Here is a 54,802-nt window from a genome sequence, read left to right as displayed (position 1 = left end):
AACATCGAACAGGCGCGTGCGCAGTACCGCATCCAGCGCGCCGACCGCCTGCCGACGGTGGGCCTGGGCATCAGCGGCCAGCGCCAGACCACCGGCAAGGACGAGCCGATCTCGAGCCTCTACCAGGCCGGCCTGCAGGTCACCGCCTTCGAACTCGACCTGTTCGGCCGCGTGAAGAACCTGTCGCAGGCAGCGCTGGCGCAGTACCTGGCGACCGAAGAGGCGCGCAAGACCGCCCAGATCAGCCTGATCTCGTCGGTGGCCAATGTCTACCTGCAGCTGCTGGCCGACGAAGAGCTGCTGGCGATCACCCAGCAAACCCTGGGCACGCGCCAGGAATCGATGCGCCTGACCCAGCTGCGCTTCGATAACGGCGTGTCCTCGCGCTTCGAACTGCAGCAGGCGCGCTCGCTGGTGGAAACCGCCCTGGCCACGCTCGCCGCGCAGCAGCGCCAGCGCGCCCAGGACCTGAACCTGCTCACGCTGCTGGTAGGCGCGCCGGTCGACGGCAGCGTGCCGGCCGGGACCACCCTGGCCACCACCGACCTGCCGGACCTGCCGGCCGGCCTGCCGTCGGACCTGCTGGCCAACCGCCCGGACATCCGCGCGGCCGAGCAGCAGCTGGTGGCGGCCAACGCCAACATCGGCGCCGCACGCGCCAACTTCTTCCCGCGCATTTCGCTCACCGGACAGGTGGGCAGCGCGAGCAGCGAGCTGTCCGGCCTGTTCAAGAGCGGCACCTACGGCTGGACCTTTGCGCCGCAAGCGATCCTGCCGATCTTCGACTACGGCCGCAACACGGCAGTGCTGGGCAGCGCCCGCGCCGGCCGCGACATCGCCGTGGCGCAGTACGAGCGCTCGGTCCAGCAGGCCTTCCGCGAAGTGGCCGATGCGCTGGCCGGGCAGTCGACCTTCAGCGAGCAACTGCGCGCCCAGCGCGCGGTGGCGGAAGCCGAAGCGGACCGCTTCAACCTGGCCGACCTGCGCTACAAGAACGGCGCCGCCAGCTACCTCGAACTGCTCGACGCCCAGCGCGCGCTGTTCCAGGCGCAGCAGGCGGCGGTGCAGGCGAACCTGCAGCGCTTGCAGAACCAGGTCACGCTGTATGGCGTGCTGGGGGGCGGGTGGACGGAAGCGGGGACGCCGGTGGCGGCGCGCTGATCCTGGCTGTTTGTTTCATGGAAAACCGGACTTTCGTGGTCCGGTTTTTTTTTGCTTGCGCTGCGGGTACGCTGCAAACTTGGGGGAATGATGCCAGTGGCATCGTTCCCGCCTGCGCGGGAACGACGGTGCTGCTTTCACCCCAGCTCATGAACCGTCGTCCCGGCGAAGGCCGGGACCCAATTCCGCCGCACAGCCTCCAAGCAAAACCATCACCAGCAAGGAGCCCACCCTGTACCAACAAACCCTCATCGCCGGCTGGGGCGACATGGACTTCAATGCCCACATGCGCAACACCGCCTATCTCGACAAATCCGCCGACGCGCGCCTGACGTCCACTGCTGGGTGGTTCGACCTTCGCCAGCGCAAGCTCACGGTGCCGCCGCCGAACCTGGCTGAGCCGCTGCGCGCGCTCGACCATACCGATGATTTCCAGGTGCTGCCGAACAGCGCACGTTGAAATGCGGAATTGTCGGCGCGTGGCTTTGACAACTTGGCTACACTGGCCGCATCGACGGTTGAAGGCCCTGCCCGACTACCATGCGCAAATTCGCCCGCTCACACTGGAAGATCCTCATCGCGATCCTGCTGGCGGTCGTGCTGGCGACGCTGGCGCTGGAAACCGACTCCGCCGATTCCGCCGCCACCGGCCCGGAGCTCTCCACCCGCCTGCAGAACCACGTGCAGGCGCTCGCCAGCGACGCGCCCCGTTGCGCCGCCGCGGGGCACATCGCATCCACGCTGCAAGCCTACGGTTACCGTCCGCGCACGCAGGTGGCCGAGGCTGGCGGCCGGGAAGTGCGCAACATCGAGGTCTCGGTGTCCAGCACGGCGCCGGGAGCGCGTCCCGAGCGGATCTTCATCGTCGGCGCCCATGTCGATACTGCACGGGGCAGCGGCACCGCAGCCGTGCTCGAACTGGCGCGCCTGCTCAAGTCCATGCACCCGCGACGCGGCACCGAAGTGAGGTTCGTCTTTTTCGTCGGCGCGAAGCAATCTCCTCGCGAGGGCAACTTCATTGCCTTCGTCGGCAAGCTGGAATCGTCGGCGCCGGTACGGCAGGCGCTGGCGGCGTTCAAGGCGCAGCCCGAGTCCCCGGCCGAAGGGCTGGCGGCGCGGGCGCACGTGATGGGAATGACGCTGTCGGACCACAGCGGCCAGCCAGGGCTTCCGGCTCTGATGATCACCGATACCGCCTTCCAGCGCTATCCCTACTTCCACACCACGCAAGACGCAGCCGGACAAGTCGATTACGCGGACATGGCGCGTGTCGTCCAGGGGCTGGCCCGCACGATCGCGTCCCTGGCCGGTGGGGCCAGCACGTAAACCTCCGTAAGGTGGTCGGCGAAGCCGGCCACCTTACGGCCGCTACCTTACCCGACCAGGAACATCTCCTGCAGGTCATTCAGGAAACGCTGGCCCAGTTCGGTCGGCTTGATCAGCTTGTGGTCGCGGTACAGCAAGCCCTTGGCTTCGGCCTCGTTCAAGGGTTTGGTGATGGCGCTGATGTTCATGCCGGTACGTTCGCCGAACAGGTTCGGATCAAACCCTTCGGTCAGGCGCAGCGCGTTGAGCATGAATTCGAAGCCCATGTCGCCGCGGGCAATCTCGTGCTCTTCCTGCACCGGGTTGCCGCGCTTCGCCGCCTCGATGAAGGAGCCCGGCTGCTTGTAGCGCGCCTGGCGCAGCACGCGGTGCGGAAAGGAGATCTTCGAATGCGCGCCGGCGCCGATGCCGAGATAGTCGCCGAAACCCCAGTAGTTCAGGTTGTGCTTCGCGCGCTTGCCGGCCTTCGCGTAGGCCGACACTTCGTAGTGCTCGTAGCCTGCCGCCGCGGTGGCTTCCAGGATCATGTCCTGCATGTCGGCGCTCAAGTCGTCGTCCGGCAGCGCCGGCGGGTACTTGGCGAAGACCGTGTTCGGTTCCATCGTCAAGTGGTACATCGACAGGTGCGGCGGCGCGAAGGACATCGCCGTCTGCAGGTCGCGCCGCGCTTCCTCGAGCGTCTGCGAGGGCAGCGCGAACATCAGGTCGAGGTTGAAGTTGTCAAACGTGCAGCGCGCGATCTCCACCGCGCGCAAGGCTTCCCGTTCGTCGTGGATGCGGCCGAGGGCTTTCAGGTGCGATCCGCTGAAGCTCTGGATGCCGATCGACAGGCGATTCACGCCGCTGTCGCGGTAGGACTTGAAGCGCTCCTGTTCGAAGGTGCCTGGGTTGGCCTCCATCGTGATCTCGGCGCCAATCTCCAGAGGCAGCAGGGTGCGCACGTCCGACAGCAGGCGGTCCAGGCCCGCGGCCGACATCAGGCTCGGGGTGCCGCCGCCGATGAAGACGGTGTGGATCTTGCGGCCCCAGATCAGGGGCAGCGACTGCTCCAGGTCGAGGCGCACGGCGTCGAGATAGTCTTTCTCCGGCAGCTCGCCCTTGGCTTCGTGCGAGTTGAAATCGCAATACGGGCACTTGCGCACGCACCAGGGGTAGTGGATATAGAGCGACAGCGGCGGCAGGGCCGCGAGGTTCAGCGCGCCCGGCTGCAGGTATTGCAGGGCCGCCGTGGCCGGGTTGCGCGGCTCGCTTGGCGCCGGACCGGCGACTTTGATCGGGATCATCGCAGTTTCTCGACCAATGCGCGCAGGGCCTGGCCGCGGTGCGAATGGGCGTTTTTCACGCTTGGTTCGAGTTCGGCGGTGGTCTGTCCGAGCGAGGGGATCAGGAAGTGCGGGTCGTAGCCGAAGCCGTTGGCGCCGCGCGGCGTGGCGATGATCTCGCCATTCCAGCGGCCGTCGGCGATGATGGGTTGCGGATCGTCGGCGTGGCGCACGTAGACCAGGACGCAGTAATAGTAGGCCGACTTGTCGGCGTGGCCGGCGAGGTCGGCGACCAGTTTCTCGCTGTTGCGGGCGTCGGATTTCGGCTCGCCCGCAAAGCGCGCCGAATGCACCCCGGGCGCACCACCCAGGGCGTTGACGCAGACGCCGGAATCGTCGGCCAGCGCCGGCAGGCCGGTCAGGCGCGACGCGTGGCGCGCCTTGGTCAGCGCGTTTTCCACGAAGGTGCCGAACGGCTCTTCCGCTTCCGGGACGTCGAAGTCGCCTTGGGGGTGCAGGTCGAAACCGATGGGTTCGAGGAGCTGGGCGAATTCTTTCAGTTTACCGGCGTTGTTGGAGGCGAGGATCAGGCGTTGGGTCATGGGTGCTCTGGGGTGTATTTGCGGCGAGGGGGGGTATTTTAGCGCGATAGGCTGAAGGACGCTGTGGTGGGTACGGAGCGGACTTGGGTTCCGGCCTGCGCCGGAACGACGGCTCATCGTTAAGTGGTACTTTCAGCATGTCGTCCCAGCGCAGGCCGGGACCGAAGTTCCATGCCGAAGTCAGCCCGGCCAAATCAGCCGATCAACCCCAACGACCGCTTCTGCATCTGAATCAACTCCCCAATCCCCAACTGCCCCAGATCCAGCAGCCGGTTCATCCCCGCCCGGTCGAACGCCGCGCCTTCCGCCGTGCCCTGCACTTCGATGAAATGCCCCTCTTCCGTCATCACGATATTCATATCGGTATCGCAATCCGAATCTTCGACGTAATCCAGGTCGAGCACCGGCATCCCGCGGTACACGCCCACCGAGATCGCGGCGACGAAGTGCTTCACGGGTACGGCGGGCAGGACGCCCTGCCCCACCAGCGCGTTGAAGGCGTCGTACGCCGCCACCATGGCGCCGGTGATCGAGGCGGTGCGGGTGCCGCCGTCGGCCTGGATGACATCGCAGTCCAGGTGCAGGGTGCGTTCGCCGAAGGCGGCCAGGTCGAAGGCGGCGCGCAGGGAGCGGCCGATGAGGCGCTGGATTTCCTGGGTGCGGCCGGACTGCTTGCCGCGCGCCGCTTCGCGGTCCATGCGGGTGTGGGTGGAGCGCGGCAGCATGCCGTATTCGGCGGTCATCCAGCCCTGGCCCTTTCCTTTTAAAAAGCCCGGCACCTTCTCTTCGATGCTGGCGGTGCAGATCACCTTGGTGTCGCCGCATTCGATCAGCACCGAGCCTTCGGCGTGCCTGGTGTACTGGCGGGTGAGGCGGATGGTGCGCAGCTGGTCGACCGCGCGGCCGCTCGGGCGTTGTTCGAAGCTCATGGAGTGCCTTGTTTGAGTAATTGGGAGGACTTCTCGATCGCCTCGCGGATCTCGGCGATCGCTTTTTCGATCTCATCTTCGTCGAACGCGTCGCTCCCCGGCGCCAGCGGCGTGCCGGCCGTGATGGTCGAGCTGACGGCGTCGTCGGGCAGCATCTGGGTCGAGATCATGCCGGGCGCAGCGGCGCCCGCGCCTTCCGCGCCTTGCCAGGTGATCGCCAGCGCGGTCGTGTTGTCGGCGCGCGCGCCGCCGATCGCGGCCGCCATCGACACCATGTCCGGCACCGCCTGCACGATGGTGGAGCTGGAGAGCCGGTGCACGATCTCGGTTTCCGGCAGCATCGACCACAGGCCGTCGGAGCACAGCAGCAGGGTGTCGCCCGGTTCCAGGCTGGCCTGGCGCGAGATGTCGATCTTCGGGGCCTGGCCGGCGCCGATGCAGTTGTACAGCTTGTTGCGGTCGGGGTGGGTGTTGCGGTCTGCCTCGGTGGCCTTGCCGCGCTCGATCAGGTGTTCCAGGTGCGAGTGGTCGCGCGTGCGCGCCAGCACCTGGTTGCGGCGCACCCAGTACAGGCGCGAGTCGCCGCAGTGGGCCCACACGGCGCAGTTGTGCTGCACCAGGCAGGCCACCACGGTGGTGCGTGGCGTCTCGGGCAGCTTGTGGGCTTCGGCGTAGGCCAGGATGTCCCAGTGCGCCTGGGTCAAGGCTTCTTCCAGGAAGCGCTCGGGTTTCTTCACATAGGGCTTGGCCTGCATGCGGAACATCATCGACAGTGTCTGCAGCGCGATGGTCGCGGCGATCTCGCCGTGCAGGTGCCCGCCCATGCCGTCGGCAAGCACCAGCAGCAGCGCGTCGCGCGTGAAGCTGTAGCCCATGCGGTCCTGGTTGACCTTGCGCCCGCCGATGTGGGTCTGCTGGTAGACGGAAAACTGCATGCTCGCTCCTAAGTGCGTACTTTGCCGCCGAGGCGTTCGACCAGGCCGCGCCAGCCGCCGGCCCGCGCCACGGGTTCTTCATCCTCGAGTGGCGCCGTCACCGAGGGCGCCGCCTGAAGCACCTTCTGCATCGAAAACACGCTTTGCGGCCGCGCCAAGGGGTCGAGCGCCATGCACGAGGCCACCATGTCGACCAGCTCGGGCGAATAGCTGCCGGCCAGCTTGGCGAACTGCGCCACTGTCTTGTCTTCGTCCCTGCGCGCCTCGACCGCCTGCGGCATCGAGCGCGTCATGCAGGCATACATGGCCGCCCCGATGCTGTAGATGTCGGTCCAGGGCCCGAGCGTAGCGGCCTTGCTGTACAACTCCGGCGCCGCGAAGCCCGGCGTGTACATGGGCGCGAGCATCGGCGCGTCGATGTTGATGGTCTGGCGCGCCGCGCCGAAATCGAGCAGCAGGGGCGAGCCGTCGCTGCGCAGGTAGATATTGGCCGGCTTCAGGTCCAGGTGCAGCAGCTTGTTGGCGTGGACTTCGCGCACGCCGGCGCACACGCCATTGAACAGCTGGCGAATGGACGCCTCGCCCATCCGGCTGCCCCTGGCATGCAGGCGCGCGATGTGGTCCTGCAGGGTGTGGCCGGATTCGTAGGCCATCACCATGTATACGGTCTCGTTGGCGCGGAAGAAGTTCACCACCCGCACCACGTTCGGATGGACGATGCGCGCCAGCGCCCGCCCCTCTTCGAAAAAGCATTTCAGGCCAATGCGGAACACTGGCAAATTGGGCTTCGAAACGCTCGGACAAAGCTCGCCGGGAGCACGCAAGGCGAGCTGGCTGGGAAGGTATTCCTTGATGGCGACGGCGTTGCCTTCGGCATCATATGCCAGATAAACAATACTGAACCCACCAGACGCAATTTTCTTTACAATGCGATATCCGGCAATTTCCAGCCCGTCGGGCAGGGGGGCGTTATTCTGTGCAGCCATCCAGGGAGTTTCCTTGCTTAACAGGACGATTGTGTGGATAAATGTCGGCTTTGTAAAGAATAAAAACCGGGGATATCTTTGAGCATTTCGAGCATGACAGGTTATGCGGTCGCCACCAGCGAAGGCGCTGCCGGCACCCTCACGATTGAGATCAAGAGCGTCAATTCACGCTTCCTGGATCTCCAGTTCCGCATCAACGACGACCTGCGCGCACTCGAACCCGACCTGCGCTCGGCCATCATGGCCGCGATCACGCGCGGCAAGGTCGAAGTGCGCCTGTCGTTCGGCCGCAAGGCCGCCGGCGGCTCGCAAGTGCTCAACCAGGAACTGCTGTCCGACCTCGCCCGCCTGCAAACCGAAGTGACCCGGCACTTTGCCCAGGCCGCCCAGATGAGCGTCGCCGAGCTGCTGCGCTGGCCCGGCGTGATCGAAGAATCGAACGTGGGCCAGGAGTCGCTGCAGCTCGATGTCGCCGCCCTCACCGCCACCACCGTCGCCGCTTTCGTCGACAGCCGCAAGCGCGAAGGCGCGGCGCTGGAAGGCATGCTGATGTCGCGCATCGACGCGATGGAAGTCATCGTCAAGCGCATCACGCCGCTGATCCCGCAGGTGATCTCGCAGTTCCAGCACAAGGCGATCGAGCGCATGCAGGACGCGCTGGGCCTGGCCGGTCACGGCAACCCATCGGTCCTGAGCCGCCAGGAAGTGCTGGAACGGATTCGCCAGGAAGTCACGCTGTACGGCATCCGCATCGACGTGTCCGAAGAGCTGTCGCGCCTGTCGGCTCACTTGAACGAAACCCGTCATATCCTGAAAAAGGGCGGCCAGGTCGGCAAGCGCCTCGACTTCATGATGCAGGAGCTCAATCGCGAAGCCAATACGCTGGGCGCCAAGGCCTCGGTGAAGGAGCTGGCGGATGCGTCGATGGAGCTCAAGCTGCTCATCGAGCAGATGCGCGAACAGGTGCAGAACCTGGAATGATTTGTTGTCGGCGCGCAACAATGCGCGGCCGATGTTTGAACGCGCGGCCGTTCGTAATTCCTCGCATTGCTCCGAATTACCCCGTCCACCCTACGATGGGTGGACGGGTCCCTCGCCCGCGCGTTCGACGTTATGATGAACGCTACGTGTTAATAAGGACCACACCATGATCACTCCCGCCCTCTCCGGCAGCCTGTTCGTCGTCGCCGCCCCGTCCGGCGCCGGCAAATCGACCCTGGTCAACGCCCTGCTGAAACAGGAACCGGGCATCAAGCTGTCGATCTCGACCACCACGCGACAGCCGCGCCCGGGCGAGCAGGATGGCCGCGAATACCACTTCACGTCGACCGAAGACTTCGTGTCGCGCGCCGACCGTGGCGAATTCATGGAATGGGCGGAAGTGCACGGCAATTACTACGGCACCAGCCGCTTGACGGTGGAGCAGGAAATGAAGCTGGGAACGGATATCCTGCTGGAGATCGACTGGCAGGGCGCGCGCCAGGTGCGCAAGCAGTTTCCGGATGCGGCCGGCATTTTCATTTTGCCGCCGTCGATCGAGGCGCTGGAAGAGCGCCTGCACAAGCGCGGCACCGACGAACCCCACATCATCACCCGCCGCCTGCTGGCCGCCGGGGGGGAGATCGCTCACGCTCCGGAGTTCGAATATGCTATCATCAACGAAGAGTTTAACGTCGCCCTGGCCCAACTGCAGGCGATTGTCATAGCGACACGTTGCCGTTTCGCCCAACAAGCGGCCCGTAACGCCGACTTGTTTGCCCAGCTTGGAATCCACGCGCAACAACAATCATAAGCGGCGCCGCAAGGTTTGCCGCAAAACAGTCTATTTAGGAGTGACCATGGCCCGTATCACCATTGAAGATTGCCTCAAGACCATCCCTAACCGTTTCCAGCTGACCCTGGCCGCGACCTACCGCGCACGCCAGCTGCTGCAGGGCCACACCCCGAAAGTCGAAGCCAAGGACAAGCCAACCGTCGTCGCGCTGCGTGAAATCGCCGCCGGCAAGGTCGGCATCGAGATGCTCAAAAAAGTACCGATGTAATACCCTTTGGGTTCCCGGGATTGGTAAGTCGTTGAATCTGTTATTCTGTGCCTACACTGGCTGATCGATATAACGCATGAAACTGACTTCCCCGGATTCGACCCATCCAGCCACACCTGCCCGCTCGCGCCGGGCGGGCAAACCGCAAGACGCCGAAGTACCGGCGCCCGCCCCGGGCGTCGCCTCGGTGACGCAGCTGATCAACAAGCTGTCCGACTACCTCACCCCCGCCGAGCTCAAGAAAGTCAAGGAAGCCTACCGCTTCTCCGACGAGATGCACCTTGGCCAGGTCCGCAAGTCGGGCGAGCCGTATATCTCCCATCCGATCGCCGTCGCGGAAATCTGCGCCGAGTGGAAGCTCGACGCCCAGGCCATCATGGCCGCGCTGCTGCACGACGTGATCGAAGACCAGGACGTCAAGAAGGACGACCTGGTGGAGCGCTTCGGCGCCCAGGTCGCCAACCTGGTCGACGGCCTGTCCAAGCTCGAGAAAATCGAATTCCAGAGCCAGGTGGAAGCGCAGGCGGAGAACTTCCGCAAGATGCTGCTGGCCATGGCCTCGGACGTGCGCGTCATCCTGATCAAGCTGGCCGACCGCTTGCACAATATGCGCACGCTGGGCGTGATGGTGGCGGCCAAGAAGCGCCGCATCGCGCGCGAGACGATGGAAGTGTATGTGCCGATCGCCCACCGCCTCGGCCTGAACAACATCTACCGCGAGCTGCAGGACCTGTCGTTCTCGCACCTGTACCCACTGCGCTACCAGACGCTGGCCAAGGCGATCAAGGCGGCGCGCGGCAACCGGCGGGAGGTGGTCAAGAAGATCCTCGAGACGGTCAAGAACCAGCTGGGCACCAACCACATCGAGGCCGAAGTCTATGGCCGCGAAAAGACCCTGTACGGCATCTATAAAAAGATGCGCAACAAGCACCTGTCGTTCTCGCAGGTGCTGGACGTATATGGTTTCCGCGTGGTGGTCGACACGGTGCCGAACTGTTACGTGGCGCTCGGCACCCTGCACGCCCTGTACAAGCCGATGCCCGGCAAGTTCAAGGACTACATCGCGATCCGCAAGATCAACGGCTACCAGTCGCTGCACACCACCCTGATCGGCCCCTACGGCACCCCGGTCGAATTCCAGATCCGCACCCAGGACATGCACCGCACGGCCGAAAGCGGCGTGGCGGCGCACTGGCTGTACAAGACCGGCGACTCGAACATGTCGGACCTGCAGCAGCGCACCCACGCCTGGCTGCAGTCGCTGCTCGACATCCAGCAGCAGACCGGCGACTCGGCCGAATTCCTCGAGCACGTGAAGGTCGACCTGTTCCCCGATTCGGTGTACGTGTTCACGCCCAAGTCGAAGATCATCGCGCTGCCGCGCGGCGCCACCGCGCTCGACTTCGCGTACTCGATCCACACCGGCATCGGCGACCATACGGTGTCGGTCAAGATCAACAACGAGCCGGCCCTGCTGCGCAACGAGCTGCACAACGGCGACATCGTCGAAATCGTCACCGACCCGGAATCGCGCCCCAGCCCGACCTGGCTGAGCTACGTCCGCACCGGCAAGGCGCGCTCCGCGATCCGCCACTACCTGCGCACCGTGAACGTGAACGAGTCGGTGGAGCTGGGCCAGGAACTGCTGGCCGGGGCCCTGGCTGCTCGCAACATCAACCCGGAGCTGTCGCCGGGCGCCATCGAGAAACTGCTGGCCGAATCGTCGGCCAAGTCGATGGAGGAGCTGTACGCCGACATCGGCATCGGCAAGCGCATGCCGGCGCTGGTGGCGCGCCACATCTTCGGCCTGATGGACGGCGACCCGGAACACCCGCCCTCCACCCAGCCGGCCGCCGGCGGCGACATCGACCCGGTCACGATCTATGGCAGCGAAGGCGTGTCGGTGCAGCTGGCGCCGTGCTGCCTGCCGATCCCGGGCGACCAGATCATCGGCCAGCTGCGGCGCGACCAGGGCCTGGTGGTGCACACCTGCGACTGCCTGCCGGCCAAGCGCGTGCGCGCCAAGGAACCGGACCGCTGGATCGCCGTGCAGTGGGGCGAAGAACTCAACCGCCGCTTCGATTGCCGCATCCGCCTGCTCATCAACAATGAAAAAGGCATCCTGGCGCGCGTAGCCGCCGAGATCGGCGAGTCCGACGCCAACATCACCTATGTGGGCATGGACGAGGACGACGAGCACCTCATGACGCAGCTGCGCTTCACCATCCAGGTAAAAGACCGGGTGCACCTGGCCCAGCTGATCCGCAACCTGCGCAGGGTGGCGGGCGTCAATCGCGTCGAGCGCGAGCGGTCCTGAATCGCCGTCGATGAGAGGCAAGCCGGCGCCGCGCTACCAGGGCAGGATCACGACCTGGAAGGACGACCAGGGATTCGGCTTCATCACGCCCAATGGCGGCGGACCGACCGTGTTCGTCCACATCAAGTCGTTCACGGCGCCGGGGCGGCCGGTCGCCAACGAGATCGTCACCTACGACCTGGCGTCCAATGACAAGGGCCAGGCGCGGGCCGAGAACGTGGCCTTCGTCCGCGCCGGCGCGGCGCGCAGGGCGTCGCCCCGGCCGGGCCGCGCCGCGCCGCTGTGGGCGGTCGCCTTCCTGCTGTTCGTCGGCGCCTGCGTCCTGGCCGGCAAGCTGCCCTGGCTGGTGCTGTTCCTCTACCTCGGCCTGAGCGCCTTCACCGCCGTCGTGTACGGCCTCGACAAATCCGCCGCCCGGGCGCAGCGCCAGCGCACCCCGGAAGCGACCCTGCACCTGCTTGGCCTGCTGGGCGGCTGGCCGGGCGCGCTGGTGGCCAGGCGACTCTTTCGGCACAAGTCGAAGAAGGAATCCTTCCGCAGCGCCCTGTGGACCAGCGTGGCCGTCAACTGCGGCGTGCTGGGCCTGTACCTGTCGCCGTTCTGGCCGGGCATCTGGCGCCTGCTGGCCGGCTGATCCCGCCGGTTTGCTTAATTGCATTACCTACTCGATAATGTTTCGATGCGGCTGACAAGCCGTCCCCCACATTGTCCAGATCGGAGTTCACATGAAGCGGGTTACTGGTATCGGCGGCATCTTCTTTAACGCGAAGGACCCGGTGGCGCTGCGCGCCTGGTACAAGCAGCACCTCGGCATCGACGTGATGGACTGGGGCGGCACCGCCTTCCTGTGGAACGAGGAAGCGCGCGCGCCGGACGGCGGCATGACCGTGTGGTCGATCGGTACCGCCGGCAGCGACCACTTCGCGCCGGGCACGGCGTCCTTCATGATCAACTACCGGGTCGACGACCTGGCGGCGCTGCTGCAGGTCCTGCGCGAGGAAGGCTGCAATGTGCTGGACAAGACCGATGATTCGGAATACGGCAAGTTCGGGTGGGTGATCGACCCGGAGGGCAACAAGGTGGAGCTGTGGGAGCCGCCGGCGGGGGATGGGAAGCTGGGGTAGGCAGCCAGCGGCATTCACTGAGCTGCACTGGGCACGTCATGTCCCCCACCGGGGGACATGACTTCCCGCGCAGGCGGGAATCCAAGTTCTGCCCGCCTCTCGACTGCGCGAAAAAATCAGGCACCGGCCTTCGCCGGTGCGACGGTCTTTCGGGTAGCGAAAGAACTGCTGGCGCGGTGTTATGCCAGCGCGAGCTGGGTGCGCGGCGCCACTTGCGGGCGCAGGCTGCGGCCGGCTTCTTCCAGCTGGAAGGTCCCCACCACTTCCGACAGTTCGGCCGACTGTTCCTGCATGGCCAGCGCGGCAGCGGCCGCCTCTTCGACCAGTGCGGCGTTCTGCTGGGTCACGCGGTCCATCTCGACGATCGCCCCGTTCACCTGTTCGATTCCGGCGCGCTGCTCTTCGCTGGCGTTGGCAATCTCGCTCATGATCGCCGTCACCTGGCCGATGCTCCGGACGATCTCGTTCATGGTCTCGCCGGCGCGGTCGACCTGGCCGGTGCCGTCCTGCACCTTGCGTACCGAGTCGTCGATCAGCGCCTTGATTTCCTTGGCCGCCGTGGCCGAACGCTGGGCCAGGTTGCGCACTTCGGTCGCGACAACCGCGAAGCCGCGGCCCTGCTCGCCGGCACGGGCCGCCTCGACCGCTGCGTTCAGCGCCAGGATATTGGTCTGGAAGGCGATGCTGTCGATGACGCTGATGATGTCGACGATCTTGCGCGAGGATTCGTTGATCGAGCCCATGGTCGAGACCACTTCGGCCACCATCACGCCGCCCTGCCCCGCGATCATCGCGGCCTCGCCTGCCAGGCGGTTGGCGTGGCGGGCGTTGTCGGCGTTCTGCTTCACGGTCGAGGTCAGCTCTTCCATCGATGCCGCGGTTTCTTCCAGCGAGCTGGCCTGCTGTTCGGTACGCGCCGACAGGTCCTGGTTGCCGGCGGCGATCTCGTCCGAGGCAACGGCGATGGTGCTGGTGCCGGTGCGCACGCGCCCGACGATGCCGGCCAGGCTGTCGTTCATGGCGCCAAGCGCGCGCATCAGCTGGCCGGTCTCGTCGCCGCTGTGGGCGGCGATGCGGCTGGTGAGGTCGCCGGACGCGACCTTTTGCGCCACCGCGACGGCAGCGCGGATCGGCACCGTGATCGACCGGGTGATCAGCCAGGCGCAGGCCACGCCCAGGGCGATGGCGGCCAGGCCCAGCGAGATCAGCAAGGTACGGGTGCTGTCGTAGGAGTCGAGGATGCTGGCGGCGACGCCGTCGGCAGCGGTGATCTGCAGCTTGGCCAGCTTGTCGATCGCGGCCTGGAAGGCGGCGGTGCGCGGGCCGAGCTGGTCGCGGTACACCGTGGCTGCCAGCTCGTTGTCGCCGGCCAGCTTGGCCTTGAACAGCGCGTCGCGCGCGGCCAGGTAGCCGGTGCGTTCCTGCTTGACGACGACGAACTGGGCTTTGGCGGCCTCGTTGCGCAGCGAATTCTCGATATCGTCCTGCAGCTCGGTCGAGCGGGCGGACACGGCTTTCATGCGCTGCGCGATGTCGGTGACGACCGCGGGATCGCTGGCCACGAACACGGTTTCCAGGCGCGCATTGTTGAGCTCGATAAGCTTGCTCCACTCCGCCACGTTGCGCTGGTTCTTGATGCTGGTGTTCACCAGGCGGTGCGTCAGGTCGCCGGCCGACTGCATGCGCATCACGGCGGTCAGGGTCACGACGAGCAAGAGGGACAGGACGATGGCGAATCCGATACCCAGGCGGGCACCGATCTTGAGGTTTTTCACTGCAGCTTCCTTCTGGTGGTGGGCGTGCCAAGTAGGCGACGCCCGGAATTGGATGGGACAGGGAGCATGGAGGGGCGCGGGGGCACCTGCCGTACAGACAGCCGCCAACTATATCATTGCGGAACAGCAACTATGCTGCAGTGCGTCAAACGCGCAACTGAGGGAAATTACGTATTCCCATGCCGCCGAACCCGGCTATGGGCTGGCGGGCAGGGACAGGCGAGCGCCCGGGGGAGACCTTATCCGGCCAGTGCGGCGCGCTGGCGTTCTTCCTGCTCGCGCAGTTCCGGCGTCATGGCGTCGCCGAAGTCTTCCATCTCGAACACCTGGCGAATCTCGATCTCGGCTTCGCCGCCCATCATGGGCATGGGCACCCGCTTGACCCAGTCGATCGCTTCCTGCCTCGACTGTACTTGCCAGATCCAGAAGCCGGCCAGCAGTTCCTTGGTCTCGGCGAAAGGGCCGTCGACCACGCGCACGCCGCCATCCTTGCCGAAGTGCACACGCGCGCCATTCGAGGACGGGTGCAGGCCTTCGCCCGACACCATCACGCCCGCCTTGATCAGCTCGTCGTTGAACTTGCCCATCGCCGTGAGCAATTCCTCGCTCGGCATCTCGCCCGCTTCGCTGTGTTGGTCCGCTTTCAGTAAGATCATGAAACGCATGGCTTCCTCCCGTTGGTGTGGTTGGTCGTGGCAGTGCTGCCGCCGTTTGACAGTACGACGATCGGCGCGGTGCGGAATCGACGCCGTCCGGGGAAATTTTTTACGTGTTGACCGGTGCTGGCGCCAGGATGACGTCGAAGGCCGCGCAGGCTCCCGCGCAGGCGTCGGCGATTTCTTCCGGGGTGCGCACGGCCGCGCGCAGCGCCTGCATGAAGGCGCGCCAGCGCGGGCCGGGGCCGCCCGCATCGCCGCGCAGGTAGCGCAGCGGGTGCGGGGCCAGCGGCCCGGCCAGGCGCGCGTACAGCACGGCGCCGCCCAGTTGCGAGCCTTCGATGACGTAGGCGGCGCCCCAGCGGTAGGCGGCGCTGGCATCAAGCGGCCACACCGCCGGCGGGCGCGCTGCCGGCTCTCCCGGCAGGCCCGGCTCGGCCAGGTCGGCGTCGATCAGCGCCAGGCGCGGCACGGGCGGCAGCGCCGCGTGCGCCTGCGGGCCATCCGGAAAGCCGGCCAGCCAGGCCTGCAGCGGCGCCAGCCAGTCGCGCAGCATGCGCAGGTGGGCGGCGTAGTCGGCCAGCGAGGCGCCCGGCGCGGACAGCGGCAGGCCACTGTCGAGGGCTTCGTGGCGCGTGGCGGTGGCGGCGCGCAGGGCGGCCAGGACGTCGGTGTCGCGGGCGGAATCGTTGGGACGGTTCATAGGTGCAAAACGGCAAGGAAAGGCGGACCGCTCATCTTACCAGCCCTGCCGCCGGAGTCAGTCGGTGATGGGTTCCGGGTAGTCGACGGAGAGGATCTCGAGTTCCTCGGCGCCCAGCGGCGTCTGCAGGGTGACGATATCGCCTTCGCGGCCCTTGGTCAGCGCGCGCGCCACCGGCGAGACCCAGCTGATCTTGCCGCGCAGCGGGTCGAGCTCGTCGATGCCGACGATGGTCACGGTGTGTTCCTCGCCCGTCTTGTTGAGGTAGCTGACGGTGGCGCCGAAATACACCTGGTCGTTGCCATGATGGACGCTCGGGTCGACCACGGCGGCCGAATCCATGCGCTTGGTGAGGAAACGGATGCGGCGGTCGATCTCGCGCAGGCGGCGCTTGCCGTAGATATAGTCGCCGTTTTCCGAACGGTCGCCGTTGGAGGCGGCCCAGTGCACGATGCGCACCACCTCGGGGCGGTCGACGTCGATCAGCTGCAGCAGCTCGTCCTTGATGGCCTGGTAGCCGGCCGGCGTGATGTAGTTCTTGGCCCCGGCGGGGATTGCCTGGGCCAGCGCCAACGCGTCCGCGTCGTCTTCGTCGTTGTCGGACTCTTTTACGAATGCCTTGTTCATCGCCTTATTGTAACGGCACTGGCGCCCCAACGCCGCCGCTTCCCGTATCATGCAGGCATGAGACGAGCCAGACAGCCAGCACCAGTCAAGCCAGGGCGATCGCGCCTGCTCGCGCCGCTGGCCCAGCTGGCGGCGCTGGTGCTGCTGGCCGAGGCCTGGACCTGGGACGCCGGCAGCCGCGCCGCCGCCCGGCTGGCCACCTGGCCGCCGCTGCGCTGGCTGGAAGCCCGCATCCGCCGGCTGCCGGCCTGGGCCGCCCTGTGCGCCTTCCTGTTGCCGGGGCTGCTGCTGCTGCCGGTCAAGCTGCTGGCCCTCATCGCCATTGCCCATGGTCATGCGCTGGCCGGCATCGCCGGTTTCGTCGCCGCCAAGCTGGGCGGCGCGATGGTGGTGGCGCGCATCTATGTGCTGACCCTGCCCACGCTCCTTACTGTCGCCTGGTTCGCGCGCTGGCATGGCGGCTTCATGGCGTTCCAGGACCGGCTGCTGGGCGCGCTGCGCGCCAGCAACTTCTGGCGCCAGGTGCGGGCCGCCCTGTCCCGCGCGCGCCGCGGCCTGCGCCTGCTGCGCCGCCGCGCCGGGCGCCAGCCGAGCCACCTGCTGCGCGTGCTGCGCCGCTTCCGGACCCGTTTCCGTACCCGCGAGCAGGCCCGCCCCCAAGGCAAGTCCGCCTCCGCGACCGAAACCGAAACCGAGCTTCCATGAGTCCACTGCCCTCCCTCGCGGCCGAAATGCAGGCGGCCGCCGCCGAAATCTACCTGTTCGACGCCGCCACGCTGGCCGTGGTCGACGCCAACCAGTCCGCCCGCCTGAACCTGGGGATGGACGCCGCCACGCTGCAGGGCATGGACGCCTGCGCCCTCGCCCCCGCGCTCGACCGCGCCGCCTTCGCCGACGTCCTGGCGGGCCTGGGCGAGGAAGTCGGCGCTCAGGTGAGCCTTCGCACGCGCCTGAAGCGCGCCGACGGCAGCAGCTACCCGGTGCGGCTGTGCTTCCTGCGCATCGTGCGCGACGGCCGCTCGCTGCTGCTGGCGATCGCCGACGACCTGACGCTGGAGCAGGCCGCGCAACAGGCGCTGGCCCAGTCGCAGGCGCGTTTCGACGCCATCGTGCGCAATACGCCGGGGCTGGTGTACCAGTTCGTGCTGCACCCGGACGGCCGGGTCGACTTTCCCTGGCTGAGCGACGGCTGCCAGGCCCTGCTCGGCCTGCCGGTCTCGGCCCTGCAGCACGACGCCGGCCTGTTCGAGGGCCTGATCCTGCCGGACGACCGCCAGGGCTACCGCGAATCGATGGCGGCCTCGCGCGCGGGCCTGTCGGGCTGGAACTGGGAAGGCCGGATCTGGATCGACGCCTGGAACGACGTCAAGTGGATCAACCTGCGCGCCACCCCGCACCCGGTGGACGGCGGCGCGGTGCAGTGGGACGGCATCATGACCAACATCAGCGCCAGCAAGCAGGAGCAGCAGGAAGTGGTGCGCTCGCGCGCGCGGCTGGCCGAACTCACCGACCACATCGAGCAGGTCAAGGAACAGGAACGGGCCCGCATCGCGCGCGAGATCCACGACGACCTGGGCGGCAACCTCACCGCCATCAAGATGGCGCTGGCCATGCTGGCCGCGCGCCTGCCCGACGGCCAGCCGGCCCTGCTGGAAAAAGCCAACTACCTCGACGACCTGGTCGACCGCAGCATCGAGGCGGTGCACCGGATCTCGCTCGACCTGCGCCCGACCATGCTCGACCTGGGCATCGTGGCCGCGCTCGAATGGCAGGCGCGCGAATTCGAAAAGCAGATGGGCATCGCCTGCGTGTTCCGCGGGCCGGAGGGCGACATCGCGCTGGACGACGACCACGCCACCGCGCTGTTCCGTATTTTCCAGGAAGCCCTGACCAATATCGCCAAGCACGCCGGCGCCACCCGCGTCACGGTGACGCTGCGGCGCCAGCGCGCCCACCTCACCCTGGGCATCTGCGACAACGGCCGCGGCATCGACGCCAGCGACCGCCTCAAGCCGCATTCCTTCGGTTTGCGCGGCATGAACGAGCGCGCCAAGGCGCTCGGCGGCACGCTGGCCTTGTCGGCGGCGCCCGGAGGTGGCACGATGGTGACTATCAAGATCAGGCTGGCAAGCGAAACAGGGAACGATGACTGACAAAGCAACAATCCGCGTGTTCATCGCCGACGACCATGCGATCGTCCGCGAAGGCCTGAAACAGATCCTGGCCGAGCAGCGCGACATCATCGTGGCCGGCGAGGCGGAAACCGGGCTCGACGCCATCAAGCTGGTCGGCAAGGCGCGGCCGCACGTGATGCTGCTCGATATTTCCCTGCCCGACCGCAATGGCATCGAGGTGCTCAAGCAGGTCAAGAAGGACAAGCCCGAGCTGGCCGTGCTGATGCTGTCGATGCACCGCGAAGACCAGTACGCGATCCGCTCGCTGAAAGCCGGCGCGGCCGGCTACATGACCAAGCAGAGCGCGCCGCGCGAGCTGGTCACCGCCATCCGCCAGGTCGCAGCCGGCCAGAAATACGTGAGCGCCGCGCTGGCCCAGGCCCTGGCGGCCCAGGTGGGCGAAGACCACGACACGCCACTGCACGACGCCCTGTCCGACCGCGAATACCAGACCCTGACCATGATCGCTTCCGGCATGACGGTGAGCGACATCGCGCGCGAATTGTCGCTGTCGGTAAAGACCGTGAGCGAGTACCGCGCCAGGCTGTTGGTAAAAATGAAACTCAAGAACAGCGCCGAGCTGACCCATTACGCGATCCGCAACCAGCTGGTCGGTTGATGCGTTTGTTGTAATTGAGAGGGATTGTTACCGTTTTTTAATTGATGGTTGGCAAGAAAGCTGATTATCATGTCGCCAAGCCGCAATTCCTGTCATTACAGCCATGTCCATCTCGTCTCCTCCCGCCGTCACCGCCCAGAATCCCGCCGATATCGCCCGCGAAGCCTTCCGTCGCCTGGCCACGCGCCGGATCGCGCCCACGCCGGACGCCTACCGCGCCATCTATGACGAGATCACCGGCACGCCGCCGCCGGCCCCGCCAGTGGCGGCCGACAGCGCCGCCATCGAGGTGCTGGAGACCTTTGCGCGCCGCCTGGCCGATACGCCCGGCGAAGTGTCCGAGTATGGCCGCCGCATGCTGCGCCTGGCGAAAAGCGCCGACTGGAACGGCTATGCCCAGGCCCTGAGCCAGGTGGCCGAGCGCCACCTGCGCCGCAACACGCCCGTGATGGCGCTGGGCGACGAAGACCCCGACCTGCGCCACCTGCGCGAGATGCTGGGCCGCTCACTGGCCTATGCGCTGGCCACCCTGCTGGCCGGCAGCCCGGCCCAGGTCGCGGAAGCCGAATCGCTGGGCGCCGCGGTGAAGCTGGCGCGCGGCGAGGCCGAGATGGGGGAATTGTCCGCCCGCCTCAAGCAGCTGTGCTACCAGATCGAACTGCGCAGCGGCGACTCGGCCGAGCAGCAGGAACTGCTGCTGCGCCTGTTCCGCCTGCTGCTGGACAATATCACCGAGCTGCTCGACGACGACAGCTGGATGCGCGGCCAGATCGCCGCCGTGCAGGACCTGATCGCCGGCCCGCTCGACGCGCGCGCGCTGGAAGACGCCACCCGCAGCCTGAAGGACGTGATCCTGAAGCAGGGCCAGCTGCGCCACAGCATCTCGGACGTGCGCGCCACCGTCAAGAACATGATGATGACCTTCATCGACCGCCTCGGCAGCGTGGCCGCCGCGACCGGCGACTATCACGCCAAGCTGGGCGGCTTCACCGAGCGCATCAGCCAGGCCTCGAACATCAACGAACTCAACGACGTTCTGAACGAGGTGCTGCGCGAGACCCGCAACGCCCAGGACGAGGCGCTGGCCTCGCGCGACCGCATGGTGGCGGTGCACCAGGAAGTGCAGGAAGCCGAGGAACGGATCCGCATGCTGGAAGCGGAACTGCAGCATATGAGCGAGCTGGTGCGCGAAGACCAGCTGACCGGCAGCCTGAACCGCCGCGGCCTGGACGACGTGTTCGAGCGCGAAAGCGCGCGCGCCGACCGTCGCGACACGCCGCTGTGCGTGGCCATGCTCGACCTGGACAATTTCAAGAAGCTCAACGACACCTACGGCCACCTGGCCGGCGATGGCGCCCTCAAGCACCTGGTGAAGGTGGTGCGCGACACGCTGCGCTCGATGGACGTGATCGCCCGCTTCGGCGGCGAGGAATTCCTGATCCTGCTGCCCGAGACGACGGTGGAAGCGGCGGCGGCGGCGATGGTGCGCGTGCAGCGCGAACTGACCCGCCACTTCTTCATGCACGACAACGAGAAGATGCTGATCACCTTCTCGTGCGGGGTTGCCCTGCGGGTGCCGAACGAAGACCAGGCCAGCCTGATGTCGCGCGCCGACCGCGCCATGTACCAGGCCAAGCAAAGCGGCAAGAACCGGGTCGTGGTCGCAGATTAAGCTTCGCTAAGCTATTTTTCTATTAGATTAGCCCGGCTTACTCTACCAGCGCGCCGGGCCGCGCGGCGTTGCGCAGCTCGTCGCGTGCGCCTTGCGCGCCGACCGCCTTGAGCATGCGGTCGGTCGAGCTGCGGCCCTTGATGCGGCTGCCCGTCATCTGGTGGCCGTCCTGGCCGGCGGTGTTGCCGGCGTTGGCGATCAGTTCGGCTTCCGTGGGGACGTCCGGCGCTTGCGGCGGCGCTGCGCATCCCGCCAATGCCGCCGCCAGTAGCACACCCCCGATTGCCAGCTTGTTCATGCCGTTCTCCCCTGCCTTGGTTGAATGAATACGATCTGATCCGAAAGGAATCGTAGCATCTTGACCATGCGAGCGATAGCACCCAAGGTGGAAACGGAGAATAGCGACGGGAAGCGGGCGGTCTTTTCGGCTTACAAGGTGTTGCCCCAGAGTTAGACTTGCGGCTAGCCACTCCTATAAATATCAGCTCCCCGCCATGCCTATCAGCCATCCGACCCTCACCGCCCCGTCCCTGCAGCCGCGCTATGTGTCTCGTTTCAGTTGCCTGGGCCCGTCCTGCGAAGACAATTGCTGCAACGAGTGGCGTATCAGTCTCGACAAGAAAACCTTCGACGCCTACAGTGCGCCGACCAACGGGCGGCTTGCCAAGGTGGTGCGCATCAATCCCGCACCGCGCCAGGACACGGACTACGGCCACATCGCCCTCGATGAAGCAGGCTCGGACTGTGCGCTGCTCGAAGAAAAACTGTGCAGCGTGCACCGCGACCATGGTGAGGGCGCGCTGTCGCACACCTGCTTCACCTTTCCGCGCGTGTCGACCGAGGTCGCCGGCCAGTCCGAGCATGCGCTCGAACTGTCCTGCCCTGAAGCGGCGCGCCTGGCGCTGCTGGCGCCGGACGCCTTCGAGTTCGAGGAAGGCAGCATGACGGCGCGGCCCGAGGTCGTGAAAGCGGTGCAGGCCAACCCCGGCTTCTCGGCGGACGCCGTCAACGAGGTGCGTTACTTCTGCATCAACCTGATGCGCGCACAGGAATTGGAGCTGTGGCAGCGCCTGGCGGTGCTCGGCCTGTTCTGCGAAAGCCTGGACGGGCCGGTGGCGCGCAAGGATGGCGAGGCGATGGTGGCGCTGGTTGCCCAGTTCACCAGCCTGCTGGAGGATGGCGCCCTGATCGACAGCCTGGCGCCGCTGCAGCCGGACCATGCGGCACAGGCGATGGTGTTCTCGGCCCTGTTCGAGAGCATTCCGCGCGCAACGAATCGACAGGTCCGCCGCCAGGTCATCGAGGCGGTCGGCGCCGGCCTGGGCGCCGATGCCGGCAGCGGCCAGGTTAGTGCCGAGCGCGTGGTGGAGAGCTACCGCGCCGGCATTGCGCGCCTGCCCGAGGCCCTGGCGGCGGCGCCCCACTTGCTGGAACATTACCTGTTGAACGAAATGTTCGTGCGCTTGTTTCCCTTTACCGCGGAGGCGCCGTTCGACAGCTTCCTGCGCCTGATGACCCGCTTCGGCCTCCTGCGCCTGATGCTGGCGGCGCGCTGCAATACCGAAGGACCACTGCCCGACGCCAATGGCCTGGCGCTGACGGTGCAGGTGTACAGCCGCCTGTTCCACCACAACGCCAGCCTCGGCCAGACGATCGATGAAGCCTTGCGCAAGGGCGGCTGGGCTCGACTCGACAAATTGTTCACCCTGCTCAGGACCTGATCTTGTCCAGGCGCCAATAAAAAAGCCGGCTCGCCGGCTTTTTTCATCTGCACCACCGCGCAATCTGCATTTTTTTTACGCGAAAAATAATTTATTTACCCCCTAAAGTCCGGACTCACCCTGCCGTCTAAACGAGCCAGCAGCATGAACTTGAGGGGCAAAATAAAAAAATCTTTCGCTAAAGTTTTCCCACAGGAACACGTTACCAGCATCAACAGCGGTTTGATCGTCACGGAAAAGGGTGGCGGACCAAAGTGAACAGGGCACAGTGGCCCACCCCGAAATACAGTTTGGAGAAACACCATGGCATCGACGATCAACACCAACACCGCCTCCCTCAACTCGCAGCGTAACCTGAACGCGTCGCAAAGCTCCCTGACGACTTCGCTGCAGCGCCTCTCCTCCGGCCTGCGCATCAACAGCGCCAAGGACGACGCAGCTGGCCTGGCGATCTCGGACCGCATGACCAGCCAGATCAACGGCCTGAACCAGGCAGCGCGTAACGCGAACGACGGTATCTCGCTGGCACAGACGGCTGAAGGCGGCCTGTCGACTGCAACCGACCTGCTCCAGCGTATGCGTACCCTGACCGTGCAGGCAGCCAACGGCACCAACTCCTCGTCGGACCGCTCGTCGATCCAGCAGGAAGTCGGCCAGCTGCAGCAGGAACTGAACCGCGTCGCTACCAGCACCCAGTTCAACGGCCAAAACGTCCTGGACGGCACCCTGAACAACGCCCAGTTCCAGGTCGGCGCCAACGCCAACCAGACGATCAATTTCTCGATCGGCAGCGCCCAGGCTTCGGCCATCGGCAACAACACCCTGGCCCAGAACACCGGCGGCACCATGGTCAACTCGGTCAAGGGCGGCGCCGGCACTGCCGGCACCATTCCTGCCAACAACGTGGCCGGCGGCGCCATCACGGTCCAGGGCAACGGCACCTCGATGTCCTACACCGCCGTTGCCGGCGATTCGGGCAAGAAGATCGCCGACGCGATCAACGCCGCTTCGGGCAACACCGGTGTCAGCGCTTCGGCCAGCACCTCGGCAACCCTGGGCGGCTTCGCTGCCGGCACCTTCTCGCTGACCCTGCAGGGCGCGCCGAAGGCCGATGGCAGCGCCAACCCGGTGACCGTGAGCGCCACCCTGACCGGCGCCAACGACCTGTCGGGCCTGACCAAGGCGATCAACGACCAGACCGGCGCCACCGGCATCACCGCCGTGGCCGACCTGTCGACCGGCAAGATCGCCCTGACCCAGTCGCAAGGCTACAACATCGGCCTGAAGAACAACGGCACCCAGACCACGATCACCATGACCGGCGCCGCGGGGAGCGAAGGCGGTTCCGGCACACCGGTCACCCTGGCAGCTGCTGCGGCTGACGGCGACACCGCGACCGTCGGCGGCAAGGTGACCCTGAGCTCGTCGTCGGCCTTCACCGCTTCGTCGGCTGGTGTTGGTGTGTTCACGGCTGCCGCAACGACCTACAGCAGCGGCCTGTCGTCGGTGGCGTCGATCGACGTGACCAAGACCACCAACGGCACCCCATCCGGCGCCAACGATGCACTGAAGGTGATCGACGCGGCCCTGGCCAACATCAGCAACGCCCGTGCGTCGCTGGGTGCGGTGCAGAACCGTTTCACCAACACCATCAGCAACCTGCAGGCAACGTCGGAAAACCTGAGCAGCGCACGTAGCCGCATCCAGGACACCGACTTCGCAGCGGAAACCGCCAGCCTGACCCGCGGCCAGATCCTGCAGCAGGCAGGTACCGCGATGCTGGCCCAGGCCAACTCGCTGCCGAACGGCGTGCTGTCCCTGCTGCGTGGCTAATCCCTTCAAGGACAGGTAGCACATCCCACTCCCCGGCCGGTTTTTACCGCCCGGGGAATTTTCCATTTGAGGAGTCGCCATGCAACTGCAGCCACAAGGCATTACTACAACGGGCGCCGACCCGATCGTCCTGCCCCGCACCCAGTCACCGGCACCCGCCTCGACCCCGGCCGCGACCAGCGCGAAGCCGGTCGACGGCGCCAAGCAGGCAGACGCCGCCGGCAAGCCTGCCAGCCCCGCCGATGTCGACAAGGCCCTGGACAGCATCAACAAGACCATGAAGTCGCTCTCGCACAGCCTCGAGTTCTCGCTGGACGACGACAGCAAGCGCCAGGTGGTCAAGGTGATCGATCCCGAGACCCGCGAAGTGATCCGCCAGATGCCCAGCAAGGAGGCGCTCGAGATCGCCAAGGCTCTTGATCGCCTGCAAGGCTTGCTGATCCGCCAACAGGCCTGAGCAATGGTATGAAGTAACGGGGAAATTCCCCGTTAAAGCTGGGATGGCTTCTGCCGATAATGACTTACATTATCGTTTTCCGTAGGAGGCACAGTGGCACTCTCATCGCCAGGCATAGGTTCCAACCTCGACGTCAAGGGCTTCGTCAGCCAGCTGATGCAGGTCGAGGCGTTGCCGCTGAACGCGCTCGCCAAGAAGGAAGCCGCCTACCTCTCCAAGGTTTCCGCCTTCGGCACCCTGAAGGGTTCCCTGACCAGCTTCCAGAGCGCGCTCGATGCCCTGCGCACGCCGGCCAAGTTCCAGGCCGTGAGCGCGACCGCCGCCGACACCACCATCTTGGGTGCCAGCGCCACCAACAAGTCGGTTCCCGGTACCTATACCGTCGACGTCCAGCGCCTGGCCCAGGCCCAGACCATCGCCTCGGCCGGCCAGGCCAGCAGCACAACGCCGGTCGGCGACGGCGCCAAGACCACGCTGAGCATCCAGTTCGGCGCGATCACCGGCGGCAAGCTGGTCTCCGGCGCCTACGTCAACGACCCCGCCGCCACCCCGCCCGACCCGGTCTTCACCCAGAACCCGGACCAGTCGGGCGGCAGCATCGTCATCGACGCCAGCAACAATTCGCTGCAGGGCATCCGCGACGCCATCAACAAGGCTGGCATGGGCGTCACCGCGACCATCGTGTCGGACGGCAGCGCGACCCCGAACCACCTGGTGCTCACCTCCGACAAGACCGGCGCCAAGCAGAGCATGAAGATCACGGTGGATCGCGACCCGACCGCGCCCGTGGACGACACCCTGAAGAACCTGCTCGCCTACGACCCGGCCGGCACCCAGGCCATGACCCAGAGCTCGGCCGCGCAGGACAGTGCGCTGACCGTCAACGGCATCGCCGTCACCTCGGCCAACCGCAGCGTCGGCGAAGCGATCCAGGGCGTGTCCCTCACGCTGAGCAAGATCGGCAGCACGGCGGTGACGGTGGCGCGCGACACCAACTCGGTGCAGGGCGCCGTCACCAGCCTGGTCAAGGCGTATAACGACCTCGACAAGACGATCAAGCAGCTCACCTCCTACGACGCCGCCACCAAGACCGGCGGCCCGCTGCTGGGCGAAGCGTCGGTGCGCAATATCCAGACCTCGATCCGCTCGATGCTGGGCCAGCCGCTGGAGGGCTCCGCCGGCGCCTTCAACAACCTGACCCAGGTCGGCGTGTCGTTCCAGAAGGACGGCACCCTGGCGCTCGACAGCGCCAAGCTGACCAAGGCGATGACGAGCAACTTCAACGACATCGCCGGCCTGTTCGCCTCGATCGGCACCACCACCGACCCCCTGGTCAGCTACAACGGCTCCACCGCATCGACCGCCGCCGGTTCCGGCACCCTGCACGTGTCGGCCCTGGCCACGCGCGGCAGCGTCGCCGGCACCGCCGCGGCCAACCTGGTGATCAATGCCGGCGTGAACGACCAGATCAATGTGACGGTGGACGGGGTCAGCACCTCGGTGACCCTGCCGCCGGCCACCTACACCGCCAGCTCGCTCGCCGCTGCCCTGCAGGCCAAGGTCAACGGCACCTCCGAACTGGTGGGCGCCGGCGCCGCCGTCACGGTGCGCGCCGATGCCGACGGCAAGCTGGAAATCGAATCGAACCGCTACGGCTCGGCCTCGAAGATCGTGGTCAGCGGCTCCGGCGCCAGCGACCTGTTCCAGAGCGCCACCCCGACCGACGGCACCGACGTGCAGGGCACGATCGGCGGCGTGGCCGCGACCGGCTCGGGCCAGTTCCTCACCGGCGGCACCGCCTCGGTGCTCAGCGGCCTGAAACTCGAGATCACCGGCGGCGGCGCCCCGGCCGACCGCGGCACGGTCGCCTATTCGCGCGGCTATGCCGACCAGATGACCAAGCTGCTGGAACAGTTCACCAGCACCGACGGACTGGTGAACGGGCAGACCACCAGCTTGCAGAAAACCGTTACCGATATCGGCAAGGCCCGCGACGCACTCAATACGCGCCTGGCCGCCACTGAAAAACGCTACCTTGCCCAATTCACCGCGCTCGACGTGGCGATCGGCAGGATGACGTCGACCAGCAACTACCTGACCCAGCAACTGGCTCAACTGAGCTCGATGAACGGCTGAGCGGGCAACGCATCTTACGAAGGATAGAACCATGTTTGGAACCATGAAGAGCGGCGCCAGCGCCTATGCCAAGGTCGGCGTCGAAACCGGCGTGATGGCGGCCAGCCCGCACACGCTGATCGTGATGCTGTTCGACGGTGCCGTGACGGCCGTGCGCAGCGCACTGGTGCACATGAAGTCCGGTAACATCGCCGAAAAAGGCAAGGCGGTCTCGAAGGCGATCCAGATCATCGAAAACGGCCTGCGCGCCAGCCTCGACAAGAAGGCGGGCGGCCAGATCGGCGAGAACCTCGACGCCCTGTACGAGTACATGCAACAGCGCCTGCTGGTGGCAAACCTGCAGAACCAGCCGGAGATCCTGGAAGAAGTGGCCGGCCTGCTGAACGAACTGCGCGAAGCCTGGAATGCCATCGGCGTGCCGGGGGGCACGCCCGTGAACGCACCGGCCAGCGCCCCGGTCGCCGCTTTCGCGGGAGCCTGAGCCATGATGTCCACCACAGAAGTCCTGGCAGTCTACGAATCGATGGTCGAACTGAGCGGCCAGATGCTCGACGCCGCCACCAGCAGCGACTGGGACCGCGTGACCCAACTGGAAGGCCATTGCGCCAGCCAGGTGGCGCTCCTGCGCAGCGGCGAAGCCGGCACGCCCTTCCAGGGCGAACAGCGGGTCAAGAAGATCGCCATCCTCAAGAAGCTGCTGGACGACGACCGCCGCATCCGTGACCTGGCGATGCCGAAACTGGCCGAACTGTCGGCCCTGATGAGCAACACCCGCACCCAGCGTCGCCTCGCCCACGCCTACGGCGCCTGAGGCAGGGCAAGCCTGACGGATGCTGCCGCGCGAACTCGTTTCCGCCGTCGTGAAAATCGGGCCGGCATTACCGGCCGAGGCGGTCGCCGACCCGCGCCAGCAGGCGTTCCAGCGCGCCTTGGCTCCCCAGCTGGGCAAGGCGCTGCACGGTGAAATCCTCGCCAAACTGACCGACGGCAGCTTCGTCGTCAAGGTCGCCAATATTCCCACCCGCATGCAGCTGCCGCCAGGCGCCCAGGTCGGCGCCGACGTGCCGCTGACCCTGGTGTCGGTGACGCCGCGCCCCACCTTTCAGGTCGGCGCCGGCGCCACCCCGGTGTTTTCCGAAGCCGGCCCCCCGCTGCCCGAGGGCGCCGATCCGGCCAAGGCGCCGCTTGGCATGCGCGAAGGCAGCGCGGCGCAGGCCGGCGCCGCGGTCGGGCGTGCCGCCGCGCTGCTGCAGGCCACCGCCGCTGCGGCCGCCCTGCCCGGCGGCGCCGAAGCCAACAACACCACCCTGAGCCAGGCCGGCAAGGCCATCGGCGGCGTGATCGCCGCCGCCCAGAAGGCCGAGACGCCGATGACGTCGCTGATCGGACGCGCCCCGCTGGTGGCCGCGGCCGGCGCCGACGCGCCCAGCATCGCGGCCGGCCTGCAGCAGGCCGTGGGCAAGAGCGGCCTGTTCTACGAATCGCACGTGGCCGAATGGGCGCAGGGCGCGCGCCCGCTGGCCGAGCTCGATGCCGAACCCCAGCAGCAGCTGGCGCGCGAGGGCGTACGCCAGCAGCCCACCGACCCGTCCACCGCCCAGTTCATCAACCTGCAGCTGGCCACCCAGGAGCAGGCCCAGCTTACCTGGCAGGGCAAGCTGTGGCCGGGACAGCCGATGCAGCTCGAAGTGCAGCGCGACACGCGCCAGGGCCATGAGGAAGGCGGCGAGCCCGAGGCGCCATGGCACAGCCGGCTGCGCCTGACATTCCCTGGCCTTGGCGAGGTCGATGCGCGCCTGACCTTGGCCGGCGGGCGCCTGCAACTGCAGTTTTCCGCCGCCAGCGACGCCACCGCCGCCCTGCTGCGCCAGAACATGGGCAGCCTGGCCGGCGCCCTGGACGCCGCCGGCACCGAGCTGGCCGGCTTCGAGGTGCGCTCGGCCCAACCCGGCGACAAAGCAGGATGACCGGGCCAGGCAAGCGGCGCCAGAACGCCGTCGCCATCGCCTACGGCAAGGGCGACGCGGCGCCCCGGGTCGTGGCCAAGGGCCAGGGCCTGGTCGCCGAGCAGATCATGCGCCGCGCGCAGGACGCCGGCGTGTTCGTCCACGAGTCGAAAGAGCTGGTCCAGCTGCTGATGGGGGTCGATCTCGACCGTGAGATCCCCCCTGCCCTGTATCGCGCAATTGCGGAACTGTTGGCGTGGCTATATCATATTGAGTCGGCTCAAAAGAATGGGGCACAGCAACTGCTACCGCCCCCGCCCGATCCGACGCCCCACCTCAACCTGGACGACGCGGCGAACGCTGGCACAAGCAATGAATAATCAGGAACTCGAGAACTGGCACGACTACGAGGTGGCGTCGCGCCGTGAAATCATGGCGCTGCTGCGCCAGATCGGCGAGAAGCACCAGCTGATCCGCATGCTGGTCAAGGGCGAAGCCGACGTCTGCGTCACCACCGTGCTGGAAGTGGATCCCGACACCAATACGGTGGTGCTGGACCGGTCGATCGACCGCAGCCAGAACGACCGCATCGTCGAAGCCGGCAAGGTGCGCTGCGAGACCTCGCTCGACAAGATCCGCATCCTGTTCACTGCCGAGAACCTGCGCCCTACCCTGTTCGAGGGCAATGCCGCGCTGCGCGCCGATATCCCCTTGACCCTGATCCGCCTGCAGCGCCGCGAGTACTACCGGATGGAAACGCCAGTGTCGAACCCGGTGCGCGCGATCATCCCGCTGCCGATCGAATCGGGCGCCGGCACTGCCGTGTTCCCGCTGCACGACATCAGCTGCGGCGGCATCGCCATCCTCGACAACAAGCTCCAGCTCGGCACGACGATCGGCGAGACCATCCCCAACTGCCGCATCGAACTGCCGGAAATCGGTCCGGTCGTGGTGTCCTTGCAACTGCGCAACTCGCTCGACATGACGCTGTTGAACAACAAGAGCAACCGCCGCATCGGCCTGCAGTTCGTCGACATCTCGCGCGGCGGCATGGCTGGGGTCCAGCGCTATATCACCAAGCTCGAACGCGAGCGCAATGCACGCCTGGCCGGCCTGGCCTGATCCGCGCACAGCTTGACTGTTCGGCAATTTGACTAGTTGCTGAACAGTAGATCGGCTACACTTGGTGAATATTCAATCCGGGTGATCCGATGCCGACGCGCACTCCCACCTCTGACTATTTCTTTACCGCCTTCGCCGATTCGCCCGTGGGCATGGCCCTCGTGGGCATGCAGGGGCACTGGCTCGAGGTCAATCCGGCGCTGTGCCGCATCCTCGGCTACCAGCGCGAGGAGCTGCAGGCGCGCACCTTCCAGGACGTCACCCACCCGGACGACCTCGAGGCCGACCTCCGCTTGCTCGAGCGCCTGCTGGCCGGCGCCATCGATTCCTACAACCTGGAAAAGCGCTACCGGCATGCCGATGGCCGGGTGGTCTGGGGCCTGCTGACGGTATCGATCAGCCGCGACACCGCGGGCACGCCCGAATGCTTCATCGCGCAAGTGGTCGACATCAGCCAGCAGAAGAAGGCCGTGGAAGACCGCGACGCCTTCTTTGCGCTGTCCGCCGACCTGCTGGCCATCGCCGGCACCGACGGCTTCCTGCAGCAGGTCAACCCGGCCTGGACCGATGCGCTGGGCTGGACCCAGGACGACCTGACCGGGCGTCCCTTCATCGAATTCGTCCATCCCGACGACGTCGACGCCACCCTGGCGGAAGCAGCAAACATCTACAGCGGCAGCGTGACCAAGGGCTTCCGCAACCGCTACCTGCATGCCGGCGGCGGCTACCGCTGGCTGGAGTGGAGCACGCGCGCGGTCGAGAGCGGGCTGCTGTACTGCTCGGTGCGCGAGGTGACCGCCCAGATCGAAAGCGAAGAGCGGCTGCGCAGCCAGGAACAAAAAATCCGCCTCCTGATCGACAACGCCAACGACGCGTTCGTCGGCATGGACGAGCGCGGCATCATCACCGAATGGAACAAGCAGGCCGAAGCCACCTTCGGCTGGAGCGCCGCCGAGGCGATCGGACAGCCGATGGCGACCCTGCTGGCGCCGGAGCGGACGCGCAGCCATCACCTGGCCGGGCTCGCCGCGTTCCTGGACAGCGGCGAGTGCGACGTGCCGCGCAAGCGGGTCGAGACGCCGGCCCTGCGCAAGGACGGCAGCGAGATCCTGGTGGAGATGACGGTCGGCGTGGTGTCGCTGGGCGGTGCGTGCTACTTCCACGCCTTCCTGCGCGACGTCTCCGAGCAGCGCCGCATGTCCGAGCAGCTGCACTACCGCGCCACCCACGACTTCCTGACCGGCCTGCCCAACCGCTACGAGTTCATGGGCCGGCTGCAGCATGCGATCGACGCCAGCGGCCGCGCCCCGCATACGCTGGTGCTGATGTTCATCGACCTCGACGGCTTCAAGACGGTCAACGATATCTGTGGCCACGAAGTGGGCGACGCGGTGCTGATCGAGTTCGGGCGCCGCCTGCTGGCCTCGGTGCGCCGCACCGATGGCGTGGCGCGCCTGGCGGGCGACGAATTCGTGGTGCTGCTCGACCACCTGGCCGACCCCTGGGTCGACGCCGGCCAGGTCTGCCACAAGATCCTGCAGGCCGCCGCCGAGCCCTATCCGGCACTCGAAGGCCGCACTGAGCCCGGCGCCAGCATCGGCCTGGCGCTGTACGGCAAGGGGGACACAGCCGACACCCTGCTCTCGCGCGCCGATGCGGCGATGTATGTGGCCAAGAATGCGGGCAGGAACCGCGCGGCCTACCTGTGCGATGGGCGCTGGGTAGTGCGCGAAGCCTGAAAAAGCGGGTCAGCCGACCTGGATCCCGGCACTGGCGCCGGGCCGGATCAGGCCGCGCTGGGTCGCCACCACCACCGCGTGGGTGCGCGCGGTGGCGTCGAGCTTGCTCATCACGCCCTTGACGTGGGTCTTCACGGTGCCCACCCCGATGCCGAGCTTGCGCGCAATCGACTTGTTGCAGCAGCCCTGCGCCAGCAGCTGCAGGACGTCGGTCTCGCGCCCGGTCAGCGACTCGCGGGTAAGGCTGTCGGCGACGCTGCGCGACATCGATTCGCTCAGGTAGCGCTGGCCGCGCATCAGCTGTCCGACCGCGTGCACCAGCTCGTCCGGGCTGCAGGACTGCAGCAGGTAGCCGGCCACGCCGGCGTCCATCGCCAGCCGGACTTCCCACTCCTTGTCGAACTGGGTCACCACCAGCACCCACGGCGGCGCGATGCCGCCTGGCTGGCGCGCCAGCGCCACCCCGGTGTCGTAGTCGCCTACCAGCACCCGGGCCACGCGCTGGGCTTCGGGCTGGTCGAGGTGGGTCGTCACGCGCAGGCCCGGCTGGTCGGCCAGCACGGCGCGCAAGCCGACCGTCATGATCGGGTCGGTATGCATGATATGGACGGCGGAAGAGATCGGTTGCATGTGCGGGCTCCGGCATACGGCAGCGGGCGTTGCTGCCTACCGACATATTGAAACGACAAGAACGTCAAGGCAAGTAATGGTTTGTAATAACTGGTCGTTATGCATGGCTTGCAGCCGATGCGATCGCGCTCGCCCGACATGGCGATGGGATATACTTGCCCGATCATGCGCCTGACTTCCTTCACCGACTACACCCTGCGGACCCTGCTCCACCTTGGCAGCAACCCGGGGCGCCTCGTGACGATCCAGGAAATCGCCGACCTGCACAGCATCTCGAAAAACCACCTGATGAAGGTCGTGCACGAGCTGGGCCGCAATGGCGTGATCGAAACGATCCGCGGCCGCAACGGCGGTTTCCGCCTGGCCCACAAGCCGGCCGACATCAATATCGGCGCCGTGGTGCGCCAGAGCGAGAGCGATTTCTACATGGCCGAGTGCTTCGACCCGGGCGGCAACCCGTGCGGGCTGGTCAAGGATTGCGGCCTGAAGGGCGTGCTCGGCAATGCCACGGCGGCCTACCTGGGCGAACTCGACCGCCACACCCTGGCCTCGCTCCTCCCCGAACCCGCCCCGCGCGACGCCAGCATCCCGATGACCTTTCAACGCAAGGAAGCCGAAGCCGCCTAAGGCCCCGTTTTTTTTAAATCCACTTCGGGGTCAGGTCTGACATTTGGACACGAGCTCTGCATTGGCCTCAGATTGATTGCCTTTGCAAAGTTGTCGCCGCGCCAGCGAGATCAAAAAATATCCTGATTCCAAATGCTGAGAAGACATTTTTTCTGAAAATAGTGAGATACGGTCGAGCTCGTGTCTAAATTTCAGACCTGACCCCGAAGTAAAAAAACCTTGGCCTCAGATTGATTGCCTTTGCAAAGTTGTCGCCGCGCCAGCGAGATCAAAAAATATCCTGATTCCAAATGCTGAGAAGACATTTTTTCTGAAAATAGTGAGATACGGTCGAGCTCGTGTCTAAATTTCAGACCTGACCCCGAAGTAAAAAAACCGGCCATCGGCCGGTTTGCTTTTTTCTGCAGGTGATGCGATACAGCTGAGCTCGTGTCCATTTTTTTTAAATCCACTTCGGGGTCAGGCTTACACCTGCATGTTCATGATGTCGTGGTAGGCTGATACGAGTTTGTTGCGTACTTGCACCGTACTCTGGAAAGCGATGCTCGATTTCTGCATTGCGATCATCGTGTCGGACAAACTCACGGTATCATCGCCCATCGCAAACCGCTGGCCCAGTTCGCTTGCAGCTTTCTGGGTGTTGCTGACGCCCTCGAGCGTGGTCCTCAGCGCGTCGGCGAAGTCGAGCTTGGCGACTGGCTTTTCTCCGAGCCCAACCGTTCCACCAGGCGCGAGCGGTGCTGCCGCCGGCTTGGTTGCCGCGGACTTCAATTGCTCCATCATCGCCTGGATGCGGCTGCTGTCGATGCCTCCGATTCCACCAATACTCATCGTTCTCTCCTGCTGTCGATTCGAACTTCTCTGTTCAGGCTGTCAGAATATCAGTGCCTGAGCAATTTCCTCCTCTGAAGAAGCACGGGTTTATACCCCTATTTCAGGGTTTGAATGTTGCCTTGTGGCTTCATAATGCTCGCTAATCCCTCCATCCGGACACCTACCCACCATGGCAGCAGTTGCTGAAGACTTGAACGACATCCCGGCCGCAGACCAGCGCCAGGGCTTTTTCCAGACCACGATGGGCAAGCGTGTCGCCCTCGGCGGCGGCATTGCGCTCGTGGTGGCCATCATGGCTGCGCTCTGGATGTGGAGCCAGGCGCCGGACTACAAGGTGCTGTTCTCGAACTACAGCGACCGCGACGGCGGCGCCATTACCGCCTCGCTCGACCAGATGGGGGTCAAGTACAAGTTTTCCGAAGGCGGCAGCGCGATCCTCGTGCCAAGCGAGCAGATCCATGACCTGCGCCTGAAACTGGCCGCGCAGGGTCTGCCGAAAGGCGGCAATGTGGGCTTCGAGCTGATGGAAAACCAGAAGCTGGGCGTGTCCCAGTTCCTGGAACAGGTCAATTACCAGCGCTCGCTCGAAGGCGAACTGGCGCGCTCGATCCAGTCGCTCGGTTCGGTCAGCGCGGCGCGCGTCCACCTGGCGCTGCCGAAACCGTCCGTCTTCGTGCGCGACCAGCAAAAGCCCACCGCCTCCGTGCTGTTGAACCTGCAGCCGGGCCGCGCCCTCGATCCGGGCCAGGTCAGCGCCATCGTCCACCTGGTCGCGTCCAGCGTCCCGGAACTGACGGTCGGCAACGTCACCGTGGTCGACCAGACCGGCAACCTGCTGTCGGACACCTCGAACAAGGCGGCCGGCAACAAGGGCCTGGACGCCACCCAGCTCAAGTACGTCGACCAGGTCCAGCAGAACATCATCAAGCAGGTCGAATCGATCATCGCCCCGCTGGTCGGCAAGGAAAACGTGCGCGCCGAAGCGACCGCCGAAGTGGACTTCGCCCAGGTCGATACCGCCGCCGAGATGTACAAGCCGAATTCGCCGCCGGAGCCGCAGGCGATCCGCAGCCAGCAGACCTCGGAATCGACCCAGCCGGGCGGTGGCGCTTCCGGGGTGCCGGGCGCGCTGTCGAACCAGCCGCCGGGCGTGGCCACGGCGCCGATCGACGGCCAGCCGGCCGGCGCCAACGTGCCGGCCGCCGGTGGCCCTACCCGCAAGGACGCCACCACCAATTTCGAAGTCGACAAGACCATCCGCTACGAGCAGCGGCCGATGGGCGGCATCAAGCGCCTGACGGTGGGCGTGGTGGTGAACTACCGCCGCAGCGTGGACCCGAAGACCGGCAAGGTCACCGTGCGCCCGCTGGCCGCCGCCGAAGTGGCGCAGATCAATGAGCTGGTGAAACAGGCGATGGGCTACTCGCAGACGCGCGGCGACACCCTGAACGTGACCAACGCTCCGTTCAACGGCGTCGACAAGCCGGACGATGCACCGCTTGAGGTCGACTGGTGGCGCGACCCGGCCAACCTGCCGCTGGCCAAGGAAATCGGCAAGTACCTGCTGCTGTTCGCGGTGCTGGCCTTCCTCTACTTCCGGATCCTGCTGCCGCTGATGCGCCCGGCGATCAAGAAGTTCGACGAAGCCACCGCCGTGCCGCCGGAACCGGAGCCGGAGACCGAAGAAGAAATCGAAGCCGAGGCCGTCATTGCCGAGGAAGAGCTGGAAGAACAGGAAGTGGAACGCAGGAACCAGGGCTACCGCGCCAACCTGATCATGGCGCAGGAACTGGCGCGCAAGGACCCGCGGATCGTCGCTAACGTTGTAAAAGCATGGTTGGGATCAAATGAGTGACAAGGACAAAGAAGGCATCCAGCAGGCAGCGATCCTGATGCTGGCCCTGGGCGAAGCGGAAGCGGCCGAAGTGATGAAATTCCTCGGCCCGCGTGAAGTGCTCAAGCTCGGCGGCGCGATGGCGCAGATGAAGGCCGTGCAGCACGGCGAAGTGGTGAAGGTGCTGGAAGCGTTTGTCGAAGAAACCAACCTGCACTCGACCGTGGGCCTGGATTCGGACGAATACATCCGCCAGGTGCTCACCAAGGCGCTGGGCGACGACAAGGCCGCCGTGCTGCTCAACCGCATCCTGGGCGGCAAGGACGCGTCCGGCATCGAGAGCCTGAAGTGGATGGATTCGCCGTCGGTCGCCGAACTGATCCGCAACGAGCACCCGCAGATCATCGCCACCATCCTGGTCCACCTCGAGCGCGACCAGGCTTGCGAGATCCTGGCACACTTCACCGAACGCCTGCGCAACGACGTGGTGCTGCGCATCGCCACGCTCGACGGCGTCCAGCCTGCCGCGTTGCGCGAGCTGAACGACGTGCTGACCAAGCTGCTGTCGGGTAACGAGAACATCAAGAAGTCCTCGCTGGGCGGCGTGCGCACCGCGGCCGAGATCCTGAACTTCATGAGCGGCGAGCAGGAATCGGCGGTGATGGACAACATCAAGAACTACGACAACGACATGGCGCAGAAGATCATGGACGAGATGTTCGTGTTCGATAACATCATCGACATCGACGACCGCGGCATCCAGCTGCTGCTGCGCGAAGTGCAGTCCGACATGCTGATCATCGCGCTCAAGGGCGCCTCGCAAGATTTGCGTGACAAGATCTTCAAGAACATGTCGCAGCGCGCCAGCGAGATGATGCGCGAAGACCTGGAGTCGAAAGGCCCGGTCCGCCTGTCGGAAGTGGAAACCCAGCAGAAACAGATCCTGCAAATCGTGCGCCGCCTGGCGGACGAGGGCCAGATCGTGCTGGGCGGTAAAGGTGAGGATTCCTTCGTCTGATGATTCCAAAGGAACAGCAAAGCGCTTATCAGCGCTGGGAAATGACCTCGTTCGGCGACGAACGCCCGAGCACCGTGGCGCGCCGCGCCGCGATGGCGCCGCCACCGGCCCCTGCCCCGGCCGCCGCGCCCGAGGCGGGCGAGTTCGTGCCCAACGTGACGCTCCCCACCGCCGAAGAGCTCGAAGCGATCCATGAGCAGGCGCGCGCGGAAGGCTATGCCGAAGGCCTGGAAGCCGGCCGCGCTGCCGGCCATGCCGAAGGCTATGCCGACGGCGCCGCGGCTGGCCAGCAAGAAGCGTCCGCCGAGCTGGAACACCTGCGCAGCATCGCCGCCACCTTCAGCGACGCCGTGGTGCAGGCCGACGAGACCATCGCCCACGACGTGCTGGAACTGGCCCTGCGCCTGGCGCGCGGCATGGTGCGCACGGCCTTCGACGTGCGCCCGGAACTGATCTTGCCGGTGGTGCAGGAAGCGATCGGCTACCTGCCGGTGTTGGCCCAGCCGGCCACGCTCACGCTCAACCCGGACGACGCCGAGATCGTGCGCCAGGCCATGGGCCAGGAACTGATCAAGGGCGGCTGGCGCATCGTCGACGACGCCGGCATGGCGCGCGGCGGCTGCAAGGTCGATACCGCCAGCAACCAGATCGACGCCCAGGCTGCGGCGCGCTGGGGCCGCCTGACCCACGCCCTGCAGGGCAACGTCGACTGGCTCGGAAACTGAGCATGGCGACCACCGACCGCCACACCGCGCGCTGGAAAGCTTTCATCAAGGACTGCGATTCGCTGGTCGGCTTCGCCGAACCGATGCAGGTGTCCGGGCGCATCACGCGCGTGGCCGGCCTGGTGATGGAATGCGTGGGCCTGAAGCTGGCCGTCGGCAGCGCCTGCACCATCCCGATGGCCAACGGCACGAAAATCGAGGCCGAAGTGGTGGGTTTCGAAGGCGAGCGCCTGTTCCTGATGCCGCAGAGCGATGTCGAGGGCGTGGTGCCCGGTTCGCGCGTGTTCCCGGTGGAATCGGCCCTGCCCAAGCCGGGCACGGTGCAGCACCCGCGCCGCCGCCCGAGCGACCGGGCGCGCCACCTGCCGGTGGGCATGCAGCTGCTTGGCCGGGTGGTCGATGGCGCCGGCCGCCCGCTGGACGGCAAGGGCCCGCTCAACACCGACGAGGTCGGCCCGCTCAACGCACGCCCGATCAACCCGCTCGACCGCGCGCCGATCTCGGAAACCCTGGATGTGGGCGTGCGCGCCATAAACGCCATGCTGACGGTCGGCCGCGGCCAGCGCCTGGGCCTGTTCGCCGGTACCGGTGTCGGTAAATCGGTGTTGCTGGGCATGATCGCGCGCTACACGACGGCCGACGTGATCGTGGTCGGCCTGATTGGCGAACGCGGTCGCGAAGTCAAGGAATTCATCGAGCAGATCCTCGGGCCGGAAGGCCGCGCCCGCTCGGCCGTGGTGGCCGCGCCGGCCGACTCGCCGCCGCTGATGCGCTTGCAGGGCGCGGCCTACGCTACCGCCATTGCCGAGCACTTCCGCGAGCAGGGCAAGAATGTCCTCTTGATCATGGATTCGCTTACCCGCTATGCCATGGCGCAGCGCGAGATCGCGCTGGCCATCGGCGAGCCGCCGGCCACCAAGGGCTATCCGCCCTCGGTGTTCGCCAAGCTGCCGGTGCTGGTAGAACGCGCCGGCAACGGGCTCGAGGGTGGCGGCTCGATCACCGCCTTCTACACCGTGCTGTCCGAGGGCGACGACCAGCAAGACCCGATCGCCGATGCCGCGCGCGGTATCCTGGACGGCCACATCGTGCTCAACCGTCACCTGGCCGAGGCCGGCCATTACCCGGCGATCGATATCGAACAGTCGATTTCGCGGGCCATGCACGGCATCACCACCCACGAGCACCAGCTGGCGGCGCGCAAGCTCAAGCAGCTGTATTCGCGCTACCAGCGCTCGCGCGACCTGATCAGCGTGGGCGCCTACGCCGCCGGCAGCGACCCGGTGCTCGACATGGCGATTGAAAAGAATGAACAGATCGAACACTTCCTGTGCCAGGAAATCCACGACAACGCGAGCATGCTGGAGAGCTTGGGGCAATTGACCTCTCTGTTCTGATGATGAAAGGATGCTTGGCGGCATTATAGTGTGACCTATTATGGCCAATGCATCCGCACTCGACACCCTGATCGACCTTGCCCAGCGCGATTCCGACGCGATCGCCAAGCGCCTGGGCGCGGCCCTGAAGGCGGTCGAGGAAGCCGAACAGAAGCTGGTGATGCTGGACGGTTACCGCGACGAATACGTGCGCAAGCTCGACGCGGCCCAGGCCGCCGGCATCACGCCGTTCTCGTACCAGAACTTCGTGGCCTTCATCGGCAAGCTGGACAACGCAATCATCGGCCAGCGCGAAGTGATCAAGCACGCGCAGTACAAGGCGGATTCCGAAAAGAATGCCTGGCAGGAAAGCGAGCGCAAGCGCCTGTCCTACCGCACCCTGAACGAACGCGCCGCAGCCGAGGCGCTCGCGATCGAGAACAAGCGCGACCAGAAACTGATGGACGACCACGCGGCGCGTGGCGCCCGCTACAAACAACGCTGAACCAAAGCGAGCCCTCACCATGACGATGCAGACGAACCCCCTCCCGTTCCAGGTCTCCGGCGCCAGCGCGCTGGCCCAGCCGCAACGCAATGCCGCCGCCGGCGTGCAGGCCCAGGCCGATGGCGGCCAGTTCGGCGCCACGCTGTCGCGCGAGATCGCCCAGCGCCAGGCCACGGCGCCTTCCAGCGCCCAAGGCGCGGCCCCGGCCTCCGCTTCGGCCAACAAGCCGGCCACGACGGCCAAGCCGGCCGACAAGCCCGCCACCCAGGGACCGAAAGCGGCCGCGCGCGAGCCGGCCAGGCAGAACGAGCCCGCGTCCGACGCGCCTGCGACGGCCCAGGCCGGCGCCCAGGCCGAAGCCGCCGACAGCGCGCAGGACGCCGCCGCGGCGGCCGACTCCGCGAGCGCCGCCGCCGAAGCCGCGGCGGCCCCGGTAACCGACATGCTGGCCTTCATGGCCAGCCTGGCCCAGCCGGCGCCCGCAGCCGCCGTGCCAGTCACCGCCGAAGCACCGCTTCCCGCCGCCGGCGCCGATCAGCAACTGGCCGCGCTGCAGTCCGCGTTTGCCAAGCTCGACACCGCCGACGGCGCCACCGCCGCCCCGGCCCTGGGCGTGGCCACCGAGGGCGACGCCGCCGACGGCGGCTTCGCGCTGGCGCCCGGCGTGCAGCCGGCGCCGGACGAAGCAGCCGACCTGCGGGGCGTGCAGCAGGCCGCCCAGGCGGCCGTTCAGGGCAATGCCCAGGACAACCAGGGCAAGCTGCAGGTCCAGGCACGCCAGGTCGCAGTCGACGCCGCCGCCATCGAAGCGCCGGCCCCGGCCGTCACCCAGCTGCAGGCCCAGGCCGCCAAGCTCGATGCGCTCAACCCGGCCGCCGTGCCGGCCGACCGGATCCCGGCGCGCGTGGGCACCCAGGCCTGGGACAACCAGGTCAGCCAGCGCATCGTGTACATGGTCGGCAAGGAGCAGGCCGCAACCCTGACCCTGAACCCGCCGGACCTGGGTCCGGTGCAGGTGGTCCTGAACGTGGGCAACGACGGCGCCAGCGTGGCCTTCTCCTCGAGCCAGCCGGAAGTCCGCCAGGCACTGGAAAACGCCCTGCCGCGCCTGCGCGAGATGATGAGCGAGAGCGGTATCGCGCTCGGTAACGCGACCGTGGATGCGGGCACCCAGCAACAGCGCCAGGCCCAGGATGGCGAGCGCCGTGGCAACGGTGGCGCCGGTGGGCCGCGCTTCGCCGACAGCACCGAGGGTGCGGGCGCCGGCGACGCCGGCGCCCGTCCCGCCACCCGCACGGTGGCGCTGGGCGAACGCGGAATGGTCGACACCTTCGCCTGACCAGGCGCCCCCCGCGGCGCATCATTGTGGGATTGCCGTCCGTTATCCCCTCTTTTCGGGGCTTGGCGGTCTCGGCCTCCCCACGATGATGCCATAATAACGGACACAATCTTTTAGGCAGTAAGAGGCATCTTGAAAGCGAACCCGAAAATGAAGGCCGATCCCAAGGCAGACGCAGCAGCGGCAGCGCCGGCCGGCTCCAAGAAGAAGCTGATCATCATCGCGGTGGCGGCCGTGCTGCTGCTCGGCGGCGGCGGGGGCGCGGCCTGGTACTTCATGCAGGGCGGCGACGCCGCTGCCGGCCACGAGAGCCCGAAGGAAACCAAGAAGAAAAAGAAGGAGTCGGGCGCCAAGCCGGAATACGTGCCGGTCGAAGCCTTCACCGTCAACCTGCAGCCGGAAAACGGCGAGCAGTACCTGCAGGTGCAGTTCACCCTGCAGGTCGACGGCGCCGAACAGGGCACCCTGATCAAGGACAATATGGCGATCGTGCGCAACCGCGTGCTGCTGCTCCTGTCGGGCAAGAAGGCATCGGAAATCAGCACGGTGCAGGGCAAGCAGCAGCTTGCCGCCGAAATCCAGGCCATCATCCGCGAGCCCTTCGAGAAAGAAGGCGACGAGCAGGAAGTAACCGACGTACTATTTACCTCGTTTATCATCCAGTAAGCACCCATGGCCGATAATTTCCTCTCCCAGGAAGAAGTCGATGCCCTCCTCAAGGGGGTCAACGGCGACCAGGACGACATTGCCGCGCCTGAAGATACCTCGGGGGTCCGCACCTACAACCTGGCGACGCAGGAGCGGATCGTCCGCGGCCGCATGCCGACGCTCGAGATCATCAACGAGCGTTTCGCCCGCTACCTGCGGGTGGGCCTGTTCAACTTCCTGCGCCGCAGCGCCGAAGTGTCGGTGGGCTCGGTGCGGGTGTCGAAGTACAGCGAATTCATCCGCAACCTGGTGGTGCCGACCAACCTGAACCTGATCCACATGAAGCCGCTGCGCGGCACCGCGTTGATGGTGTTCGACCCGGGCCTCGTGTTCCTGCTGGTGGACAACCTGTTCGGTGGCGACGGCCGCTTCCACACCCGGGTCGAAGGCCGCGACTTCACCCAGACCGAGCAGCGCATCATCCTGCGTATCCTGGATATCGTGTTCGAGGCCTACGGCAAGTCGTGGGAGCCGGTCTACCCGGTCGAGTTCGAGTACATCCGGTCCGAGATGAACACCCAGTTCGCCAACATCGCCACCCCGAACGAGGTGGTGGTGTCGTGCACCTTCACCATCGAACTCGGTTCGGTGTCGGGCCAGATCCACTTCTGCATGCCCTACTCGATGATCGAGCCGATCCGCGACGCCCTGACCTCGAGCCTGCAGGGCGAGGCGCTGGAAGTCGACAAGCGCTGGGTGCGCCTGATGACGCAGCAGATCCAGGTCGCCGAAGTCGAGCTGGTGGCGGTGCTGGGCGAAGGCCGCGCCAACTTCGACGAAATCCTCAACATGAAGATCGGCGACGTTATCCCGATCACGGTGCCGGAGATGCTGCAGGCCACGGTCGATGGCGTCCCGGTGATGGATTGCACCTACGGCGTCTTCAGCGGCCAGTACGCGCTGAAGGTCGAAAAATTGCTCGCCAATAGCGACAGCTTTAACAAGTAAGGAGAACACCATGTCCGATACCCAGGACGACCAGGACGGCCTCGACGACGATTGGGGCGCGGCGATCGCCGAGCAGGCCGCAGCCGAAGCGGCGGCCCTCGAGCGCCAGCAGCAGGCTGCCGCGGCAGCGCCGACCGCCGCCGTGTTCAAGGATTTCTCGAACAAGGGCGCGCGCAACGAGACCCCGAACGACATCGACTTCATCCTCGATATCCCGGTCCAGCTGACGGTCGAACTCGGCCGCACCAAGATCGCGATCAAGAACCTGCTGCAGCTGGCGCAGGGCTCGGTCGTCGAGCTCGACGGCCTGGCCGGCGAGCCGATGGACGTGCTGGTCAACGGCTGCCTGATCGCCCAGGGCGAGGTGGTGGTCGTGAACGACAAGTTCGGTATCCGCCTGACTGATATCATTACGCCATCGGAACGGATCAGAAAACTGAATAAATGACCTCGCGCAACGTCGCACGTAGTAATCCAGCAGGGTGGGCGGCGCAGTCCACCCTGTTGCTCGCCGTGGCGCTGCTGCTGCCGAACGCGGCAACGGCCCAGCAAGCCGGCGACGCCGCCGCCCCGATTCCGGTGCCGGCCCCGGCCTCGGTCGAGACCCAGCCGCTGCCGAAAGGCGCGACCACGGCCGGCCGCCCCGCCACCCTGGCCCAGCCCGCCCCATCCGGCCCGGTCTCGACGCCGGTGCAGGAGCCCGGCCCGGCCGCCGCCCCCGCCGCCGACCCGGCGCCCCTGGCTTCCCCCGCCCCCGGCCAGCGCCCGCCGCAGGTCGTGATGCCCGGCCCGCCCGCGCCCGGCCCCGGCAGCCTGCTGCAGACCATCCTCGCGCTGGTGCTGGTGCTGGGCCTGCTGCTCGGCCTGGCCTGGTTCCTGAAGCGCTATGGCCCGCGCGGCATCGGCGCCAGCGCCAACGTGAAGCTGGTCGGCGCTCTCAATATCGGCGGGCGCGAGCGCATCATGGTGGTCGAGGTGGGCGACCAGTGGATCGTCGTCGGCGCGTCGCCGGGACGGGTCAACGCCCTGGCCACCATGCCGCGCCAGGAAGGCGCCGAACAGCATGCCTCGCTCGCCGCCCACGCGCCTGCCGCCGGCAGCTTCGGCGACTGGCTCAAGAACACGATCGACAAACGCAATGCGACATAAGCACACCGTCAACCGCCTGCTGCTGGGCGCTGCCATGGTGGCGCTGCCGCTGGCGGCCCTGGCCGCGCCCGGCATCCCCGCCTTCACCACCAGCCCCGCCCCGGGCGGCGGCACCCAGTACACGCTGCCGGTCCAGACGCTGATCCTGATGACGGCGCTGACCTTCCTGCCGGCGGCGCTGCTGATGATGACGGCCTTCACCCGCATCATCATCGTGCTCTCGCTGCTGCGCCAGGCGATCGGCACCGCCACCGCGCCGCCCAACCAGGTGATGGTGGGGCTGGCGCTGTTCCTGACCTTCTTCGTGATGGGGCCGACTTTTGATCGCATCTACACCGAGGCCTACCTGCCGCTGCAGGAAAACCGGATGCAGATGAGCGAGGCGCTGGACCGCGGCGTGGTGCCGCTCAAGGAATTCATGATCAAGCAGACCCGCCAGTCGGACCTGGCGCTGTTCGTCAAGATCTCGCGCTCCCCTGCCCTGCAGGGCCCCGAAGACATCCCGCTGCGGGTGCTGATCCCGGCGTTCGTGACGAGCGAACTGAAAACCGCGTTCCAGATCGGCTTCGCGATCTTCATCCCCTTCCTGATCATCGACATGGTGGTGGCCTCGGTGCTGATGGCGATGGGGATGATGATGATGTCGCCCGCGGTGATCTCGCTGCCGTTCAAGCTGATGCTGTTCGTGCTGGTCGACGGCTGGCAGTTGTTGCTGGGTTCGCTTGCCCAGAGTTTTTACTAGGGAAGGCCAGGCATGACTCCCGAATCCGTCATGACGATGGGCCGCACGGCGATGGAAGTGACCCTGATGGTCTCGGCCCCGCTGCTGCTGGTGGCCCTGATCATCGGCCTGATCATCAGCATCTTCCAGGCCGCCACCCAGATCAACGAAGCGACCCTGTCCTTCATCCCGAAACTGGTCGGCATCTTCATCGCGCTGGTCGTGGCCGGGCCGTGGATGCTGTCGGTCATGCTGGACTATATGCGCGGGATCTTTACCGGCATCCCAGGCATGGTCGGGTAAGCGGCGGCCTGCGCGCATGCTGAGCCTGTCTACCGGCGAGATGAACGCCTGGATCGTGGGGCTGCTGTGGCCGCTCACGCGCATCCTCGGCCTGGTCGCCAGCGCGCCGCTGTTCGGCAATGCCGGCGTGCCGATGTCGATCAAGCTCTCGCTCGGCGTGCTGCTGGCCGCCGTGATCGCGCCCACCGTTCCCGCCGGCCCGGCGCTCGACCCGACCTCGTGGGCGGGCCTCTTGATCCTGGTGAAGGAACTCCTGATCGGCGTGGCGATGGGCTTCGCCATGCGCGTCGTGTTCGCCGCCATCGAGTATGCCGGCGAAGTGGCCAGCATGACGATGGGCCTGGGCTTCGCCGTCTTCTTCGACCCCAATTCGCGCGGCCGCTCGGCCGCCGTGGCCCAGTTCCTGACGCTGGTGGCCACCATGGCCTTCCTGGCCGTGAACGCCCACCTGGTGCTGCTGGCGGCGCTGGCCGAAAGCTTCGTCACGATGCCGATCTCCAGCACGCCGTTTTCCGGCAACGCGCCGCTCGAACTGGCGCGCTGGGGCGGACGCATCTTCTCCAGCGGCCTGCAATTGGCGCTGCCGATCGTGGCGGCGCTCCTGATCACCAACGTGGCGCTGGGCATCCTGACGCGCGCCGCGCCGCAGCTGAACATCTTCGGTATCGGCTTCCCGGTGACCCTGGGCGTGGGCTTCCTGACCCTGAGCCTGGCCATGCCCTACCTCGGCATGCCGATCGTCAACCTGTTCAACCAGGGGATCGAGGCCGGCCGCGCGGCGCCGCGCGCCGCGGCCGTGACGCCGGCCAGGCCCGCGCCGGGCTAGGCCGGCGCCACGCTAGAATCGGCCATCCCGACCCGACCTGTACGCCGATGACACTCCCCCGCCATTACAACGCCCTGGCCGCCTTCCTGTGCGCCGGCTTTGCCCTTGGTGCGCGCGCCGCACCGACGCCGGCGCCGGTGCGCGCCGAAATCACCTCCTTGTTGGTGAAACTGCACTCCTCCGGCTGCCAGTTCGAACGCAACCGCAGTTGGCACAGCGCGGCCGACGCCCGCAGCCACCTGCTGCGCAAGCTCGACTACATCGAGAACAGGGAAAAGGCGGCGCTGGCCAGCACCGAGCAGTTCATCGACGCTGCCGCGTCGAAAAGCAGTTTGTCGGGCAGGGCGTACCGGGTCAAGTGCGGCACCGGTGGCCTGGTGGACAGCGCGGAGTGGTTGAACAGGGAACTGCGGCAGCTGCGGGAGCCGGGTGCAAGGATCCGGCCGTAAGTGTTATGTTTTTTGTGTATCGCGGTGATTCGAAATAGCGATTGGATTAATTTCTGGTTGCGGGCTAAGCTGTCGTCATTGTTTATTGCCGCAAGGAAGGAATGACCATGACCACTGCTGCCATCGAGTACCGCCAGGCCGCCCCGCTGTTCCCGCGCCTGTCCGCAGGTTTGCGCGCGAAGCTGCGCCGCGCTGTCGAGATGTTCGCCCAGCCCTACGTGATCCAGGGTTACCAGTACGACTAACGCAGTACCCCGGCGGCGCCAGGCGCCGCCGCACCCATCCCCCAGCCAGCAGCGCCTGGCCCGAACAGCTGATTCCCGCCTTACAGGTAGTTGAACAGCGACAGCCCCGACATCGTCTTGAACGACATCTGCGCCGCCTGCAGGGTGGTCTGCTGCATCGAGAAATCGGAGATGGCCTTGACCATGTCCAGGTCCTGCAGGTCGCCCAGGGTGGCCGCGTACTGGATGTCGAGGTCGTCGCCGGCGCTGTCCAGGTAATCCAGTTCCTTCAGGTGGGCGCCCACCGATGCCTGCACCGTCAGCACGTTGTCGTGGGCCGACTTCAGGTTGTCCAGCGCCGTATTGAGCCCGTTCGTATAAGCCGACTTGTCGGCCGCCGTGTCGGACGGCGAGCGCAGCGTGGCGATCAGGTCGGTGATGGTCTCGAACACGGACTGCTTGGTGCTCGGCGCCAGCGTGAAGCTGTCGCCATCTGCCGGCGCCCCCTTGATGTCGAAACTCGTGCCGCCCAGCGTGATCGCCTTGCCCGCCTCGTAGGCCTGGCTCGGGTAGGTGGTGGGCGGGGTGGTGGAGGTATCGACGGCGGTGTAGGTGGTCTGGGCCGGCGTGCCGCTCACGGCGAAGGTCAGCGTGAAGCTCTTGCCCTGCGATGCGTTGCGGTCGATCACGGAACCGGACGAGATGACGCCGGTGCCGGTATTGCCGCCGGTGGCCTGGGTTTGGAAGCTGCCATTGCCGGTAGCGTTGTTTTCGAACACGGCGCTGCCCGAGGCCGACAGCGGCATGCGGCGCGACGCCCCGACCTGCAGCTGGCGCTGGCCCTGGTCGCCGTCGTAGCGCGCGCCCTCGGCGGTGCGGCTGAATGGCTGGGTGGTCGCCATATAGCCGGAGAACAGGTAGCCGCCGGCGCCGTCGGTGCTGTTGGCCACGCCCATCAGGTCTTCCAGGCGCCCTTCCAGTTCGGTCGCCAGCGCGCGCCGGTCGGCCGGCAGCATGGCGGCATTGCCGGCGCTGACCGCCAGCTGCTGGATATTGATCAGGAGCGTGCCGGCATTCTGCAGCGCGCCTTCCACAGTCCCCAGCGACGAGCGTGCGCTGTCGCGGTTGGTGGCAAACTGGGTGTTCATTTCCTTCGACTGGCTCACTTCGAGCGCACGGGCCGAGGCCACCGGGTCGTCGGCCGGGGTCAGGATGCGGGTATTGGCCGACATCTGCGCCTGGGTACGCGACAGCGCGCTTTGCAGCGAGTTCAGTTGCGAGGTCGCGTTATTGAAAATCGAATAGGTACTGATGCGCATGGGAGCCTCGTGCTGGTGCGGGGTTAGCGGCCGATCGACAGCAGGGTGTCGAAGATGGTGCCGGCGATCTGCATGACCTTGCCCGCGGCCTGGTAGGCCTGCTGGTACTTGATCAGGTTGGTGGCTTCCTCGTCCAGGTTCACGCCCGAGACGTTGCCGGCGCTGGCCTGGGCCTGGGTCAGCAGCGCTTCGGCGGCCTTGCCGTTGACCTGCACTTCGCGGGTCTTGTTGCCCACCGTGCTGACCAGCTGGGCATAGGACGATTGCAGGGTGGCGGTGCCGTTGTTGAAGATGTTCTTGGTCTGCAGGTCGCCCAGCAGGCCGATGTTGCGCACGTCGCCGACGCCGCCGCTGTTGCCAGAAATCTTGAACTCGTCGCCATCGCCCGGCGCGCCGGACATGGTGACGCTGACGCCGCCAAAGGTGTAGGTGGCGCCTTCGAAGAACTTCACGCTGCCGGCGGCGACCGAGCTGGTGCTGCCGTCGCTCTTGGTCACCTGCACCGTGGCGCCGGGGAAGCCGCCCAGGTTGCCGGTGGCCTTGTCGAAAGTGAGCGTCACCGGCAGCGCAGGCGGGCTGTCCAGGAAGTCCTTGCTCACCGTTCCGGCGCTGATCTTGGCGGTGCCGGTATTGGTGAGCGGCGAGCTGGTGGCGATCGGCGCGGCAGCAGCGATGCCGGCCACGTCCTTGACCAGCACGTTGAAGTTGGCGGCGCCGCCGATGGTCGGGCGCACCAGGAACTCGTCGCCCTTGGCGGACGCGCCGGTGATCTTGAAGTCGATGCCGAACATGGTCTGGGTCGCGCCCGCGCCGGTGTACTCCATCTGGGCCTTGTCCGACAGGCGGGTGACCATGTACTTGCTGCCGTCGTACTCGACCTTCAGGTCGCTGTCGGCCAGGTTGGCGATGTCGCTGACGACGGCCGTGACCTCGGTGGTGCTGGTGACGGCGTTGTTGCTGTTCCGGCCCACGTAGGCCGGCGCCACGCTGAAGAAGTCGCCGCCCGGGTCGCCCTTCTGGTCCAGGCCGAGTTTGTGCTGGGCGTTGAATTCCAGCGCCATGCCGATCGCCACCTTGCCCAGCGCGCTCTGGGTCGGATCCAGGGTCTTGCTGCGGAACTCGAGCGCGCCGCCGAGGGTGCCGCCGGACAGGGCGCTGTCGGACAGCACCGTGACGCGCGAACCGGTCATGTAGCCCACTTCGAGGCGGGTCTGGTCGGTCGGCGACTTGGCGGCCGCCAGCTGGAAGGCGCGCTGGCCCACCACCAGCGGCTGGCCGCTGCCGATCGACACCGTCACGCTGTTGTTGTCGCCCGGGGTCACGGTGGCCTTGACGTGGGTGTTCAGCTCCATCACCAGCTGGTCGCGCTTGTCCAGCAGGTCGTTCGGCGCATGCTGCTGGGCCGCGGCGAAGGTACCTATCTTGTCGTTCAGGTCGGCGATCTGGTTGGCGTAGGAATTGATCATCGTAACGCTGGCCTCGATGGTGCTGTTCACGCCTTCGCGGATCTCGCCCAGGCGCGTGTCGAGCGCCTGGAAGCGCGTGGCCAGGGTCTCGGCACCGGACAGCATCGCCTGACGCGAAGGCACCGAGGCGCGGTTCGCGGCCATGTCCTGCACACCCTTGAAGAAGCTCTGCAGCGACGGCGACAGGCCGGCGGTCTGGTCGGCCAGCATGTTGTCGATCTGGCTGATCTGGGCGTGATACGACTCCAGGCCGCTCTTGCTGGCCTGGGCGTTACGCACCTGCACGTTGAGGAATTCGTCGCTGTAGCGCTTGATCTGGGACACCTGGGTGCCGGTGCCCAGGAAGCCGACGCCGGTATCGAGCATCGGGCCGGTGGCCTGCACCACGACCTGGCGGTTATAGCCGGCCACGTTGGCATTGGTGATGTTGTGACCGGTCGTCGACAGGCCCGCCTGTGCGGCGAACAGGCCAGTCTTGCCAATGCTAAGGAGGTTACCGGACATATTTTCTTTCTTTCTCTGACTGTTCTATCAACGGCAATTTTTGCGAAAACTTGACTTGGCGTTTCGACAAGCCCCGCCGGCGGCTTAGGCCAGCGAGTGCTTGATGATGCGGGTCAGCTTGGACGCGTAGTTCGGGTCGGTCGCATAGCCGGCGCGCTGCAGGCCGTGGGCGAAGGCCGAGGCGTCGCCGCCGCTGGCCAGCACTTTTTCGTAGCGCGGGTTCTTGGCCAGCATGTTGGCGTAATCCTTGAACGAGTCGGCCGGGGTGTCGTAGGCACGGAATTTCTCGACCCGGGTCTGGGCCTTGCCATTGACGTATTCGGTGGTCACGGCGGTGGCGACCTTGCCCTTCCAGCCAGGGCCGGCCTTGATGCCGAACAGGTTGTTGCTGTTGCTGCCGTCGGCGTTGCGGATCATGCGCTTGCCCCAGCCGCTTTCCAGCGCCGCCTGGCCCAGCATGAACTTGGCCGGCACGCCGGTGGCGCGCTCGGCTTCGGCGGCGTGGGCATGCAGCTTTTCCTGGAACGAGCGCACGTGCGGCGCCTGCACCCGGCCGCTCGCGGTGGTGAGCGCCAGTGCCGGCGAGCCCGGCTGGGTGGCGCCGGTCTTGATCATGGTGGCCGCGTCCATCCCTGGACGCATGCCGTTCAGGGGCGCGATCGCGGAAGCGGCTTCGGCGGCCTTGCCGGCGGCCACGCCATCGGCGCCGATCGCCAGCGCCTGCGCGCCCACGGCGTTGGAACTGAGCTGGCGGGTCAGCACGTCGGCCAGGCCCATGCCGCGCTTGGCCAGGTTCTGGCTCATCTGCTGGTCCAGCATGCCGGTGAACATCTTGCTTTGCTGGTTGTCCAGCATCCCCTCCTGCGGGGTGGCGTCGCGCATGCTCTTCATCATCATGTTGATGAACATGGCTTCGAACTGGGTGGCCGCTTCCTTCAGCGCGGCTGGCGAGCCGGCCTTGGCCGATTGCTTGAGTTCGCCCAGGCCCTTGGTGTCGAGGGCGAACTTGGCTGTAAGGTCAGTGGAAGGAGAGCCGATCATGGGGAGTCTTTATTAAATGATCTCGAGTTCGGCGCGCAGCGAACCGGCGGCCTTGAGCGCCTGCAGGATGGCCAGCAGGTCTTGCGGGGTGGTGCCGATCGCATTCATGGCTTTCACCACTTCGCCCAAGGACGCGCCGCCCTTGATCATCAGCACGCGGCCCGGGTCTTTCTTGACATCGACCGAGTTCGATTGCGTCACCACGGTCTGGCCGCGCGAGCCCGGGGCCGGCTGGCTGACGTTCGATTCGGCGCCCACCGTCACGGTGAGGTTGCCGTGCGAGATCGCGCAATTGTCGAGCATCACGGCCTGGTTCATCACGACCGAGCCGGTGCGGGCATTCATGACGACCTTTGCTGAATCTTTGGCTCGATTGATGTCGATGCTTTCTAGCTGACCAATGAAGGCCACCCGCTGGTCGCTCGACGACGGGGTGCGCACGCGGATCACGCGCCCGTCCAGCGCGGTAGCGATGCCGGCGCCGAACTGGTCGTTGATGGCTTCCACCACCCGCGCGGCGGTCGAGAAATCGGTCTGGTTCAGTTCGAGGCGGATCTGGTTGTCGGCGCCGAGGTTCGAGGCGACGGCGCGCTCCACCGTGGCGCCGCTGGAAATCTTGCCCACCGACAGGTGGTTGACCTGCACTTGCGCGCCGCCGGACTGGGCGCCGACGCCGCCGACCAGCACATTGCCCTGGGCCATGGCGTACACCTGGCCATCGGCGCCGTGCAGCGGGGTCATCAGCAGCGTACCGCCGCGCAGGCTCTTCGCGTTGCCGATCGACGACACCGTGATGTCGATCGCCTGGCCCGGCTGGGCGAAGGCCGGCAGCGCGGTGGTGACCATCACGGCGGCGACGTTCTTCAGCTGCAGCTGGGTGCCCGGCGGCAGGTTGACGCCCTTTTGCGCCAGCATCGCCTGGATCGACTGCACGGTGAACGGGGTCTGGCTGGTCTGGTCGCCGGTGCCGTCCAGGCCCACGACGATACCGTAGCCCGACAACTGGTTCTGGCGCACGCCGGCGATGCTGGCGAGGTCCTTCAGGCGCTCGGCCTGGGCCAGCGGCGCGGCGCCCGCGAAGAGCGCGCACAGCAGGGCAAGCGAAGTGAGTTTCATGCGCATGGTCATCCTCAGAACGGCAGCACGGACTGGAAGAAGCGCGACAGCATATTGCTCATCTCGGCCTTGTCGACGCGGCTGTTGGTGCGGTATTCGACGCGCGCGTCGGCGATCACGGTCGACGAGACCATATTGCCCGGCTGGATCGTGTCCGGCGCGACCATGCCCGAGAAGCGGATGTACTCGATGCCCTTGTTCATGGCGACCTGCTTCTCGCCGGCGACGATCAGGTTGCCGTTGGCCAGCACTTCGGTGACGGTGACGCCGATGGTGCCCGTGAAATTGTTCGACGCGCTCTGGGTGTCGGCGTCGGCGAACTTGTTCGCCCCTTCCAGCCCCACGCCCGCACCGAGCTTGGCCTGCAGCGGGCCCGGCACCGTGAAGCTGGCGCTGCCCGACTTGCTGCCGGTGGTGGCGCCGGACTTGCCGGCCGAGGTGCGCTCGGTGATGTTGATCGTCAGCAGGTCGCCGATATGGCGCGCGCGGCGGTCTTCGAACATCGGGCGGTAGCTGTTCGCGTTGTAGATGGCGCCGTCGTTGGCTGGCGCGGCCTGCACCAGCATCGGGCGCGACGAGGTCGGGCCCTGGACGATGGAGCTTGGGGTGGTCGAGCAGCCGGCCACCAGGGCCAGCGCAACGATGACGAGTGTGTTTTTCATAACTGGGACAGTTTCTGCAGCATCTGGTCGGAAGTGGTGATCGCCTTGCTGTTGATCTCGTAGGCGCGCTGGGTCTGGATCATGTTGACCATTTCCTCGACCACGTTCACGTTCGAAGATTCGACATAGCCCTGCATCAAGACACCGGAGCCATTGGTGCCGGGAACGTTCAGGTTCGGGTTGCCCGAGGCGCCGGTCTCGACGTAGAGGTTCTCGCCGCGCGATTCCAGGCCGGCCGGGTTGATGAAGGTGGCCAGCTGCAGCGTGCCGACCTGGGTCGGGGCGACGCTGCCGGGCAGCTTGACCGACACCACGCCGTCGCGGCCGACGGTGATCGACTCCGCATTATTCGGGATGGTGATGGCGGGCTGGACGACGAAGCCGCTGGCGGTGACCAGCTGGCCGTTGGCGTCGGTCTGGAACGAGCCGTCGCGGGTATAGGCCTGGGTGCCGTCCGGCAGCAGCACCGGGAAGAAACCCGAGCCATTGACCATGACGTCCTTCGAATTGCCGGTCAGCTGGGGATTACCCTGGGTGAAGATGCGCTCGGTGGCGACGGTGCGCACACCGGTACCGATCTGCAGGCCGGAAGGCAGGTTGGATTGCTGCGAGCTTTGCGCGCCTGGCTGGCGCACGTTCTGGTACAGCAGGTCCTCGAACACCGCACGCGAACGCTTGAAGCCGTTGGTGCTGACGTTGGCGAGGTTGTTGGTGATGACGTCGAGGTTGGTCTGCTGCGCTTCGAGGCCGGTCTTGGCAATAAACAGCGAACGGATCATGGAATTCTCCTAAGTGCAGCGGACACGGTCCGCCACGTACAGGAGAATTATGCTGCAGCAACTATCAATTCAAAGCGAGGATCTGGGTGGCTTTCGCGGCGTTATTCTCGGCGTTCTTCAACAGGCTCATTTGGGTATCGAAAGAACGTGCCAAAGAGATCATGTTGACCATCGAATCGATCGCGCTGACATTGCTGCCCTCGAGCGCACCGCCGGCCACGCTGACGGTGGCATCCGGCTGGGCGGTGGCGCCGTCCTTCAGGCGGAACAGGCCGTCGTCGCCGCGCACCAGGTTTTCCGCCGGTGGATTGACCAGCTTCAGGCGCCCCAGGACATTGGCCACCGCCTGCTGCTCGGCGGTGGAGATGGTCGAGATGGTGCCGTCGCCGCCGACCGCGATGTTGACGTCGGGCGGGATCGTGATCGGGCCGCCCTCGCCGGCAATCGTCGCGCCGCCGGCGGTGGTGAGCAGGCCGTTCGGGCTGGTCTGGAGCGAACCGTTGCGGGTATAGGCTTCGGTGCCGTCGGGCATCTGCACCGCCAGCCAGCCCTGCCCCTTGATCGCCACGTCCAGGTCGCGCCCGGTGACCTGCAGCGCGCCCGACGAGAAATCGGAGGCCGGACTGGTATTGACCACGAAGGCGCGCGTTGGCAAGCCCTGGCTTTCCACCGGCACGGCGCGGAACATGTCTAGCTGGGCCCGGAAGCCCGTGGTGTTCACATTGGCCAGGTTGTTCGAGGTCGTGGCCTGCTGGTCCAGGATGTGCTTGGCGCCGCTGGCGGCAGTGTAGATCAGGCGGTCCATGTTTTTTTCCTTGTTGCGGCTGTGCTGGGGCTGGCTGGACGCGCGGTCGGCGGAGCCGACCACCCTACCGTAGGGTGGTCGGGTCTCCCGACCGCGCGTTCAACGAACGTTCGCCAAGCTATTAGCGCAGGTTGACCAGGGTCTGCAGGACCGAATCCTGGGTCTTGATGGTCTGCGCGTTGGCCTGGTACACGCGCTGGGCGGTGATCATGTTGACCAGTTCGGCGGTCAGGTCGACGTTCGAGCTTTCCACCGCCGACGATTGCAGCACGCCCATGCTGCCCGAGTTTGGCGTGCCGACCAGCGGCACGCCCGAGGTGGACGATTCGGCCCAGGCGTTGTTACCCAGCGGCTCCAGCCCGTTCGGGTTGGTAAAGTTCGCGAGGATCACCTGGCCCAGCGGCCTGGTCTGGCCGTTGCTGTACTGGCCCAGGATCACGCCATCCTGGCCGGTGCTGAAACGCTGCAGGCTGCCGGCCGCGTAGCCGTCCTGGACCAGCCGCTTTTCGCTGGTGCCGGTGCCGTACTGGGTGGTGCCGTCGAAATCGATCTGGATCGGCAGGATCGGTTCGGCGCCGGTCGGAGGGAACACCGGCAGCGGGATCGCCAGGTTGCCGCCGGTTGTCGACAGGGTCTTGTTCAGGGCGCCGTTGGTATCGAATACCAGCGTGCCGACCGGCGCCGACTTGACATTGACGGCGTCGGTGATGGCGGCGTCGACTTCTTCCGCGGTCGCGCCTGGCACTGCGGCGGCCTTGGCGGCGGCGGCGGCGATCACGGCCACGTCGGCGTCCGGGTCGGCCGCGGTGGCGGCGGCCGAGACCATGCCCGCCGCCGCGGTGGCGTAGGCGCCGAGGGCGGCGGTCAAGGTGGCCGGCACCTGCGGCACCGCCTTGGTGGCGGTTTCCCAGGCTGCGCGGGCGGTGTTCACCGCGGCAAAGGTCGGGCCGGTGCCCTGGGCGGCGGCCGCCACGGCCAGGTTGGTCACTTCGATGCCGTCGTTGGCGGCGTACACGCTCCAGGTGCCCGG

The 54,802-nt window shown here is 66.3% G+C and carries 59 protein-coding genes (2 of these 59 running past the window's edge); 39 read left to right on the top strand and 20 right to left on the bottom strand.

Features of this window, described 5'->3' with window-relative positions:
* The 3 genes from BM031_RS11685 to BM031_RS11675 all read left to right on the top strand — a co-directional run.
* Positions 1-1,161, top strand: the 3' portion of a protein-coding gene (locus BM031_RS11685; RefSeq protein WP_143084568.1) for an efflux transporter outer membrane subunit. The gene continues 258 nt to the left of window position 1, outside the view; the window shows 1,161 of its 1,419 coding nt (coding positions 259-1,419); its start codon lies off the left edge, out of view; it ends in the stop codon at positions 1,159-1,161.
* 268 nt (positions 1,162-1,429) lie between these two features.
* Complete coding sequence (locus BM031_RS11680) at positions 1,430-1,621, top strand: hypothetical protein (RefSeq protein ID WP_229408812.1); 192 nt, start codon at positions 1,430-1,432, stop codon at positions 1,619-1,621.
* Positions 1,622-1,701: 80 nt separating this feature from the next.
* Positions 1,702-2,487, top strand: a complete 786-nt coding sequence (locus tag BM031_RS11675; RefSeq protein WP_091874741.1) for a M28 family peptidase — start codon at positions 1,702-1,704, stop codon at positions 2,485-2,487.
* 47 nt (positions 2,488-2,534) lie between these two features.
* Here the strand turns inward: BM031_RS11675 and hemW are convergent, their stop codons facing one another.
* The 5 genes from hemW to BM031_RS11650 form a co-directional block, all read right to left on the bottom strand.
* Positions 2,535-3,770 carry a radical SAM family heme chaperone HemW gene (gene hemW, locus BM031_RS11670; protein WP_091874740.1) on the bottom strand — a complete coding sequence of 412 codons (1,236 nt, stop codon included), beginning with the start codon at positions 3,768-3,770 and terminating at the stop codon, positions 2,535-2,537.
* Positions 3,767-4,351: an RdgB/HAM1 family non-canonical purine NTP pyrophosphatase gene (gene rdgB, locus BM031_RS11665; protein ID WP_091874739.1), complete on the bottom strand. Its 585-nt coding sequence runs from the start codon at positions 4,349-4,351 to the stop codon at positions 3,767-3,769. The genes hemW and rdgB overlap by 4 nt, the downstream gene beginning before the upstream one ends.
* 194 nt (positions 4,352-4,545) lie before the next feature.
* On the bottom strand, positions 4,546-5,280 hold the full coding sequence (rph, locus tag BM031_RS11660) for a ribonuclease PH (protein ID WP_091874738.1): 735 nt from the start codon (positions 5,278-5,280) through the stop codon (positions 4,546-4,548).
* Positions 5,277-6,215 (bottom strand): PP2C family protein-serine/threonine phosphatase, encoded by a 939-nt coding sequence (locus BM031_RS11655; protein ID WP_091874737.1) that lies wholly within the window; start codon positions 6,213-6,215, stop codon positions 5,277-5,279. The genes rph and BM031_RS11655 overlap by 4 nt, the downstream gene beginning before the upstream one ends.
* Before the next feature lie 8 nt (positions 6,216-6,223).
* Positions 6,224-7,201: a serine/threonine protein kinase gene (locus BM031_RS11650; RefSeq protein ID WP_091874736.1), complete on the bottom strand. Its 978-nt coding sequence runs from the start codon at positions 7,199-7,201 to the stop codon at positions 6,224-6,226.
* A gap of 93 nt (positions 7,202-7,294) precedes the next feature.
* Here BM031_RS11650 and BM031_RS11645 point away from each other — a divergent pair, with 93 nt between their 5' ends.
* The 6 genes from BM031_RS11645 to BM031_RS11620 all read left to right on the top strand — a co-directional run bounded on the left by BM031_RS11645 (position 7,295) and on the right by BM031_RS11620 (position 12,684).
* Positions 7,295-8,182, top strand: a complete 888-nt coding sequence (locus BM031_RS11645) for a YicC/YloC family endoribonuclease (RefSeq protein ID WP_091874735.1) — start codon at positions 7,295-7,297, stop codon at positions 8,180-8,182.
* A 166-nt stretch (positions 8,183-8,348) separates the two neighbouring features.
* Positions 8,349-8,993 carry a guanylate kinase gene (gene gmk / locus BM031_RS11640; protein ID WP_091874734.1) on the top strand — a complete coding sequence of 215 codons (645 nt, stop codon included), beginning with the start codon at positions 8,349-8,351 and terminating at the stop codon, positions 8,991-8,993.
* A gap of 46 nt (positions 8,994-9,039) precedes the next feature.
* On the top strand, positions 9,040-9,243 hold the full coding sequence (gene rpoZ, locus BM031_RS11635; protein ID WP_091874733.1) for a DNA-directed RNA polymerase subunit omega: 204 nt from the start codon (positions 9,040-9,042) through the stop codon (positions 9,241-9,243).
* Positions 9,244-9,319: 76 nt separating this feature from the next.
* Positions 9,320-11,560 carry a RelA/SpoT family protein gene (locus BM031_RS11630; RefSeq protein WP_091874732.1) on the top strand — a complete coding sequence of 747 codons (2,241 nt, stop codon included), beginning with the start codon at positions 9,320-9,322 and terminating at the stop codon, positions 11,558-11,560.
* Between the two features lie 10 nt (positions 11,561-11,570).
* Positions 11,571-12,194: a DUF1294 domain-containing protein gene (locus tag BM031_RS11625; RefSeq protein WP_091874731.1), complete on the top strand. Its 624-nt coding sequence runs from the start codon at positions 11,571-11,573 to the stop codon at positions 12,192-12,194.
* 91 nt (positions 12,195-12,285) lie between these two features.
* Positions 12,286-12,684 carry a VOC family protein gene (locus BM031_RS11620; RefSeq protein WP_091874730.1) on the top strand — a complete coding sequence of 133 codons (399 nt, stop codon included), beginning with the start codon at positions 12,286-12,288 and terminating at the stop codon, positions 12,682-12,684.
* A 179-nt stretch (positions 12,685-12,863) separates the two neighbouring features.
* On the opposite strand, the gene BM031_RS11615 is transcribed toward BM031_RS11620, so the two are convergent.
* The 4 genes from BM031_RS11615 to greB form a co-directional block, all read right to left on the bottom strand.
* A complete protein-coding gene (locus BM031_RS11615; RefSeq protein ID WP_091874729.1) occupies positions 12,864-14,459 on the bottom strand; it encodes a methyl-accepting chemotaxis protein in 1,596 nt (531 codons plus the stop codon).
* A 239-nt stretch (positions 14,460-14,698) separates the two neighbouring features.
* Positions 14,699-15,124, bottom strand: a complete 426-nt coding sequence (locus BM031_RS11610) for a YciI family protein (protein ID WP_091874728.1) — start codon at positions 15,122-15,124, stop codon at positions 14,699-14,701.
* Positions 15,125-15,224: 100 nt separating this feature from the next.
* A complete protein-coding gene (locus BM031_RS11605) occupies positions 15,225-15,818 on the bottom strand; it encodes a biliverdin-producing heme oxygenase (RefSeq protein ID WP_091874727.1) in 594 nt (197 codons plus the stop codon).
* Positions 15,819-15,875: 57 nt separating this feature from the next.
* On the bottom strand, positions 15,876-16,445 hold the full coding sequence (greB, locus tag BM031_RS11600) for a transcription elongation factor GreB (RefSeq protein ID WP_091874726.1): 570 nt from the start codon (positions 16,443-16,445) through the stop codon (positions 15,876-15,878).
* A 57-nt stretch (positions 16,446-16,502) separates the two neighbouring features.
* On the opposite strand from greB, the gene BM031_RS11595 reads away from it, so the two are divergent.
* The 4 genes from BM031_RS11595 (at position 16,503) to BM031_RS11580 (ending at position 20,910) form a co-directional block, all read left to right on the top strand.
* Positions 16,503-17,150 carry a hypothetical protein gene (locus tag BM031_RS11595; RefSeq protein ID WP_177207727.1) on the top strand — a complete coding sequence of 216 codons (648 nt, stop codon included), beginning with the start codon at positions 16,503-16,505 and terminating at the stop codon, positions 17,148-17,150.
* Positions 17,147-18,598, top strand: coding sequence for a sensor histidine kinase (locus BM031_RS11590; protein ID WP_177207726.1), 1,452 nt, complete (start codon positions 17,147-17,149; stop codon positions 18,596-18,598). The genes BM031_RS11595 and BM031_RS11590 overlap by 4 nt, the downstream gene beginning before the upstream one ends.
* Positions 18,591-19,238, top strand: coding sequence for a response regulator (locus BM031_RS11585; RefSeq protein ID WP_091874724.1), 648 nt, complete (start codon positions 18,591-18,593; stop codon positions 19,236-19,238). Before BM031_RS11590 ends, BM031_RS11585 begins: the two co-directional genes overlap by 8 nt.
* A 103-nt stretch (positions 19,239-19,341) precedes the next feature.
* Positions 19,342-20,910 carry a GGDEF domain-containing protein gene (locus BM031_RS11580; protein ID WP_091874723.1) on the top strand — a complete coding sequence of 523 codons (1,569 nt, stop codon included), beginning with the start codon at positions 19,342-19,344 and terminating at the stop codon, positions 20,908-20,910.
* Positions 20,911-20,947: 37 nt separating this feature from the next.
* Here the strand turns inward: BM031_RS11580 and BM031_RS11575 are convergent, their stop codons facing one another.
* Entirely contained in the window at positions 20,948-21,208 is a 261-nt protein-coding gene (locus BM031_RS11575; protein WP_091874722.1) for a hypothetical protein, read from the bottom strand.
* Positions 21,209-21,404: 196 nt separating this feature from the next.
* Between BM031_RS11575 and fliB the strand changes: the two genes are divergently transcribed.
* From fliB to BM031_RS11525, 10 genes are all read left to right on the top strand, one after another.
* Positions 21,405-22,631, top strand: a complete 1,227-nt coding sequence (gene fliB / locus BM031_RS11570) for a flagellin lysine-N-methylase (protein ID WP_091874721.1) — start codon at positions 21,405-21,407, stop codon at positions 22,629-22,631.
* Positions 22,632-22,934: 303 nt separating this feature from the next.
* On the top strand, positions 22,935-24,464 hold the full coding sequence (locus BM031_RS11565) for a flagellin N-terminal helical domain-containing protein (RefSeq protein ID WP_091874720.1): 1,530 nt from the start codon (positions 22,935-22,937) through the stop codon (positions 24,462-24,464).
* Positions 24,465-24,543: 79 nt separating this feature from the next.
* Positions 24,544-24,921, top strand: a complete 378-nt coding sequence (locus BM031_RS11560; protein ID WP_091874719.1) for a flagellar protein FlaG — start codon at positions 24,544-24,546, stop codon at positions 24,919-24,921.
* A 93-nt stretch (positions 24,922-25,014) separates the two neighbouring features.
* On the top strand, positions 25,015-27,057 hold the full coding sequence (gene fliD / locus BM031_RS11555) for a flagellar filament capping protein FliD (protein WP_091874718.1): 2,043 nt from the start codon (positions 25,015-25,017) through the stop codon (positions 27,055-27,057).
* A 31-nt stretch (positions 27,058-27,088) separates the two neighbouring features.
* Positions 27,089-27,538 carry a flagellar export chaperone FliS gene (fliS, locus tag BM031_RS11550; RefSeq protein ID WP_091874717.1) on the top strand — a complete coding sequence of 150 codons (450 nt, stop codon included), beginning with the start codon at positions 27,089-27,091 and terminating at the stop codon, positions 27,536-27,538.
* A gap of 3 nt (positions 27,539-27,541) precedes the next feature.
* Positions 27,542-27,868 carry a flagellar protein FliT gene (locus tag BM031_RS11545; RefSeq protein WP_229408810.1) on the top strand — a complete coding sequence of 109 codons (327 nt, stop codon included), beginning with the start codon at positions 27,542-27,544 and terminating at the stop codon, positions 27,866-27,868.
* A 19-nt stretch (positions 27,869-27,887) separates the two neighbouring features.
* Positions 27,888-29,024 carry a flagellar hook-length control protein FliK gene (gene fliK / locus BM031_RS11540; RefSeq protein ID WP_091874716.1) on the top strand — a complete coding sequence of 379 codons (1,137 nt, stop codon included), beginning with the start codon at positions 27,888-27,890 and terminating at the stop codon, positions 29,022-29,024.
* The gene (locus BM031_RS11535; protein WP_091874715.1) at positions 29,021-29,383 is read left to right on the top strand and encodes an EscU/YscU/HrcU family type III secretion system export apparatus switch protein; all 363 of its coding nucleotides are present in this window, start codon (positions 29,021-29,023) and stop codon (positions 29,381-29,383) included. The genes fliK and BM031_RS11535 overlap by 4 nt, the downstream gene beginning before the upstream one ends.
* A complete protein-coding gene (locus BM031_RS11530; RefSeq protein WP_091874714.1) occupies positions 29,376-30,125 on the top strand; it encodes a flagellar brake protein in 750 nt (249 codons plus the stop codon). The genes BM031_RS11535 and BM031_RS11530 overlap by 8 nt, the downstream gene beginning before the upstream one ends.
* Positions 30,126-30,214: 89 nt before the next feature.
* Positions 30,215-31,864 carry a PAS domain S-box protein gene (locus BM031_RS11525; protein ID WP_091874713.1) on the top strand — a complete coding sequence of 550 codons (1,650 nt, stop codon included), beginning with the start codon at positions 30,215-30,217 and terminating at the stop codon, positions 31,862-31,864.
* A 9-nt stretch (positions 31,865-31,873) separates the two neighbouring features.
* Here the strand turns inward: BM031_RS11525 and BM031_RS11520 are convergent, their stop codons facing one another.
* Entirely contained in the window at positions 31,874-32,494 is a 621-nt protein-coding gene (locus tag BM031_RS11520; protein ID WP_177207725.1) for a response regulator transcription factor, read from the bottom strand.
* Positions 32,495-32,659: 165 nt separating this feature from the next.
* Between BM031_RS11520 and BM031_RS11515 the strand changes: the two genes are divergently transcribed.
* A complete protein-coding gene (locus tag BM031_RS11515; protein ID WP_091874777.1) occupies positions 32,660-33,121 on the top strand; it encodes an RrF2 family transcriptional regulator in 462 nt (153 codons plus the stop codon).
* Positions 33,122-33,586: 465 nt separating this feature from the next.
* Here BM031_RS11515 and fliE read toward each other — a convergent pair whose 3' ends face one another.
* Positions 33,587-33,952 (bottom strand): flagellar hook-basal body complex protein FliE, encoded by a 366-nt coding sequence (gene fliE, locus BM031_RS11510; RefSeq protein WP_091874712.1) that lies wholly within the window; start codon positions 33,950-33,952, stop codon positions 33,587-33,589.
* Between the two features lie 172 nt (positions 33,953-34,124).
* Here fliE and fliF point away from each other — a divergent pair, with 172 nt between their 5' ends.
* From fliF to BM031_RS25510, 15 genes are all read left to right on the top strand, one after another.
* Entirely contained in the window at positions 34,125-35,810 is a 1,686-nt protein-coding gene (gene fliF, locus BM031_RS11505) for a flagellar basal-body MS-ring/collar protein FliF (RefSeq protein WP_091874711.1), read from the top strand.
* A complete protein-coding gene (gene fliG, locus BM031_RS11500) occupies positions 35,803-36,807 on the top strand; it encodes a flagellar motor switch protein FliG (protein ID WP_091874710.1) in 1,005 nt (334 codons plus the stop codon). The genes fliF and fliG overlap by 8 nt, the downstream gene beginning before the upstream one ends.
* A complete protein-coding gene (locus BM031_RS11495; protein ID WP_229408801.1) occupies positions 36,807-37,532 on the top strand; it encodes a flagellar assembly protein FliH in 726 nt (241 codons plus the stop codon). Before fliG ends, BM031_RS11495 begins: the two co-directional genes overlap by 1 nt.
* Before the next feature lie 2 nt (positions 37,533-37,534).
* Entirely contained in the window at positions 37,535-38,929 is a 1,395-nt protein-coding gene (gene fliI, locus BM031_RS11490; protein ID WP_091874708.1) for a flagellar protein export ATPase FliI, read from the top strand.
* 40 nt (positions 38,930-38,969) lie between these two features.
* Positions 38,970-39,413, top strand: coding sequence for a flagellar export protein FliJ (fliJ, locus tag BM031_RS11485; protein WP_091874707.1), 444 nt, complete (start codon positions 38,970-38,972; stop codon positions 39,411-39,413).
* Between the two features lie 19 nt (positions 39,414-39,432).
* Positions 39,433-40,752: a flagellar hook-length control protein FliK gene (locus BM031_RS11480; RefSeq protein WP_091874706.1), complete on the top strand. Its 1,320-nt coding sequence runs from the start codon at positions 39,433-39,435 to the stop codon at positions 40,750-40,752.
* 150 nt (positions 40,753-40,902) lie between these two features.
* A complete protein-coding gene (fliL, locus tag BM031_RS11475; protein WP_091874705.1) occupies positions 40,903-41,418 on the top strand; it encodes a flagellar basal body-associated protein FliL in 516 nt (171 codons plus the stop codon).
* A gap of 6 nt (positions 41,419-41,424) precedes the next feature.
* On the top strand, positions 41,425-42,408 hold the full coding sequence (fliM, locus tag BM031_RS11470) for a flagellar motor switch protein FliM (RefSeq protein ID WP_091874704.1): 984 nt from the start codon (positions 41,425-41,427) through the stop codon (positions 42,406-42,408).
* 10 nt (positions 42,409-42,418) lie between these two features.
* Positions 42,419-42,856 (top strand): flagellar motor switch protein FliN, encoded by a 438-nt coding sequence (gene fliN / locus BM031_RS11465; protein ID WP_091874703.1) that lies wholly within the window; start codon positions 42,419-42,421, stop codon positions 42,854-42,856.
* Entirely contained in the window at positions 42,853-43,557 is a 705-nt protein-coding gene (gene fliO, locus BM031_RS11460; RefSeq protein WP_091874702.1) for a flagellar biosynthetic protein FliO, read from the top strand. Before fliN ends, fliO begins: the two co-directional genes overlap by 4 nt.
* Positions 43,547-44,299 carry a flagellar type III secretion system pore protein FliP gene (gene fliP, locus BM031_RS11455; protein WP_091874701.1) on the top strand — a complete coding sequence of 251 codons (753 nt, stop codon included), beginning with the start codon at positions 43,547-43,549 and terminating at the stop codon, positions 44,297-44,299. The genes fliO and fliP overlap by 11 nt, the downstream gene beginning before the upstream one ends.
* Before the next feature lie 12 nt (positions 44,300-44,311).
* Positions 44,312-44,581, top strand: coding sequence for a flagellar biosynthesis protein FliQ (fliQ, locus tag BM031_RS11450; protein WP_091874700.1), 270 nt, complete (start codon positions 44,312-44,314; stop codon positions 44,579-44,581).
* Between the two features lie 16 nt (positions 44,582-44,597).
* A complete protein-coding gene (gene fliR, locus BM031_RS11445; RefSeq protein ID WP_091874699.1) occupies positions 44,598-45,407 on the top strand; it encodes a flagellar biosynthetic protein FliR in 810 nt (269 codons plus the stop codon).
* 47 nt (positions 45,408-45,454) lie between these two features.
* Positions 45,455-45,856: a DUF5329 family protein gene (locus tag BM031_RS11440; protein ID WP_177207724.1), complete on the top strand. Its 402-nt coding sequence runs from the start codon at positions 45,455-45,457 to the stop codon at positions 45,854-45,856.
* A gap of 107 nt (positions 45,857-45,963) precedes the next feature.
* The gene (locus tag BM031_RS25510; protein WP_177207723.1) at positions 45,964-46,101 is read left to right on the top strand and encodes a hypothetical protein; all 138 of its coding nucleotides are present in this window, start codon (positions 45,964-45,966) and stop codon (positions 46,099-46,101) included.
* Between the two features lie 80 nt (positions 46,102-46,181).
* Here the strand turns inward: BM031_RS25510 and flgL are convergent, their stop codons facing one another.
* From flgL to BM031_RS11400, 8 genes are all read right to left on the bottom strand, one after another.
* Positions 46,182-47,399, bottom strand: a complete 1,218-nt coding sequence (flgL, locus tag BM031_RS11435; protein ID WP_091874698.1) for a flagellar hook-associated protein FlgL — start codon at positions 47,397-47,399, stop codon at positions 46,182-46,184.
* Positions 47,400-47,422: 23 nt separating this feature from the next.
* Positions 47,423-49,369 (bottom strand): flagellar hook-associated protein FlgK, encoded by a 1,947-nt coding sequence (flgK, locus tag BM031_RS11430; protein WP_091874697.1) that lies wholly within the window; start codon positions 49,367-49,369, stop codon positions 47,423-47,425.
* 84 nt (positions 49,370-49,453) lie between these two features.
* Complete coding sequence (flgJ, locus tag BM031_RS11425) at positions 49,454-50,410, bottom strand: flagellar assembly peptidoglycan hydrolase FlgJ (RefSeq protein WP_091874696.1); 957 nt, start codon at positions 50,408-50,410, stop codon at positions 49,454-49,456.
* A 12-nt stretch (positions 50,411-50,422) separates the two neighbouring features.
* Positions 50,423-51,526 carry a flagellar basal body P-ring protein FlgI gene (locus tag BM031_RS11420; RefSeq protein ID WP_307186644.1) on the bottom strand — a complete coding sequence of 368 codons (1,104 nt, stop codon included), beginning with the start codon at positions 51,524-51,526 and terminating at the stop codon, positions 50,423-50,425.
* Between the two features lie 14 nt (positions 51,527-51,540).
* Positions 51,541-52,188, bottom strand: a complete 648-nt coding sequence (locus BM031_RS11415; RefSeq protein ID WP_091874695.1) for a flagellar basal body L-ring protein FlgH — start codon at positions 52,186-52,188, stop codon at positions 51,541-51,543.
* Entirely contained in the window at positions 52,185-52,967 is a 783-nt protein-coding gene (flgG, locus tag BM031_RS11410) for a flagellar basal-body rod protein FlgG (RefSeq protein ID WP_091874694.1), read from the bottom strand. Before flgG ends, BM031_RS11415 begins: the two co-directional genes overlap by 4 nt.
* Before the next feature lie 64 nt (positions 52,968-53,031).
* Positions 53,032-53,772: a flagellar basal-body rod protein FlgF gene (gene flgF, locus BM031_RS11405; RefSeq protein ID WP_091874693.1), complete on the bottom strand. Its 741-nt coding sequence runs from the start codon at positions 53,770-53,772 to the stop codon at positions 53,032-53,034.
* Between the two features lie 121 nt (positions 53,773-53,893).
* Positions 53,894-54,802, bottom strand: the 3' portion of a protein-coding gene (locus BM031_RS11400) for a flagellar hook protein FlgE (protein ID WP_091874692.1). Its footprint extends 624 nt past the window's final position; the window shows 909 of its 1,533 coding nt (coding positions 625-1,533); the start codon falls outside the window, past its right edge; its stop codon occupies positions 53,894-53,896.

This window comes from Massilia yuzhufengensis (assembly GCF_900112225.1).
In the GTDB taxonomy this organism is placed as follows: Bacteria; Pseudomonadota; Gammaproteobacteria; order Burkholderiales; family Burkholderiaceae_D; genus Telluria; species Telluria yuzhufengensis.
Note: the sequence above shows the minus strand (reverse complement) of the source record. Positions and strands in the feature narration are given on the sequence as shown.

Excerpts from the sequence above, each read along its gene's own strand:
- BM031_RS11525 (WP_091874713.1), top strand. The coding sequence starts at position 30,215 with ATGCCGACGCGCACTCCCACCTCTGACTATTTCTTTACCGCCTTCGCC.
- BM031_RS11530 (WP_091874714.1), top strand. The coding sequence starts at position 29,376 with ATGAATAATCAGGAACTCGAGAACTGGCACGACTACGAGGTGGCGTCG.
- fliG (WP_091874710.1), top strand. The coding sequence starts at position 35,803 with ATGAGTGACAAGGACAAAGAAGGCATCCAGCAGGCAGCGATCCTGATG.
- fliL (WP_091874705.1), top strand. The coding sequence starts at position 40,903 with ATGAAGGCCGATCCCAAGGCAGACGCAGCAGCGGCAGCGCCGGCCGGC.
- BM031_RS11605 (WP_091874727.1), bottom strand. The coding sequence starts at position 15,818 with ATGAACCGTCCCAACGATTCCGCCCGCGACACCGACGTCCTGGCCGCC.
- BM031_RS11610 (WP_091874728.1), bottom strand. The coding sequence starts at position 15,124 with ATGCGTTTCATGATCTTACTGAAAGCGGACCAACACAGCGAAGCGGGC.
- fliP (WP_091874701.1), top strand. The coding sequence starts at position 43,547 with ATGCGACATAAGCACACCGTCAACCGCCTGCTGCTGGGCGCTGCCATG.
- fliB (WP_091874721.1), top strand. The coding sequence starts at position 21,405 with ATGCCTATCAGCCATCCGACCCTCACCGCCCCGTCCCTGCAGCCGCGC.
- fliN (WP_091874703.1), top strand. The coding sequence starts at position 42,419 with ATGTCCGATACCCAGGACGACCAGGACGGCCTCGACGACGATTGGGGC.
- BM031_RS11675 (WP_091874741.1), top strand. The coding sequence starts at position 1,702 with ATGCGCAAATTCGCCCGCTCACACTGGAAGATCCTCATCGCGATCCTG.
- BM031_RS11655 (WP_091874737.1), bottom strand. The coding sequence starts at position 6,215 with ATGCAGTTTTCCGTCTACCAGCAGACCCACATCGGCGGGCGCAAGGTC.
- gmk (WP_091874734.1), top strand. The coding sequence starts at position 8,349 with ATGATCACTCCCGCCCTCTCCGGCAGCCTGTTCGTCGTCGCCGCCCCG.
- BM031_RS11585 (WP_091874724.1), top strand. The coding sequence starts at position 18,591 with ATGACTGACAAAGCAACAATCCGCGTGTTCATCGCCGACGACCATGCG.
- fliE (WP_091874712.1), bottom strand. The coding sequence starts at position 33,952 with ATGAGTATTGGTGGAATCGGAGGCATCGACAGCAGCCGCATCCAGGCG.
- BM031_RS25510 (WP_177207723.1), top strand. The coding sequence starts at position 45,964 with ATGACCACTGCTGCCATCGAGTACCGCCAGGCCGCCCCGCTGTTCCCG.
- hemW (WP_091874740.1), bottom strand. The coding sequence starts at position 3,770 with ATGATCCCGATCAAAGTCGCCGGTCCGGCGCCAAGCGAGCCGCGCAAC.
- rpoZ (WP_091874733.1), top strand. The coding sequence starts at position 9,040 with ATGGCCCGTATCACCATTGAAGATTGCCTCAAGACCATCCCTAACCGT.
- rph (WP_091874738.1), bottom strand. The coding sequence starts at position 5,280 with ATGAGCTTCGAACAACGCCCGAGCGGCCGCGCGGTCGACCAGCTGCGC.
- fliO (WP_091874702.1), top strand. The coding sequence starts at position 42,853 with ATGACCTCGCGCAACGTCGCACGTAGTAATCCAGCAGGGTGGGCGGCG.
- fliJ (WP_091874707.1), top strand. The coding sequence starts at position 38,970 with ATGGCCAATGCATCCGCACTCGACACCCTGATCGACCTTGCCCAGCGC.
- BM031_RS11545 (WP_229408810.1), top strand. The coding sequence starts at position 27,542 with ATGATGTCCACCACAGAAGTCCTGGCAGTCTACGAATCGATGGTCGAA.
- BM031_RS11515 (WP_091874777.1), top strand. The coding sequence starts at position 32,660 with ATGCGCCTGACTTCCTTCACCGACTACACCCTGCGGACCCTGCTCCAC.
- fliK (WP_091874716.1), top strand. The coding sequence starts at position 27,888 with ATGCTGCCGCGCGAACTCGTTTCCGCCGTCGTGAAAATCGGGCCGGCA.
- fliS (WP_091874717.1), top strand. The coding sequence starts at position 27,089 with ATGTTTGGAACCATGAAGAGCGGCGCCAGCGCCTATGCCAAGGTCGGC.
- BM031_RS11630 (WP_091874732.1), top strand. The coding sequence starts at position 9,320 with ATGAAACTGACTTCCCCGGATTCGACCCATCCAGCCACACCTGCCCGC.
- BM031_RS11625 (WP_091874731.1), top strand. The coding sequence starts at position 11,571 with ATGAGAGGCAAGCCGGCGCCGCGCTACCAGGGCAGGATCACGACCTGG.
- fliF (WP_091874711.1), top strand. The coding sequence starts at position 34,125 with ATGGCAGCAGTTGCTGAAGACTTGAACGACATCCCGGCCGCAGACCAG.
- flgJ (WP_091874696.1), bottom strand. The coding sequence starts at position 50,410 with ATGATCGGCTCTCCTTCCACTGACCTTACAGCCAAGTTCGCCCTCGAC.
- flgK (WP_091874697.1), bottom strand. The coding sequence starts at position 49,369 with ATGTCCGGTAACCTCCTTAGCATTGGCAAGACTGGCCTGTTCGCCGCA.
- flgF (WP_091874693.1), bottom strand. The coding sequence starts at position 53,772 with ATGGACCGCCTGATCTACACTGCCGCCAGCGGCGCCAAGCACATCCTG.
- BM031_RS11520 (WP_177207725.1), bottom strand. The coding sequence starts at position 32,494 with ATGCAACCGATCTCTTCCGCCGTCCATATCATGCATACCGACCCGATC.
- BM031_RS11560 (WP_091874719.1), top strand. The coding sequence starts at position 24,544 with ATGCAACTGCAGCCACAAGGCATTACTACAACGGGCGCCGACCCGATC.
- BM031_RS11620 (WP_091874730.1), top strand. The coding sequence starts at position 12,286 with ATGAAGCGGGTTACTGGTATCGGCGGCATCTTCTTTAACGCGAAGGAC.
- fliI (WP_091874708.1), top strand. The coding sequence starts at position 37,535 with ATGGCGACCACCGACCGCCACACCGCGCGCTGGAAAGCTTTCATCAAG.
- BM031_RS11575 (WP_091874722.1), bottom strand. The coding sequence starts at position 21,208 with ATGAACAAGCTGGCAATCGGGGGTGTGCTACTGGCGGCGGCATTGGCG.
- BM031_RS11565 (WP_091874720.1), top strand. The coding sequence starts at position 22,935 with ATGGCATCGACGATCAACACCAACACCGCCTCCCTCAACTCGCAGCGT.
- BM031_RS11440 (WP_177207724.1), top strand. The coding sequence starts at position 45,455 with ATGACACTCCCCCGCCATTACAACGCCCTGGCCGCCTTCCTGTGCGCC.
- BM031_RS11650 (WP_091874736.1), bottom strand. The coding sequence starts at position 7,201 with ATGGCTGCACAGAATAACGCCCCCCTGCCCGACGGGCTGGAAATTGCC.
- greB (WP_091874726.1), bottom strand. The coding sequence starts at position 16,445 with ATGAACAAGGCATTCGTAAAAGAGTCCGACAACGACGAAGACGACGCG.
- fliR (WP_091874699.1), top strand. The coding sequence starts at position 44,598 with ATGCTGAGCCTGTCTACCGGCGAGATGAACGCCTGGATCGTGGGGCTG.
- rdgB (WP_091874739.1), bottom strand. The coding sequence starts at position 4,351 with ATGACCCAACGCCTGATCCTCGCCTCCAACAACGCCGGTAAACTGAAA.
- fliQ (WP_091874700.1), top strand. The coding sequence starts at position 44,312 with ATGACTCCCGAATCCGTCATGACGATGGGCCGCACGGCGATGGAAGTG.
- BM031_RS11590 (WP_177207726.1), top strand. The coding sequence starts at position 17,147 with ATGAGTCCACTGCCCTCCCTCGCGGCCGAAATGCAGGCGGCCGCCGCC.
- BM031_RS11645 (WP_091874735.1), top strand. The coding sequence starts at position 7,295 with ATGACAGGTTATGCGGTCGCCACCAGCGAAGGCGCTGCCGGCACCCTC.
- BM031_RS11580 (WP_091874723.1), top strand. The coding sequence starts at position 19,342 with ATGTCCATCTCGTCTCCTCCCGCCGTCACCGCCCAGAATCCCGCCGAT.
- BM031_RS11415 (WP_091874695.1), bottom strand. The coding sequence starts at position 52,188 with ATGAAAAACACACTCGTCATCGTTGCGCTGGCCCTGGTGGCCGGCTGC.
- flgL (WP_091874698.1), bottom strand. The coding sequence starts at position 47,399 with ATGCGCATCAGTACCTATTCGATTTTCAATAACGCGACCTCGCAACTG.
- BM031_RS11680 (WP_229408812.1), top strand. The coding sequence starts at position 1,430 with ATGGACTTCAATGCCCACATGCGCAACACCGCCTATCTCGACAAATCC.
- BM031_RS11595 (WP_177207727.1), top strand. The coding sequence starts at position 16,503 with ATGAGACGAGCCAGACAGCCAGCACCAGTCAAGCCAGGGCGATCGCGC.
- BM031_RS11420 (WP_307186644.1), bottom strand. The coding sequence starts at position 51,526 with ATGAAACTCACTTCGCTTGCCCTGCTGTGCGCGCTCTTCGCGGGCGCC.
- flgG (WP_091874694.1), bottom strand. The coding sequence starts at position 52,967 with ATGATCCGTTCGCTGTTTATTGCCAAGACCGGCCTCGAAGCGCAGCAG.
- BM031_RS11535 (WP_091874715.1), top strand. The coding sequence starts at position 29,021 with ATGACCGGGCCAGGCAAGCGGCGCCAGAACGCCGTCGCCATCGCCTAC.
- BM031_RS11480 (WP_091874706.1), top strand. The coding sequence starts at position 39,433 with ATGACGATGCAGACGAACCCCCTCCCGTTCCAGGTCTCCGGCGCCAGC.
- BM031_RS11495 (WP_229408801.1), top strand. The coding sequence starts at position 36,807 with ATGATTCCAAAGGAACAGCAAAGCGCTTATCAGCGCTGGGAAATGACC.
- fliM (WP_091874704.1), top strand. The coding sequence starts at position 41,425 with ATGGCCGATAATTTCCTCTCCCAGGAAGAAGTCGATGCCCTCCTCAAG.